Source organism: Chryseobacterium gilvum (genome assembly GCF_025628965.1).
In the GTDB taxonomy this organism is placed as follows: Bacteria; Bacteroidota; Bacteroidia; order Flavobacteriales; family Weeksellaceae; genus Chryseobacterium; species Chryseobacterium gilvum.
Map to the genome: position 1 here is coordinate 173015 of NZ_JAOTEN010000004.1, position 43036 is coordinate 216050.

Annotated in this window: 42 protein-coding genes and 1 pseudogene (1 of these 43 only partly in view); 32 read left to right on the forward strand and 11 right to left on the reverse strand. The window is 36.7% G+C overall.

The window, feature by feature from the left end; all coding sequences use genetic code 11:
- Positions 1-318 carry the 3' portion of a ribonuclease HII gene (rnhB, locus tag N0B16_RS12700; protein ID WP_262991318.1) on the forward strand. It extends 267 nt beyond the left edge of the window, so only the last 318 of its 585 coding nucleotides appear in the window; the start codon falls outside the window, past its left edge; its stop codon occupies positions 316-318.
- 58 nt (positions 319-376) lie between these two features.
- On the opposite strand, the gene yidC is transcribed toward rnhB, so the two are convergent.
- The 3 genes from yidC to N0B16_RS12715 all read right to left on the reverse strand — a co-directional run bounded on the left by yidC (position 377) and on the right by N0B16_RS12715 (position 4716).
- Positions 377-2170 (reverse strand): membrane protein insertase YidC, encoded by a 1794-nt coding sequence (yidC, locus tag N0B16_RS12705; protein WP_262991319.1) that lies wholly within the window; start codon positions 2168-2170, stop codon positions 377-379.
- Positions 2171-2348: 178 nt separating this feature from the next.
- A complete protein-coding gene (gene pyrG / locus N0B16_RS12710; protein ID WP_262991320.1) occupies positions 2349-3956 on the reverse strand; it encodes a CTP synthase in 1608 nt (535 codons plus the stop codon).
- A 190-nt stretch (positions 3957-4146) separates the two neighbouring features.
- Entirely contained in the window at positions 4147-4716 is a 570-nt protein-coding gene (locus tag N0B16_RS12715; RefSeq protein WP_262991322.1) for a YceI family protein, read from the reverse strand.
- A gap of 108 nt (positions 4717-4824) precedes the next feature.
- On the opposite strand from N0B16_RS12715, the gene radA reads away from it, so the two are divergent.
- The 3 genes from radA to N0B16_RS12730 all read left to right on the forward strand — a co-directional run bounded on the left by radA (position 4825) and on the right by N0B16_RS12730 (position 8457).
- Positions 4825-6174, forward strand: a complete 1350-nt coding sequence (radA, locus tag N0B16_RS12720) for a DNA repair protein RadA (RefSeq protein WP_262991323.1) — start codon at positions 4825-4827, stop codon at positions 6172-6174.
- 69 nt (positions 6175-6243) lie between these two features.
- Positions 6244-7782: a zinc-dependent metalloprotease gene (locus N0B16_RS12725; protein ID WP_262991324.1), complete on the forward strand. Its 1539-nt coding sequence runs from the start codon at positions 6244-6246 to the stop codon at positions 7780-7782.
- An 81-nt stretch (positions 7783-7863) separates the two neighbouring features.
- Complete coding sequence (locus N0B16_RS12730) at positions 7864-8457, forward strand: acyl carrier protein phosphodiesterase (protein ID WP_262991325.1); 594 nt, start codon at positions 7864-7866, stop codon at positions 8455-8457.
- A 2-nt stretch (positions 8458-8459) separates the two neighbouring features.
- Here N0B16_RS12730 and N0B16_RS12735 read toward each other — a convergent pair whose 3' ends face one another.
- Positions 8460-8960, reverse strand: a complete 501-nt coding sequence (locus tag N0B16_RS12735) for a DUF6702 family protein (protein WP_262991326.1) — start codon at positions 8958-8960, stop codon at positions 8460-8462.
- Between the two features lie 63 nt (positions 8961-9023).
- Here N0B16_RS12735 and N0B16_RS12740 point away from each other — a divergent pair, with 63 nt between their 5' ends.
- The 12 genes from N0B16_RS12740 to N0B16_RS12795 all read left to right on the forward strand — a co-directional run bounded on the left by N0B16_RS12740 (position 9024) and on the right by N0B16_RS12795 (position 20651).
- Positions 9024-9602: a HupE/UreJ family protein gene (locus N0B16_RS12740; RefSeq protein WP_262991327.1), complete on the forward strand. Its 579-nt coding sequence runs from the start codon at positions 9024-9026 to the stop codon at positions 9600-9602.
- Between the two features lie 101 nt (positions 9603-9703).
- Entirely contained in the window at positions 9704-12079 is a 2376-nt protein-coding gene (locus N0B16_RS12745) for a M1 family metallopeptidase (RefSeq protein WP_262991328.1), read from the forward strand.
- Positions 12080-12125: 46 nt separating this feature from the next.
- Complete coding sequence (locus tag N0B16_RS12750; protein WP_262991329.1) at positions 12126-13241, forward strand: T9SS type A sorting domain-containing protein; 1116 nt, start codon at positions 12126-12128, stop codon at positions 13239-13241.
- Between the two features lie 160 nt (positions 13242-13401).
- Positions 13402-13680, forward strand: coding sequence for a co-chaperone GroES (gene groES, locus N0B16_RS12755; RefSeq protein ID WP_262991330.1), 279 nt, complete (start codon positions 13402-13404; stop codon positions 13678-13680).
- A 98-nt stretch (positions 13681-13778) separates the two neighbouring features.
- The gene (gene groL, locus N0B16_RS12760; RefSeq protein ID WP_262991331.1) at positions 13779-15404 is read left to right on the forward strand and encodes a chaperonin GroEL; all 1626 of its coding nucleotides are present in this window, start codon (positions 13779-13781) and stop codon (positions 15402-15404) included.
- Positions 15405-15590: 186 nt separating this feature from the next.
- Positions 15591-16349: a hypothetical protein gene (locus N0B16_RS12765; RefSeq protein WP_262991332.1), complete on the forward strand. Its 759-nt coding sequence runs from the start codon at positions 15591-15593 to the stop codon at positions 16347-16349.
- A 113-nt stretch (positions 16350-16462) separates the two neighbouring features.
- Positions 16463-17326 carry a hypothetical protein gene (locus tag N0B16_RS12770; protein ID WP_262991333.1) on the forward strand — a complete coding sequence of 288 codons (864 nt, stop codon included), beginning with the start codon at positions 16463-16465 and terminating at the stop codon, positions 17324-17326.
- A 328-nt stretch (positions 17327-17654) separates the two neighbouring features.
- Positions 17655-18581, forward strand: coding sequence for a Kelch repeat-containing protein (locus N0B16_RS12775; RefSeq protein WP_262991334.1), 927 nt, complete (start codon positions 17655-17657; stop codon positions 18579-18581).
- A 294-nt stretch (positions 18582-18875) separates the two neighbouring features.
- Positions 18876-19205, forward strand: coding sequence for an ArsR/SmtB family transcription factor (locus tag N0B16_RS12780; RefSeq protein WP_262991335.1), 330 nt, complete (start codon positions 18876-18878; stop codon positions 19203-19205).
- Positions 19205-19669 (forward strand): SRPBCC family protein, encoded by a 465-nt coding sequence (locus N0B16_RS12785; RefSeq protein WP_262991336.1) that lies wholly within the window; start codon positions 19205-19207, stop codon positions 19667-19669. The genes N0B16_RS12780 and N0B16_RS12785 overlap by 1 nt, the downstream gene beginning before the upstream one ends.
- 5 nt (positions 19670-19674) lie before the next feature.
- Positions 19675-20076: a DoxX family protein gene (locus N0B16_RS12790; protein WP_262991337.1), complete on the forward strand. Its 402-nt coding sequence runs from the start codon at positions 19675-19677 to the stop codon at positions 20074-20076.
- Complete coding sequence (locus N0B16_RS12795; RefSeq protein WP_262991338.1) at positions 20073-20651, forward strand: YdeI/OmpD-associated family protein; 579 nt, start codon at positions 20073-20075, stop codon at positions 20649-20651. Before N0B16_RS12790 ends, N0B16_RS12795 begins: the two co-directional genes overlap by 4 nt.
- 39 nt (positions 20652-20690) lie before the next feature.
- On the opposite strand, the gene N0B16_RS12800 is transcribed toward N0B16_RS12795, so the two are convergent.
- Positions 20691-20936: a hypothetical protein gene (locus tag N0B16_RS12800; RefSeq protein ID WP_262991339.1), complete on the reverse strand. Its 246-nt coding sequence runs from the start codon at positions 20934-20936 to the stop codon at positions 20691-20693.
- A 92-nt stretch (positions 20937-21028) separates the two neighbouring features.
- Positions 21029-21925, reverse strand: a complete 897-nt coding sequence (locus tag N0B16_RS12805; protein ID WP_262991340.1) for a winged helix-turn-helix domain-containing protein — start codon at positions 21923-21925, stop codon at positions 21029-21031.
- 171 nt (positions 21926-22096) lie between these two features.
- Here N0B16_RS12805 and N0B16_RS12810 point away from each other — a divergent pair, with 171 nt between their 5' ends.
- The 8 genes from N0B16_RS12810 to N0B16_RS12845 all read left to right on the forward strand — a co-directional run bounded on the left by N0B16_RS12810 (position 22097) and on the right by N0B16_RS12845 (position 29649).
- Positions 22097-22660 (forward strand): hypothetical protein, encoded by a 564-nt coding sequence (locus tag N0B16_RS12810; protein ID WP_262991341.1) that lies wholly within the window; start codon positions 22097-22099, stop codon positions 22658-22660.
- 168 nt (positions 22661-22828) lie between these two features.
- Positions 22829-24886 carry a M48 family metalloprotease gene (locus N0B16_RS12815; RefSeq protein ID WP_262991342.1) on the forward strand — a complete coding sequence of 686 codons (2058 nt, stop codon included), beginning with the start codon at positions 22829-22831 and terminating at the stop codon, positions 24884-24886.
- Between the two features lie 185 nt (positions 24887-25071).
- Positions 25072-26025, forward strand: a complete 954-nt coding sequence (locus N0B16_RS12820) for an alpha/beta hydrolase family protein (RefSeq protein WP_262991343.1) — start codon at positions 25072-25074, stop codon at positions 26023-26025.
- Positions 26026-26073: 48 nt separating this feature from the next.
- Positions 26074-26451: an antibiotic biosynthesis monooxygenase family protein gene (locus tag N0B16_RS12825; RefSeq protein ID WP_262991344.1), complete on the forward strand. Its 378-nt coding sequence runs from the start codon at positions 26074-26076 to the stop codon at positions 26449-26451.
- A gap of 297 nt (positions 26452-26748) precedes the next feature.
- Positions 26749-27171: an NAD(+)--rifampin ADP-ribosyltransferase gene (arr, locus tag N0B16_RS12830; RefSeq protein WP_262991345.1), complete on the forward strand. Its 423-nt coding sequence runs from the start codon at positions 26749-26751 to the stop codon at positions 27169-27171.
- 15 nt (positions 27172-27186) lie between these two features.
- On the forward strand, positions 27187-27624 hold the full coding sequence (locus N0B16_RS12835) for a DUF1801 domain-containing protein (RefSeq protein ID WP_262991346.1): 438 nt from the start codon (positions 27187-27189) through the stop codon (positions 27622-27624).
- Between the two features lie 140 nt (positions 27625-27764).
- Entirely contained in the window at positions 27765-28739 is a 975-nt protein-coding gene (locus N0B16_RS12840) for a T9SS type A sorting domain-containing protein (protein ID WP_262991347.1), read from the forward strand.
- A gap of 142 nt (positions 28740-28881) precedes the next feature.
- Positions 28882-29649 carry a DUF3575 domain-containing protein gene (locus N0B16_RS12845; RefSeq protein ID WP_262991348.1) on the forward strand — a complete coding sequence of 256 codons (768 nt, stop codon included), beginning with the start codon at positions 28882-28884 and terminating at the stop codon, positions 29647-29649.
- Positions 29650-29695: 46 nt separating this feature from the next.
- On the opposite strand, the gene N0B16_RS12850 is transcribed toward N0B16_RS12845, so the two are convergent.
- The 4 genes from N0B16_RS12850 to truA form a co-directional block, all read right to left on the reverse strand.
- The gene (locus N0B16_RS12850; protein WP_262991349.1) at positions 29696-29908 is read right to left on the reverse strand and encodes a hypothetical protein; all 213 of its coding nucleotides are present in this window, start codon (positions 29906-29908) and stop codon (positions 29696-29698) included.
- 245 nt (positions 29909-30153) lie between these two features.
- Positions 30154-31908, reverse strand: coding sequence for an ABC transporter ATP-binding protein (locus tag N0B16_RS12855; protein WP_262991350.1), 1755 nt, complete (start codon positions 31906-31908; stop codon positions 30154-30156).
- Positions 31909-32053: 145 nt separating this feature from the next.
- Entirely contained in the window at positions 32054-32398 is a 345-nt protein-coding gene (locus tag N0B16_RS12860) for a hypothetical protein (protein WP_262991351.1), read from the reverse strand.
- Positions 32395-33153, reverse strand: coding sequence for a tRNA pseudouridine(38-40) synthase TruA (truA, locus tag N0B16_RS12865; RefSeq protein ID WP_262991352.1), 759 nt, complete (start codon positions 33151-33153; stop codon positions 32395-32397). Before truA ends, N0B16_RS12860 begins: the two co-directional genes overlap by 4 nt.
- A gap of 128 nt (positions 33154-33281) precedes the next feature.
- Between truA and lpxK the strand changes: the two genes are divergently transcribed.
- From lpxK to N0B16_RS12885, 4 genes are all read left to right on the forward strand, one after another.
- Entirely contained in the window at positions 33282-34310 is a 1029-nt protein-coding gene (gene lpxK / locus N0B16_RS12870) for a tetraacyldisaccharide 4'-kinase (protein WP_262991353.1), read from the forward strand.
- 110 nt (positions 34311-34420) lie between these two features.
- The gene (locus tag N0B16_RS12875) at positions 34421-34936 is read left to right on the forward strand and encodes a TlpA family protein disulfide reductase (RefSeq protein ID WP_262991354.1); all 516 of its coding nucleotides are present in this window, start codon (positions 34421-34423) and stop codon (positions 34934-34936) included.
- Positions 34937-34971: 35 nt separating this feature from the next.
- On the forward strand, positions 34972-36066 hold the full coding sequence (gene dinB, locus N0B16_RS12880; protein WP_262991355.1) for a DNA polymerase IV: 1095 nt from the start codon (positions 34972-34974) through the stop codon (positions 36064-36066).
- Positions 36067-36105: 39 nt separating this feature from the next.
- The gene (locus N0B16_RS12885; RefSeq protein ID WP_262991356.1) at positions 36106-37578 is read left to right on the forward strand and encodes an alpha-amylase; all 1473 of its coding nucleotides are present in this window, start codon (positions 36106-36108) and stop codon (positions 37576-37578) included.
- Positions 37579-37640: 62 nt separating this feature from the next.
- On the opposite strand, the gene N0B16_RS12890 is transcribed toward N0B16_RS12885, so the two are convergent.
- Complete coding sequence (locus N0B16_RS12890; protein WP_262991357.1) at positions 37641-38972, reverse strand: carboxylesterase family protein; 1332 nt, start codon at positions 38970-38972, stop codon at positions 37641-37643.
- Between the two features lie 183 nt (positions 38973-39155).
- Here N0B16_RS12890 and N0B16_RS12895 point away from each other — a divergent pair, with 183 nt between their 5' ends.
- The 4 genes and pseudogenes from N0B16_RS12895 to N0B16_RS12910 all read left to right on the forward strand — a co-directional run.
- Positions 39156-40208, forward strand: coding sequence for an NAD(P)-dependent alcohol dehydrogenase (locus N0B16_RS12895; RefSeq protein WP_262991358.1), 1053 nt, complete (start codon positions 39156-39158; stop codon positions 40206-40208).
- A gap of 232 nt (positions 40209-40440) precedes the next feature.
- Positions 40441-41427: a bestrophin family protein gene (locus tag N0B16_RS12900; protein ID WP_262991359.1), complete on the forward strand. Its 987-nt coding sequence runs from the start codon at positions 40441-40443 to the stop codon at positions 41425-41427.
- Positions 41428-41471: 44 nt separating this feature from the next.
- Positions 41472-41921, forward strand: a complete 450-nt coding sequence (locus N0B16_RS12905; RefSeq protein ID WP_262991360.1) for a hypothetical protein — start codon at positions 41472-41474, stop codon at positions 41919-41921.
- A 350-nt stretch (positions 41922-42271) separates the two neighbouring features.
- Positions 42272-43036: pseudogene (locus N0B16_RS12910) on the forward strand (T9SS type A sorting domain-containing protein); the annotation flags it as partial.

Genomic DNA, 43036 nt, shown 5'->3' on the forward strand with positions numbered 1-43036 from the left:
CATGCGATGCATCTGGCTCTAGACCAGTTAAAAATAAGACCCGAATTTATTTTAGTAGACGGCAACAGATTTCATCCCTACAATTTTATTCCTCATGAATGTATCATCAAAGGAGATTCTAAAATACTGTCTATCGCTGCCGCATCTATCCTGGCAAAAAACTATAGAGACCAGCTTATGATTCAGCTTCACGAGGAGCATCCTGAATATGGCTGGAACACCAATTTCGGATATGCTACCAAACAGCATCAGGAAGCTTTAATTAAACATGGGCCTACCAAACATCACAGGCAGTCATTCAGGCTTAAATATGATTAATCTTTACTGATATCAATAAAAAAAGAGAAGCAGTTGTGCTTCTCTTTTTTTTAGTCTATTATTTCTTTTTCTTCTGCTCTACCGCTTTTTGCTGGTCCTGAGCTTTTTCCATCATTTCTCTCATCCTTTTCTGGAATTTCCCCTCAGATTTTGGCTTCTCTTTATTGGCCTGAATCTGAGCATGAATTTTCTTTTCGTCCAGAATGATATATTTAATGACAAAAATGATTAAAATATTGATCGCGTTTGATACAAAATAATACCATGATAAACCTGAAGCTGAAGTGTTCAGGAAGAATAAAAATGTAATCGGGAAAATATACATCAATACTTTCATATTCGGCATCCCTTCCTGTTGTGGCTGCTGCATATTTCCTGAAGTCATCACGGTATAGATCAAAATCACAATGGTACACGCAATTGCGAAAATACTTAAATGATCTCCTAAAAACGGTACTTTCATTGGTAATTTAATCAAATCATCATATGCTGTTAAGTCTTTGGCAAACCAGAATCCCTGTCCTCTTAAATCAATAAAATTTGGGAAGAAACGGAATAATGCATAGAAAATAGGAATCTGAACGAGTGCCGGCAAACATCCCGCCATTTGATTCACTCCGGCTTTCCGGTAAATTTCCATCGTTGCCTGTTGTTTTTTCATAGGATCTGCATCCTTAAATTTTGCATTGGCCTCGTCAATTTCCGGACGGATCACTTTCATCATTGCACTCAGTTTATGCTGCTTGTACATAATTGGCGATAAGATAAGCTTTACAATGATCGTCATTAAGAAAATCACCCAACCCGCTGTAATTCCCCAGGATGCAATAAGATTATACATCGGCATGAAGAATCCGCGGTTCATCCACCCGATAAATGACCAGCCTAATGGTAAAATATCGTCGAAGTTTTTATCGTACGTTTTTAATAATTTTAAATCCAACGGCAGAAAATACCAGTTAAAATCCTGATTCAGCTCATTCCCTGTCATTTGTACCTGGCCTGCATAATCCAGTTTTTTTAAATATTCTCCCTCTTCAAAAGCTTCCTGATTTCCTGTACTTTTTGTGAAACCATTTTTCGCTTCAATAACAGAAGAGAAAAACTGCTGCTTTACTCCAACCCAGTTTAGCGTTTCATCGGGTTCTTCCATCGTCGTTCTTCCATCATAATCATAGTCTTTATAATTATTAAATGCATAAGAAAATTCTGAATGCGATTGCTCCTGAGCTCTTCCTTTTTCTAAATTTCTTACCCTGTAATCCCAGATAAAATCAGCTTTCGTATCGGAAGTTACTTTTGCCAAGCCCTGACTTCTTACTTTAAAATCTACGGTATATTCATCTTTTAAGGTATAGATAAACTGAATCACCGCTTCATTATAATTGGCGGTCATGGTTACCGTATTTCCGCTTACAGAAGGTGAAAAGACCAAATCTTTGGTATTGATTGTCTTCCCGGTTTTGTCTTTAAACTGAAACCCGTAATTGGAATTATTTTTAGTAATCAGATTAAGCGAAAGATCTGCTTTATCGGTTTTGCGGTCATACGCTTTGTATTTCAATAGCTCGACCTTAGAGATTTGGCCTCCCAGACTTGAAAATTCCAGATTCAGCTCTTTATTTGAAAGATTTGAAACCTTAATGGCATTTGGCGTGACATTAGGATTGATATTAGTTGCCTGAGTTGGTTTTACGGCATTTTTAACCTGTTCTGTTTTTGTCTGTCCAGCTTTTACCTGTTCTTCTTTCTGCTGTTTATTCTGGAAATAAAACATAAATCCGAAGAGGACCAAACATAAAACCGCAAAACTAATAATCTGACTTTTATCGAGTCCGTTGTTCTGTTGCATTTTATTTTAATTAAAATTTTACTATTTAAAGAATAAGTAGCATGCTACTTATTTTGAGTCGACAAAAATACTGTTTTTTTTATCAAAACTCCATCTTTTATAGATTACTATATAATAAACTCAGGCTGATAATCATCAGCCTGAGTTTATCTATGACGTTTGTAATGATAGATTTACCTTACTTCTGCTCACAAGCTTTAATAAATGCGCGGAATAAAGGATGTGGTGTTGCCACGGTGCTTTTGTATTCCGGATGGTATTGTACCCCCACATAAAAAGGATGATCTGCAAGCTCGAGTGCTTCTACCAAACCGGTTTCAGGATTGGTACCGGTTGCCGCAAAACCATTTTTCTCAAATTCCTGAAGATATTCACTGTTGAATTCGTACCGGTGACGGTGTCTTTCAGATATATGTTTACTGCCGTAGATATCATGTAATTTTGAACCGCTTTTCAGCGAACATTTCCAGGCTCCGAGACGCATTGTGCCTCCTTTATCTACTACATTCTTCTGTTCTTCCATGATTGAAATCACAGGATCCGGAGTGGAGGTGTCAAATTCCATCGAGTTGGCTTTTGAATGTCCGAGAATATTTCTGGCAAATTCTATCGTCATAATCTGCATTCCGAGGCAAATTCCCAACATCGGAATTTTATTTTCTCTTGCATATTTTGCGGTAAGAACCTTTCCTTCAATTCCTCTGTCGCCAAAACCAGGTGCTACCAGAATTCCGCACACTCCGTCTAATGTCTGTTTAATGTTTTCCTGGGTTAAATCACCACTGTATACCCATCTTATTTTCACTTCGGTTTCCAGATCTGCACCTGCATGTTTGAAAGCTTCCGCGATAGAGATATAAGAATCCTGGAGAGAAATATATTTTCCTACCAAAGCGATTTCTACGGTTCTTTTAGGATTCTGAAATTTTTTAAGGAAAGTTTTCCATTCTTTCAGATCAGATTCTTTATCACTTTTCAGATCCAGGCCTTTCATCACCACCTCATCAAAATTCTGCTTTTGAAGATACATCGGTACTTCATAGATGGTTTCCAGATCTTTACATTCGATTACATTATCTAAGGATACATTACAGAACTGCGCTAATTTTGCTCTTTGGTCTTTCGGGATTTTATGTTCTGTTCTGCAGACTAAAACATCAGCCATAATTCCGCTTTCCATCAATTGACGAACAGAGTGCTGAGAAGGTTTTGTCTTTAATTCTCCGCTGGAAGCCAAATACGGCAATAAAGTAAGGTGAATCACCATCGAGTTTTTCTCACCCAATTCCCACTTCAGCTGACGAACAGTTTCTATATAGGGTAAAGATTCAATATCTCCTACAGTTCCGCCGATCTCTGTGATGATAATATCGTAGTTTTGCTTAGACAGAATTTTAATCCTGCGCTTGATTTCGTTGGTAATATGAGGAATAACCTGCACGGTTTTCCCAAGAAAGTCTCCTTTTCTTTCTTTTTCAATGACGGTCTGATAGATTTTCCCGGTCGTTACGTTGTTATTCTGAGAAGTTGGAGCATCAAGATAACGCTCATAGTGGCCTAAATCCAGATCTGTTTCCGCACCATCTTCGGTAACGTAGCATTCTCCGTGTTCATAAGGGTTCAGCGTTCCCGGGTCGATATTGATGTAAGGATCTAATTTTTGGATCGTTACATTAAAGCCGCGTGATTTTAGCAGAAGTCCCAGAGAAGCAGAAACGATTCCCTTTCCCAAAGATGAAGTTACACCTCCTGTCACAAAGATGTACTTTGTATTCTTTTTACTCATTAGATTAGGTTTGTGCAAAGTTAGGGGAAAAAGCAAAGCAAAGCAATTTTTAGATTTTTAAATTTAGAGAAGTCTGTGTCGTGCGGTGATTTAAATAATGTAGGGGTTATTCGCTCTGATCATTCTTAATAAAAAAGGTTTTCAAAATAAATTGAAAACCTTCCCTTAAACCAAATTGTATATATAAAAATTATTGCTTCACCAGTTCAAAATACAGATTCACCTCAACGTCTTTGGCAACTCCTGCACCGGTAGGATCATATTTAATATTATAATCCAGACGATTGACCGTAAAACTGGTCTGGAAACCCATCACTTCCTTGCCCTGTTGGTTTTTTGCTATTCCGCCATAGGTTACAGGAACACTGATTTCTTTAGTGACATCTTTAATCGTAAGATTTCCTTTAAGGGTATACATATTGTTTTTACCTTTCGTCAGAGAAATACTTTGAAATTTTATAGCAGAAAACTGTTCACCCGCAAAAAAATCTGCACTTTTCAAATGCGTGTCTCTCATTTCAACGCCTGTATTTATAGAATTTACATCTACCAAGAAAGACATTTTAGCATTATCCAAACCAGCTCCCGGAGTCACTACATTTCCCTCAAACTTATCAAATCTTCCCTGTACAAAGCTGATCCCCATATGTTTGATGTTAAAATTAACAGAAGAATGCATAGGATCTACATTCCAGGTAGACTGTGCGAAGGCGATGATGCTTACAAAAGCAAATACAAAGCTTAATATTATTTTTTTCATGTTTAAAAATTATGATGCAAATATAATTGATAATATATTGACATTCATTGATGTATGATAAGAATTTATTGAGTCTGAAATTTTAAAAAGTTTTTATAATTTTACAGTATGGCAAAACTTAGAACAGCATATTTCTGTCAAAATTGCGGATCGCAATATTCTCAATGGATGGGGCAATGCAAAAATTGCGGCGAGTGGAATACTTTAGTGGAAGAAATTGTAGAAAAAACTCCACAAAAAAGCTTATCTCTTTCAAAAGGTAAACAAAACGTCATCAATATTATAGAAGTAGAAACCAGCGAAGAGCCGCGCATTAAAACCCCTTCTGATGAGCTCAACCGTGTTCTGGGAGGCGGTATTGTTTTAGGCTCGGTTACGTTAATTGGCGGAGAACCCGGAATCGGCAAATCTACCCTGCTTCTGCAGCTTGCCCTAAAGATGAAGAAAAAGATCTTCTATGTTTCCGGGGAAGAAAGTGCTTCTCAGATTAAAATGAGAGCCGACCGATTGACAGAAGTACAAAACCCCAACTGTTTTCTGTACACCGAAACTTCCCTAGAAAAAATTCTGCATGAGGCTAAAAAATTAGAACCCGATTTCGTCATTATCGATTCTATACAAACGTTACAGTCTCAGCTGATTGAAAGCTCTCCTGGAACCGTTTCCCAGATCAGAGAATGTTCTAATGAAATCATTAAATATGCTAAAGAATACAATGTTCCGGTATTTTTAGTGGGACATATTACTAAGGATGGACAGATTGCAGGTCCGAAAGTCTTGGAACACATGGTGGATGTCGTTTTGAATTTTGATGGTGACCGGAATCATCTTTTCAGGCTTTTACGGGCCAATAAAAACCGTTTTGGCTCTACTGCCGAGATCGGGATTTATGAAATGGTTTCTCAAGGTCTGAAAGAAATCAAAAACCCTTCTGAGATTTTAATTACCAAAAAATTTGAAGAACTTTCCGGAAATTCTGTTGCGGTAACTTTGGAAGGAAATCGCCCCATGCTGCTCGAAATTCAGGCTCTGGTAAGTACTGCGGTATACGGAACTCCACAGAGAAGCTCCACAGGATTTGATGCCAAAAGACTGAATATGCTTCTTGCCGTACTGGAAAAAAGAGCTGGTTTTCAATTAGGTGCAAAAGATGTTTTTCTCAATATTACAGGAGGCATCAAGACCGACGATCCTGCTTTGGATCTTGCCGTTGTCGCTTCTATCCTCTCATCCAATGAGGATATTGCCATTTCGGAACATTTTTGTTTTGCAGGAGAAATCGGGTTAAGTGGAGAAATCCGACCGATTGCACAAGCCGAACAAAGAATTTCTGAAGCTGAAAAGCTGGGGTATGAGAAAATATTTGTTTCCAATCTCAATAAAATTCCGAAGAAAAAATACGGAATTAAAATTGAAGAAGTAAGCAAAATTGAAGATTTTCATGATCGTCTGTTTTAACCCATAAATTCATTTTAAGTTTACATTCTTATGTATATCTTTGTTTTTCAACATTTTTAATATAATTTTATGAAAATTAAATTTACCTTTCTTGTTATATTTTCTGCTGTTTTTGTTTTCGGGCAGAACAAAATTTTTCAGCATGCCGTTTCTGAAAACAGTCTGAATGCCCATCAGAAAATCAGTACAAACCTGGCTTCCACTTATGTTTCAACGAAGTATTACCAGCAGCCTTCTTTCGATTTAAAATCTGATTTACAAATTGTTTTACCGGATAATAAAGAAATCAAAGCTCAGTTCAGCAAAACTTTTACCTACAGCAATAAAAGCGAATCTTTTGTATATACCATTGAAAACGATGCAAAAGCAGAACTGGTTTTATCGAAATACGACAATATTGTAACAGGAATGTACGCATCCGGAACAGGTGAAAAAGTGATGTTTCATCAAACGGAAGGTAATATATTTGCGGTTTCTTCAGTAAATGAATCTGGATTGATTAACCAGGATGCTAAAAGTGATTTTATACTGAATGAATCTGGAATTTCACAGAAAGTCAATGCCAATGTCTGTCTAGACACCTCTCCTATCTGTCCCGCTACCACGATTGATGTAATGGTTGTTTTTACTCCTGCAGCAAGAACTTTATGGGGTGGCAATGCACAAAGTAATTCTTTCATTGCGACGGCTATCACCAATTTTAATACCGCACTTATAAATTCCGGAGTTACTAATGTGGCGATCAATTTAGTCTATGCCGGAGAAGTTGCATACACAGAATCCGGAGATATCAACACCGATTTAACCAGATTCAGAACCACCAATGATAGTTTTATGGATGACATCCATACCTTAAGAGCAACATACGGAGCAGATCTTTGTGGATTAATCACCTCAACGCCTACTTCAACCTGCGGCTTGGGATATTTAAATACCAATCCTGGCAATTACTCTGCAAATTCAGCATTCACGGTATCTATCTACAGCTGTGTAGTATCCAATTATACCCTTTCTCACGAGATGGGTCATAACATGGGTCTAAATCATGACTGGTATGTGAGCTCAAGCGCGTTGCCTTGTGAACATCATCATGGATACAGCAATCAGATTGCAGTCGCAGCCGGTGCTTCAAGTACCAACTCTCAACGTTGGAGAACCATTATGGCGTATAATGACGAATGTGCAGACAGCGGAATCAACTGCACCAGAATTAACAGATGGGCCAATCCTTCTATTAATTACAATGGCGCCCCCACCGGAATTCCTATCGGGGACTTCAACCCTTCTAACGAGGCGTATGGTTTTGTCCGTTTTGCCTGTGTTGTTTCACAGTTTATGCCAACTTCAGGATTGGGCACTTTTGAAATCAAAAATAATGAAGTAAAAGATTTTACGATTTATCCGAACCCTGCAAAAGAAGAAATCAATATCTGGATAAAAAATGATGAAAAATACAGGTTTAAAATCATCAATCCTGTAGGACAGATTGTTTTGACAACCGATAAAAAAACCATCAATCTGAGCGGGCTCTCTTCAGGAGAATATTTTCTAAGTGTGTACAGTGAAAATAATTCGTTCATTGGAAGCAAGAAGTTTATCATTAAATAATTTATTTATTTTCATAAAATGAAGTCCTCCGAATAATCTACTTTTATTCGGAGGATTTTAATTTATATGGTATCTTGCAGTATGAATTTTCTCGCCCATTCTTTTCTCACCTTTTCCGACGGACAGATTGTCGGGCAGTTTCTGGAAGATTTTATCCGAAACAAGGAGCGTTATAATTTCCCTCAGGATATTCAGGATGGGATTACACTGCACAGAGCGATTGATACCTATACCGACGCTCACCCCGCTATTCATGAGGCAAAAAAAGTATTCAGCCCTTTGGTGCGTTTATATTCGGGAGCATTTGTGGATGTCTCTATGGATTATTTTCTGGCAAATGATCTGAGTTTCCATTCATTAGAAGGCTGGAAACAACATTCTCAAAGAGTATACCGCGTTTTAAATGAACATCAGCAATTTCTCCCCGAAAACTTCAAAAGAATGCTGATCAAAATGGAACATGACGACTGGCTGTATAATTACCGCGAAGACTGGGGAATTAAATTCAGCATACAGAATGTTTTGAATAAGGCTAAATATCTGGATAAAGGTATTCCTGTTTTTCAGGCGTTTTTAGATCATAAAGATATACTTCAGAAATGCTATGACCAGTTTTTTCCGGATCTTCTGGCGCATGCAAAAGCGGAAAATGCTTTGCTACAGCTTCATAAATAATTTTAAAATTGCTGGTACAGATACCGATTGGGATAGGTAAGCTTTTCACTTTTACGCTTTCCTTTTACAATGATGTGCACAATATTGATCTGGTCATCAAAAAGATTGTACAGAAAACTTACGGCAGCTTCTATCTTTTTAGGATTTTCGATCTTTTCAGATTCAAGAAAAATATTGACCGACTCATTGTCTTCTTCATAGCCGATATAACTGACTTTTAAAAACTTATTGCCGGTTTTCAGCTTTAAATATTCTGAGCTGTAGTTTTTTAAAGCTTCGTTGAGCTGTATTTTATATTTTGCATCATTAAAATGAAGCGGTTTATCATATTTTTTATGCAGCGCATCTTCAAGATCATCCAGAAAAAAGCGGCCTGTAATCTCGAAGGTTTTCGATGTAGAATTATAATTGATTTCTACAGAACCTACATGATAAGGATGTTTTTCATCGGTGAATGATAAGAACAGAAAAAATGATAAAAGAAACAGACCTATATTCTTCATAGTAGTAATTAAGGAGTTCCGAAATTAATCATTATTTTCGTAATCCTTTATACTACCATGACAATGCAGGACTTCTTATTTTACCTGAAACTCGGTTGGGAACACATTATTTCGCTGGATGCGCTTGATCATCAGCTGTTTATTTTAGCGTTAATTGCTGTGTATTCTTCAAAAGACTGGAAAAAAATACTTATTTTGGTGACTGCTTTTACCATTGGGCATTCTATTACATTAGCATTAAGTATCTTAGATATTATTAGATTGCCTTCGAATTGGGTTGAATTTCTAATTCCGCTGACCATTGTCCTGACTTCTTTAGGAAATCTGATCATCAAAAATAAAAAAAATCAGCACGATAAAATTCATTATTACTTAGCATTAATTTTTGGGCTCATCCATGGGATGGGATTTGCCAATACCGCAAGAATAATGATCGCAAAAAGCCAGAGTATTGCCGTACCGCTTTTAGGATTTAACATCGGTTTAGAACTTGGGCAGATGATAATAGTTTTTGCAGTTTTAGCAATAGTTTTTATTTTGTTTAATCTTTTTAAAGTCAGACAGAAAGACTGGATCTTGTGTGTATCATCCGGAGTTTTTGCATTGGCATTAAAAATGGCTTTAGAAAGGATTCCATTGTAATACAGAAATTGTATTTACCAAATAATTAAAGCTAACCCTGAAACATTTTCAACTTTTCAGCTACTTATTATTATATTTGATCATTCAATAAAATCTTCGGCATGAAATTAAAAGTAACTACGCTTTCGGTATTTTTATACATCGGCGTATCAGCCCAGAATATTCAAAACAACCCCGGAAGCAACCATGGGAACAAATTTGAGCAGATGGGAACTATTCTCCCTACTCCCAATGTATACAGAACAGCTTCAGGAGCACCGGGCCACGCTTACTGGCAAAACAGGGCAGACTACGATATTTCTGCTTACCTGGATGAAGACAAAAGAAATTTAAAAGGTGCTGAAACCATCACCTATTACAATAATTCTCCCGACGATTTAGAGTATATCTGGCTTCAGCTGGATGAAAATCAGCAGTCAACTGTAAAAAAAGCAGATTTTCCGTTTTCATCTACTCTTCCGAAATCTTCGAATGACCAGCAGCTTAAAACAACCGATCTTCCTTCAAAAGACAACGGATATGGGGTAAAGCTTGAAAAAGTAACCGACGCTTCCGGAAATCCTTTACAATATACCGTCAATAAAACCATGATGCGGATTGATCTGCCTAAAGGTTTGAAAAAAGGAGAAAAAATTACCTTTAAAATAGACTGGAACTACAATATCCCTAATAGAATGAAAATGGGCGGCCGTGGCGGCTACGAAAATTTTGCGGAAGATGGCAATGATGTGTATACCGTTACCCAATGGTTTCCGAGAATGTGCGTATACAGCGACTTTCACGGATGGCAAAATCATCAGTTTACCGGAAGGGGTGAATTTGCTTTAGTATTCGGGAATTATAAAGTTTCAATGAATGTTCCCGCAGACCACGTGATCGGAGGAACCGGTGAATGTAAAAATTACGAACAGGTTTTAACGCCTGAACAGTTCTCAAGATATAAAAAAGCGCAAACCTCTGCTGAACCGGTAGAGATCGTTACTTTAGACGAAGCCAGAAAAGCAGAGAAAAACCACTCAAAACAAAGAAAAACATGGATTTTTGAAGCAAAAGACGTCAGAGATTTTGCATGGACAGCATCCAGAAAATTCATCTGGGACGGAATGGGTGTTACCATTCCTGAAAACAGCAATAAAGTAATAGCCATGAGCTTCTACCCTAAAGAAGCATACGGTTTATACAGAAAATATTCTACAAAAGCAGTTGCTCACACCATTAAAACCTATTCAGAATTTACCATTCCGTATCCGTATCCGGTTGCGCAATCAGTAGAAGCAGCCAATGGAATGGAATATCCGATGATCTGCTTCAACTTCGGGAGAACAGAAAAAGACGGAACCTATTCTGAAGGCACCAAAAACGGAATGATCGGCGTAGTGATTCACGAAGTGGGACACAATTTTTTCCCGATGATCATCAATTCAGACGAAAGACAATGGAGCTGGATGGATGAAGGGTTAAACACCTTCACAGAATATCTTACAGAAGAAAGATGGGATAACAAATTTCCTTCAAAAAGAGGACCGGCTTGGACAATCGTAGATTACATGAAACTTCCTAAAGATCAGCTGGAACCAATCATGAGCAATTCTGAAAACATCATCCAGTTTGGCCCGAATGCCTATTCAAAACCTGCAACAGGATTGAATATTCTTCGTGAAACCATTATGGGAAGAGAGCTTTTCGATAAAGCTTTTAAAACCTATTCTAAAAGATGGGCGTTCAAACATCCTGAACCCGCAGATTTTTTCAGGACCATGGAAGATGCAAGCGGTGAAGATTTGGATTGGTTCTGGAGAGGATGGTTCTATGGAACAGATCCTGTGGATATCGCGATTGATAAGGTAACCGTTGCGACTCCTGATTTAGAAGCAGTTCCCAAAGCGAATGAAACTACTTACAAAGTGGATAAACCCTTACAGAACGAATTTGAAGATGTATCAAAAATAAAAAACAGGGAAGATAAAAATATTACGTTTACCGTAGAGAAAGACAAGGAGCTTCAGGATTTCTATTACCGATACGACAGAGGTCAGGAAAAGATTGACAATAATAAAGAGTATACCATCAAAACTGAAAACATGACTTCTTTAGAGACAAAAGATAAAGACAAATTCAGAAATATCACTGCGTATCAGATTGACTTCAGCAATAAAGGCGGCTTGGTAATGCCACTAATCCTTGAATTTACTTTCGAAGACGGTTCCAAATTGAGAGATAAATCTTCCGCACAGATCTGGAGACAGAATGAGCAAAAAGTTTCTAAAACATATTATTTTGACAAAAAATTAAAATCAGTACAGCTCGACCCGATGCGTGAAACGGCAGATATCGACACTTCAAACAATGTATGGAACAATGAAAGCGGTAATGCCGAAACCTCAAAATTCCAGGTATTTAAGCAGAAACAGGATGGCGCTGTAAGAGGCGGAGCAAGCGGTAAGGTAAACCCGATGCAGGCGGCAGGAAAGAAATAATTCATTATCAAAGAATTTAATTAATTTCGATGAAAATTAGATGACTATGAAAATATTTTTTGTACAGAAACTGAAAAACTTGTTTTGTATTTTGCCGGTTCTGTTATGCAGCTTTATACAAGCACAAAATGTTAATATTCCAGATGTTAACTTTAAAAATGCTTTAATTTCTGTTGGGGTAGATACGAATAATGATGGAGAGATACAGGTAACTGAAGCGCAGGCTATTGATAATGTGCTCAATCTTGAAAATAAAAACATTTCAGATTTAACAGGAATAAAGGCATTTACAAATGTCAAAATTATGTATGGCAGGTATAATAATCTTACAAGTATTGATATGAGTGGGATGACAAATTTACAGAATCTCGGTTTAGCATACAATGATCTTATTACTGCTAACTTAAGTGGAATGACAAATTTAAAGGGTCTCAGCTTGGATCATAATAATCTTACAAGTTTTAACTTAAATGGCGCTACGAATTTAAGAAATTTTTATTGCAATAATAATCAGTTGACTTCTTTCGATTCTAGTAACCTTACAGGAGCAATATTATTAAATTATTTTAATATAGGTAATAATCCCTTATCGTCAGTGCACATTGCTAATTTTCCCAGCTTAACATATTTCACTTGTGCGAATAATCAGGTGCCTTCAACTTTTACTTTTAATAATTTGCCTAATATAAATAGAATTTATCTGGATAACAGCAAGGTAACTTCCATACAATTAGGTGGTCCACAAACCTTAAAAATTTTGAGTCTTCAGAATAATCTACTCGAAAGTATTTCTTTCCAGGACGGTTTTTTACAAAACCTCCAGTATTTAAATTTGTCATCAAATCCTATTCAGTTTATTTGCAAGGACAGTTATGATGTATTACCCGCAAACCCTAACATTCCACAATTAACAAGTGGTTGTATTTTATCAACACAGGAAGTCTTAAAAAAAGACAAGAATTTGATTATATATCCAAATCCTAGTAAAGATTATATTAATTTCAGTGATGAGGTAAAACAAATAAAAATATACAGCTCAGCAGGTACACTTGTATTTGATAAAAAAGATAATAAAGATTCAAAGATTAATATCTCTCATCTTCCGGCCGGCGTTTATTTTATAACAACCGAATTCGGAAACAGTAAATTCATAAAAGAATAAGTATTCTATAATTATCTTATAAAGTCATTCATTTTGGATGGCTTTTTTTCTGCCAAAATTTCATACCCTCAGAAAAAATCTGCCAAAATTCTCGTTTCGGGCCATTGGCATACATTTAGAGATTTACGAAACAGAAATAATTTAAAAAAATAAAAATATTATGTCAGTAAACTTTAAACCCTTAGCAGACAGAGTGCTTATTGAGCCCATCGCTGCCGAAACTAAAACAGCTTCAGGTATTATTATCCCGGATACAGCCAAAGAAAAGCCACAAGAAGGCACCGTAGTCGCAGTAGGTCCAGGTAAGATAGATGAGCCTACCACTGTGAAAGTAGGTGACAAAGTTCTTTACGGAAAATATTCAGGTTCTGAATTAAAATTAGACGGAAAAGATTTCTTAATTGTAAAAGAGTCTGATCTTTTAGGAGTAATTGAGTAAAAATTTGTAAAAAGTAAAATGTATTCATGTAAAATGACTTCATGGATATAAAATTCATTAATACATTGTACAAAGTACATTAATACAATCAAAATATTATGGCAAAAGAAATAAAATTCGATATCGAGTCAAGAGACGCTTTAAAAAGAGGAGTTGATGCATTAGCGAATGCAGTAAAAGTAACTTTAGGACCCAAAGGGAGAAACGTAGTGATCGAAAAATCTTTCGGTGCACCGCACGTAACCAAAGATGGTGTTTCTGTAGCAAAAGAGATCGAACTTGAAGACAGAGTAGAAAACATGGGAGCGCAGATGGTAAAAGAAGTAGCTTCCAAAACCAATGATATCGCAGGAGACGGTACCACTACCGCTACTGTTTTGGCACAGGCTATCGTAAGAGAAGGTCTTAAGAACGTAGCTGCAGGTGCAAACCCAATGGACTTGAAAAGAGGGATCGACAAAGCGGTAACGGCTGTTGTGGCTAACCTAAAAGAGCAGTCTAAGCAGGTTGGAGATTCTACCGAAATGGTGAAGCAGGTTGCTTCCGTTTCTGCGAACAACGACGAAACAATCGGATCTCTGATCGCTGAAGCATTCGGAAAAGTAGGAAAAGAAGGGGTAATCACGGTAGAAGAAGCAAAAGGAATCGATACAACGGTAGACGTTGTAGAAGGAATGCAGTTTGACAGAGGATACCAATCACCCTATTTCGTGACCAACCCTGAGAAAATGACGGTTGAATTGGAAAACCCATATATTCTTTTGGTTGAGAAAAAAATCTCTTCGATGAAAGAATTGCTTCCTGTTCTTGAACCGATCGCACAAAGCGGAAAATCATTATTGATTATTTCTGAGGAAGTAGAAGGTGAAGCTTTGGCAACTTTAGTCGTAAACAAATTAAGAGGTTCTCTTAAAATCGCTGCGGTAAAAGCTCCGGGATTTGGTGACAGAAGAAAAGCAATGTTGGAAGATATCGCCATCTTAACCGGTGGACAGGTAATTTCTGAAGAGCAGGGTTTCACGATGGAAAACATCTCTCTAGATATGCTGGGAACGGCTGAGAAAGTATCGATCGATAAAGACAATACAACCGTAGTAAACGGTGGTGGTGAAGACAGCAAGATCAAAGGAAGAGTAAACCAGATCAAAGCGCAGATGGAAACCACTACTTCGGATTACGACAGAGAAAAACTTCAGGAAAGACTGGCAAAATTAGCCGGTGGTGTTGCCGTATTATACGTAGGAGCTGCTTCTGAAGTAGAAATGAAAGAGAAAAAAGACCGAGTAGACGATGCCTTAAACGCTACGAGAGCAGCGGTTGAAGAAGGAATCGTTGCAGGAGGAGGTGTTGCTTTTGTAAGAGCGATCTCTGCTTTAGCAAACCTTGAAGGAATTAATGCTGACGAAAGCACAGGAATTAAAATCGTAAGAAGAGCGATTGAAGAACCATTGAGACAAATCGTTGCCAATGCAGGAGGGGAAGGTTCTGTGATTGTAGCGAAAGTAGCTGAAGGAACAGCAGACTTCGGATACAATGCTAAAACAGATGAGTATGTAAACATGTTGGAAGCAGGAATTATCGACCCTACAAAAGTAACGAGAGTGGCTCTTGAAAACGCAGCTTCTGTTGCAGGAATGTTGTTAACCACGGAATGTGTGATCACGGAAGTGAAAAGCGCAGAACCTGCCATGCCAATGGGAGGTGGAATGCCGGGAATGATGTAACGGTCAGCGACCGAGGCAATTTAATATATAAACCGCTCTGCTTTTGTGGAGCGGTTTTTTTGTTTAAATCGTAAGGAAATAGTATATTTAATGATTAACAAATATATAGCTAAAACCAAAACAACATTAACGCATATTGTCATAATGCGTAAATTTGGATTTTATCTGCAATAATACACCAACTTTATGGCTAGAGGAATTTACGCTGGAATGACAGATTATTCTCATCAAACTTTAGAAGATATAAGAGATGATTTAAATAATGAAATAAAAAGTTTAAAATCAGATATAGAATATTTAGAAACAAATATTCAAACCCTTATTTCAAATGATTATTGGAGTACTAATGTGCCAAATAATTTTAAAGGTCAAATCGGATATTGTTTAAGAGCTTATAAAACTGCCATTAAAGAGTTCAGTGAAATTTCAAAAGAAATAGAAATAAAAGTTGAACAACATCATGTTAATCGATTAAAAAGAATTGCTCAAACCGCAGGTGAAATAAATGTTACTATAGGTAGGTTATGGCATCAAGATTATAATGAAAGTTATAAAGATTATGGAAATCCAAACTTTACAAAAGTTGAACAAATTTATAGCAGAACAAGAGATGTAGCTGTAAATTTATTGGATTTTGACAATGCTGCATATAGACTTGAAGATTACATTGGAAAATCACAAAATATGAAAAAAAACAATCCTTGGATTTCAGGATCATTTTATTTATTTGTTGCAATTATAATAATAGTATTGATTGCTGTTTTATCACAAAATATTCCATGGTATACATTACCAATTATTATTATCGGTGGAATTTTAATTATTGGTATAATTGGAGCTCTTCAATTAAAAAACGATGATAAGTTATCAGATAAGAGTTTTGTAGAATTAATGACTGAAACATTTAAAAGTCTACCTCTTTTAAATAAAATGAAAAACAAATAATTACTGCGGATAATATTGTATTGGTAAAATAAGAAACTAAAGTCTGAATTGAAAAATCCATAACTTTTTTGCCATCAATATTTTTCCATTAAGGATAATTTTACAAGACTAATATGAATACGTTTAAAGAGTTTAAATTTGAAAGAAAAAAGGGAATCGTTTGGGTTTGTGATGTAATAAAATCATCCAGTTACTTAAACTCAAATGATTCTGTAGACGATATTGAAGAGTACTTACCAAGACTTTACTGGACAGCAAATAATCTTGTTAATTCATTTGGTGGAACATTTATTAAATGGACAGGGGATGGGTTTTTAGCTTGGTTTGATGTTGATTTGGACAGAAATAAAAGGAAAATTGCTAATAAAGTATTTAAGGCTGCTTGGCATTTAACTTTTTTAAATAATGTGACTCAATTAGGCGTAAAACCTCAAAATAAGTTTGGTATAAGGCATGGGGTAACTTATGAGAAAGATGGATTGTTATTTGAAATTCAAGAACATGGAGATAATCAGTCTCTTGACCTTATTGGACGAGCTGTTGTATTAGCCTTTAGACTTTCTGGAATACAAGCGAAATTTCCAAGCATAGTTACAGAAAAGGAAATTATTTCAGAAAATTCTTCTTATTGTAAATTTATCAATTGGAATCCAACTGAAAACGATATTTTAAAATTCTTTAAGGGAGAGAAATTAGGTATAGAGGAAATCATGATTTCCTCTGATAAAGTAGCAGAAAATAATTCAGAAAATATAGAACATTTAAAAAAGAGATTAAACAATTTAATTAATGAAGTAGATAATAATATTTCAACGGATAAAGAAATAGAAGAATGTCTTTTAAAATTTTTAGAATTAATGAAGAGTGGGCCTAACTGGTGTAACGATGTTATAAATTTAGAATTAGAGTTCAATAAAAAAATGCTAGAAACATTAAAAGAAACAAAAACATTTTTAATAAGCGATAAAAACTCATAACAACCATTTTGCAAAAGCTAAAGTTTGTGCAAATAAAATGTATTGCCAAAATTCCCGCCTTCGCAAAGCGCAATACGCTATTCTTTTATCTGATAAGTTAATAAAAACAAATCCCAGCTTTCGCTAGGATTTTTTCTTTATTTCTATTTCTTTCACAAATTCATACTTTTCTTCCAAAATTGACTGTTCTGGCCAAAAATCTTTTGGAGAACATCTCCCTCGCTGCCGCACGAATCCTTTCGTGTGGTTTTTGTAAAAAACAAAACCCGATGTCGCGGATTTGTAATCCGTAACTTTTCCCTATCTTTAAAACCAAACCTCCACACTCTTGAAAACAAAATCATTCCTCCTTTTACTTTTCGGTTTTTGTTTAGCCAATGCACAAATCCTGAATTTTAAACATCTTTCAGATATGTCTGTAAAAAGAGGAGCGATTAGCAGTGTTATTGCAGGTGACAATATCTATGTGAGCAATGGGTATAAAGATACGGATGGGTATGCAAATTTTATTGAGAAATACAATATTAAAGATAACCGCTGGAGCATCATCAACTCCAGTCTGGTTCCCAAAAGATTCGCCAATTCGGAGACGTACGATAATAAAATTTATATTTTTAACGGGTGGGGAAACAGCCATCTTGAAATTATAGACCTTGAAACTCATCAAAAAACGAAGGGAGCTGTTAACCGTGCCTACACAGGAAATGCCGGTTCTGCCATCCATAACGGAAAAATATATACGTTCGGCGGAAGTGGACTAAACAATGCTGCAACCACTGTATTTTCTGATAGATTCCAATATTATGACATTGCTTCAGATACATGGCATCCGTTACCAAATATGCCCAACGCCAGAGAAGCAAGGGGCAAAATTGTGAATGATAAGCTGTATGTCATTGGTGGGTTTAACGGTACATCGTCCCGTCTGGTCAATGTTTTTGATCTCAACAAAAATCTTTGGACTGAACAATATACGATGCCAGCTGCGATATCCGGCCATTCATTAGCCGTATCCGGTACTAAGATTTTTATTGCGGGCGGTTATAATAATCAAACTTTTTTAGCTTACTTTGATACAGAAACCAATACGTTACATCAGTTATCATCCAATATGATTCCCAGAAGACATGCTGCTGCGGAAATATATAACAATAAATTATACATCATCGGTGGAAGTACAGCATCCTCAACCAAATCATCTATAAAAAGCATTCAGGTTGCAGATATTAGCGAAGAATTACTTTCCGCTAAATAAACAAATGAAGATATATTTAAATCAACAGCGTGTCGCTGAAACTATATAAATTTAAAACCGTTCAGATTTTTCTGAGCAGTTTTTTTAATCTCTACTCGCTAGATGGTTTCGTGCTTCTATAAGAGTAAAGTGCTAAATCTCCGCCTCTTGCCAAGCGCTAAACTGTTACCCATCATTGTAATAAGACCCCGCAAACTAACAACTTACATACATTTTTTAAACTTTAAAAAAAATTCAACAAAAAATTGCGTAGCTAAATAACTACACTTATATTTGCAGTCAAATGACTACATAATGAATTTAAGACGAGACGTTTTTCAAGCTATTTCAGACCCGACAAGACGGTCAATTTTACTTTTATTAACATCACAGACGATGACAGCAGGTGCAATTGCTTCAAACTTTAACACTGCGAGACCAACAGTATCAAAACATTTACAAATACTCACCGAATGCGAATTGCTCAGCCAAGAGCCAAATGGCAGGGAAATTAACTATCAAATAAATGCCAGCAAAATGAAAGAGGTCGCTGATTTTATTGAGCCATTCAGACAAATGTGGGACGACAGGTTCAACAAACTAGAAACAGTTATGAAAAATTATCAATCCAAAAATAAAAACTAATGGAAAACAGAACAACAATAAATGCCGAAGAAGGGAAACAAGATATCTTAATTACGAGAGAATTTGATTTGCCAATTGAATTGCTTTTTAAAGCCTATTCAGAAGCTGAACTTTTAGAACAATGGATGGGAACAAAAGTCGTAAAATTAGAAAATAAAAATCACGGCAGTTTCGAAATTGAAACTACCTACAACGGAAATGTAATGTTTAAAGCAAATGGAACAATTCACGAATTTGTACCAAATCAAAAAATCATCCGAACCTTTGAAATGGAGAATATGCCAATTGGTGTTCAACTTGAATTTTTAGAATTTGAAAAACTAACAGAAACAACAAGCAAACTAAATATGCATGTTATCTACAAATCTAACGAACACAGAGAACAACAATTGAAAATGCCTTTTGCCAATGGCTTAAACATGGCACACGACAGATTACAGGAATTACTAACAAATAGAAGTTAAAAAGAATGGAAAATACGAAAAGTAAAAATATTGCCTATTGGGCAGTTACAGGTTTTTTGTGCTTTGGTATGCTATTAGGCGGTAGCGGACAACTTTACAGAGCAAGTTTTAATGTGGAAGGAATTGTTCATTTGGGCTTTCCTGTTTATGTATTAACTATAATTGGCTTATGGAAGATTCTTGCAGTTGTAGCGATACTTATTCCTAAATATTTATTACTAAAAGAATGGGCTTATGCAGGCTTGTTCTTTCTTTTATCAGGCGGTGTAGTTTCGCATTTTGCAAGCGGAGACGGAATTGTGGAAGCATTACCGATTTTTATGTTTACTTGCTTAACAGTTATTTCCTGGTATTTAAGACCCGCACACAGAAGATTAATTCCATTAAATTCAAAAACTAAAAGATGAACCCAGAAGTAAATTGGTTTTTTGACAAGTCAACAAAATGGCAGGAGGCATACTTAGAGTTAAGAAAACTTGCAGTTTGTTTTGATTTAACAGAAGAGTTAAAATGGGGTTGCCCTTGTTACACTATTGGCAAAAGCAATATTTTTTTGATACACGGTTTCAAAGACTATTGTGCTTTATTATTTATGCAAGGTGCTTTGTTAAAAGACACAGAAAATATTTTAGTGCAACAAACCGAAAATGTGCAATCGGCAAGACAAATTCGTTTCGCCAGTGTTGAAGAAGTATTAAAAAACAAATCCATCATAAAATCTTATATTAAAGAAGCTATGGGACTTGATAAGGCAGGGCTTAAAGTAGCGTTAAAAAAGACTGCAGAATTTAAAATACCTGACGAATTTCAATCAGCATTAAATGAAATATCAGAACTGAAAACTGCATTTGAGGCATTAACACCAGGACGGCAAAGAGGCTATTTATTATATTTTTCATCTGCCAAACAATCCAAGACAAGAAACGAAAGAGTTGAGAAATACATCCCCAAAATACTTGAAGGAAAAGGATTGGATGATTAAAAAGTGAAAAATAACAAACAACACTGCCCGAATATCTTTTTAATTATGTAAAAGAAAAACCACCCCAATAAAACATTCAACCACTCCAACATAACGTTTAACTTCTCCGTCGAAGACATCAAGACCTCCGTTAAGGCAATCAGGTATTCCTTTAATAAGATCAAGCATTCCGTTAAAGCGTTCAACCATTCCGAAGAGGCAATCAAGCATTCCGTTGACGCAATCAACCACTCCGTGAAGGCAATCAACCACTCCGTGGAGGCAATCAAGTACAATTTGTTGCATTTCAGTAGGTTACAACCCCTATTTCAAACCTGAAGAATATCCAAATATCAATAGTGGTTTTAAAAAAACACAATATCAAGCCAAAAGTTTTTTCAGGCACCGGTTTCCAGCCTATACCCTTTCCCGCGGATCACTACAATTTTGATATCCGGATCAATTTCCAGCTTTTTTCTAAGTTTTGAGATAAACATATCCAGGCTGCGTCCCACAATAACGCCATCATCTTCCCAGATTTCCCTTTGCAGGCGGCTTCTCTCGATGATTTCATTGGGAGACTCTGCGAAAATAAACAGTACTCTGCTTTCTGTTGCAGTAAGGGCTACCGTTTTTTCATTAATGTTGAGCGTTTTGTTTTTTGCATCAAACATTAGTGCACCCAACTTGAAAAGATCAAGATGCTGATTTTCGGGCAAACCCTTTCGTGATCTTCCCGATGCAGATCGCCAAAAAATGAAACCGACCAATGCCAAAAATGACAGTCCGCCCAGAAGATATCCACTCTTTGTGGTGCTTATTCCGGTGGGTTTGAATGTGATGCTGATCCGGTAACATCCTTTAGGCTGTTTTCGACCTATGCAGCTTACAATATCATCTTCTTGATGTCCGGCTACGGCATATCCATACGCAACACTGGAGTCGTCACAGTTCAGCACGCTGACAATATAATCACTTGCAGTCGGATCTTTCGCCAGCACACGCTTCGTAAGATTCACCAGGGAGTCCGGCTGAAAACTAAGTTCGTTCTCAAAACTGATCCGGTATTCATTTTCTGCAATCTTTTGTATCGGGAGTACCCTTGATGTACGGTCGCCCGACTGTAAAAGCAGCTCATGCCCTATCCTGCGAAGCAGCACTTCCCTTCTGGAATAATCAAACTTGTCATGATTACCTGTGCTGAAAGCGGCACAGATTAAAAAGATCGATGAGAGCAATAGGAAACCGAATATGTATTTGCGTTTTCCTGAAAGGAGATTTCGACTAAGAGGCATTGTGTCAACGTATTATTTACAAAGTTTACAATTTTATTTACAATCTGAATCCCAAAATCCGAAAAATATCAAAGTATTTTCGCTGAATCAATCTGATACTCTTTAAAAAATCAAAGCAGGCATTATCTGATTGATCAAGAATTAAATCTAATATAATACAACCCGAAAATTATGAAAAAAGTAATCTATACGCTAATCTTATTATTGGTTGTAGCGGGCGCAATCGTATTTGGTTATGCTCCGTTTACCAAAGGTGCCCATCGCGAAATAAAAAATGAAACTGTACAGAAGCGATTCTCAAAAAAGCTTTCTGCCGCTGAAGTACAAGCTGAAATAAAAAAATGGGAAGCCACCCCTGCCGGTAAGCATTTCAAAAAATGGGAAGCCTCTCCTGCAGGTAAAAAAGTATATGCCGCCGAAGATAAAATTTGGAAGCATCTTACAGAATATACTCCTATGGAAGGAGCAGTAACCTCTCTTTCGCTTCCGCCGGGATCAAAATTGGGTTTCGGAGTGATGGTTAAAATTAATGGGGAAGATTATATTCTAACATTTGATGCAGAAAAGTCTCAACGTAAAATTTTGAATAGCATTAAAGTCAACGACAAAATCATGATAAAAAGTCATTATGTATCGCATGCGCCGAAATACGCATATCCAATAATATCATGCGAATCTGCAACAATTGAAGGTAAAGTAATCTTCAAACGGATCCATCGAAAAGGAGGTTGCTGAGTAAAAGATCTGAACATTTAACCTTGTTAAAGCTGTAAGTTGACAAGGCTCAGTAACCTCCGGTTATAAAATGGAATTTAATTTTTAGGATCAACATAATTAACTTCACCCGCAGGATTTTTCTTGCCCGATTAATTGGATGTATGTATTATTGTAAAAAATACATACATGCATATTCAGGTTTCAAAAGATTTCAGGAAAAGAACAAAAGCTGCCGTTTCTTCGATCGTTATTTTTGTTTTTGTTTACGTCTTTATTTTTCTTTTTACGATACTTTTAGCATTGGCCTGCATCGTTGGCGGAGTGTGGCTGATTGCCGCAAAGCCGATGTTTCTTACCTTAATGGTGGGAGCCGGATTGGCCGGGACAGGAATTTTTGTATTCTTTTTTATTATTAAATTTTTATTTAAAAAGCACATCAACGATCGAAGTTATTTGACGGAAATCAAAAGAGCAGACGAGCCTGAACTTTTTACAATGATCGACGAAATTGTACAGCAGGCAGAAACCAATTTCCCGAAAAAAGTCTATCTTTCATACGATGTCAATGCAAGTGTATTTTACGATTCGAGCTTCTGGAGCATGTTTTTTCCCATTCAGAAAAACCTCACCATCGGGCTGGGTCTCATCAATACGACAACAAAACAAGAACTGAAAGCTATTTTGTCACACGAGTTCGGGCATTTCTCACAACGTTCGATGAAAGTGGGAAGCTATGTGTACAATGTAAATCAGATTATTTTCAATCTGGTGAATGATGATGCATCGTACCGGAATTCTATCGAAAAATTTGCCAGCTTTAGCAGTTATTTTTCAATTTTCGCTTCGCTTGCGATTTTTTTTACTTCAAAAATACAGTGGGTTTTGGCTAAGATGTATTCTTACATTAACATCCGTCACATGGCGCTTTCCAGAGAAATGGAATTTCATGCAGATGAGGTTGCCGCCCATATTGCGGGTTCCGTTTCATTAGAAGAATCGCTCTTGAGATTAGAACTTGCCAACAATTCTTATGATAATGTTCTTAATTTTTACGAAGCGAGAATTTCAAAAAACCAGTCGAGTAAAAATATTTACAGAGAACAGTTTTTTGTGATGAATTTTCTTGCGGAACAAAGTGAACTGGAAACTAAATACAACCTTCCTCATGTAAAACTCACAGAATCCGGATTGTTTAATAAATCAAAACTGGTCATTGAAAATCAATGGGCATCGCATCCTTCTACAGAAGACCGTGTCGCAAAACTCAGACAGCTCAATATCATAAAAGAATCAGACGATCAGCCGGCAAAAACACTTTTTAAAGATTTTGAAAAAACAGAAGAAAAACTGACGGCCAAGCTTTTTTCGAATGTAAAATATGAACGGGGCAGAACAGATTTAGAATTTGAAACTTTTAAATCTGAATTTGAGGCACAATATCAGAAAGAATCTTTCGACAAAATCTTTAATAATTATTACGACAACAAAAATCCTGCTGCTGAAGTGCAGGAAACTCTGCTTTCGGAAAATATTCAGTTTGACCCTCTTTTCGATAACGAAAAAGTAGAACTCGTCTACACATTAATCGCTCTTGAAAGTGATAAAAAAATCATAGAAGCCATTGCCAGTAAAGAGTTTGTCTTAAAGACATTTGACTACGACGGAAGAAAATACAAAGCCCTGGAAGCGAATAAACTTGTTCCGCAGATTGATCAGTCGATCATTGAAATAAAAGATCAGATTGCAAAAAACGATTCTGATATTTATAATTATTTCCTGAAAATCTCAGAAAACCAAGGCAGAAAATCGGGATTTGTAAGTACCTATCAATCTTTTTGCGAGTATGATAAGCAATATGAGAATAAGTATCAACTGTATACAGATTTGATAAATGAAACAGCTTTTATCAGCACACGAACTCCGTTTGAACAAATCAGAAAAAACTTTATCACGCTTCAGCCTCTTGAAGACAAATTAAAAGCCGAAATTGCATTTTACCTTCAAAATCCGCTACTTACCTCTCAACTAAGTGAACAGGACATAAAAAATTTAAATGCGTATGTCGAAAAAGAGCATATTTATTTCCGCAACGAAGAATATTTTGATGCAAATCTGCAATTGCTGATAAAAGCCATCAATATACTGCCCTATTTCCTTCACCGGAAATATTTTCTGATAAAAAAAGAATTGCTTTCTCTCATGAAGGATCTTGAAGATCATCATCGCCTAGTAAGCGTTACTTAGATTTATATGCGCTGCAGTATTTTATAGAGCGGCTTTTTTGATTCAGGAATAATTTATGTAAAGGTGTTGTACCGATTTACATAATAAAGTCAACTAAAAATTATTGATATATTAATAAAAATCATTAATTTAGCCATATAGCATCAGCTTTTGATGATGCCATACTAAACTATAAATACAAAAATATGAAAAAGAACATTCAAAAGGCGAATACTGCCATTCCCTCCGCTCCTATTATGATCTACAGTCCGGTTGTCATCAAGGTTCCAGGTAGGGAAGTAGACCTTCAGGTAAAAGTATCGATGCCGGCAACAGGAAATAATCTTCCTATAATCCTTCTATCTCATGGGCACGGACAATCTAATTTTTTATCCTCTTTAAAAGGCTACGGTCCGCTCGCAGACTTTTATGCTGCACAGGGTTTTGTCGTTTTTCAGCCCACTCATCAGGATTCAAAAATCTTGGGCCTTCAACAGGATGGACCTGAAGGCGCGCTATTTTGGAAATCAAGAGCTCATGATATGCATGTCATCCTTGATCATCTTGATTTATTTGAAGAAACTGTTCCCGGGCTAAAAGGCAGGTTGGATAAAAAACAGGTAACAGCTGTAGGCCATTCTATGGGTGGACATACCGTATGCATGCTATCCGGAATGAAAGTGGAAGATCCTGTAAGTGGTGACATCATAGACTTAAGAGAACCACGCCTGAAAGCAGGAATTATATTCGGTGCTCCGGGTAAAGGTTCAGATATCGCCGATTTTGGAAAAGAACATTATCCTGTATTGTTTAAAACAAATTTTACCGGTATGGATAATCCTGTCTTGGTTGTAAATGGCGATAAAGATGTTAATCTTAACTTCTCAGACCGTGCAGACTGGAGAGCAGATGCTTATTATCTGAGCGATAAAAATACGTGTTTACTCACTATCAAAGGTTCTCTGCATACTTTCGGTGGAATATCCGGCTATGATGCGGGTGAAACACAGGAAGAAAATCCGGATATGGTCGCGATGATTCAACAAATAACGTTAGCATACCTTCGTACTGCACTAAATCCTGAAGATAAAAGCTGGGAAAGTATTAAAAAGGAACTTGAAGAGAGTGATGATCCGAAAGCATCCATAGAATGTAAATAATTCTGCGATTAACAATACTAATATTTTTATCCTAAATCAGTAAATTATATGATTAACTTAAAACCTTTAGACCCCAATATAACTATCCTGCAGCAAATGAAAGATGATAACTGTAATGAACCTGCTGTATTATTCAATCTGTTCAGCGTTGCAGAGGAAGATATACCTGCCGTTTTAAAAGCATGGACTGCAGATGCTTTGTTTTTAAAAACCCAGCCAGGTTACATCAGCACGCAACTGCACCAGGCAACGGCAGGAAGTAATTTATTTTTTAATTATGCAGTCTGGGAAAGTGTAGCTCATTTTAAGGCAGCATTTAATCATCCGGATTTTAAGAAATCCATGAAAGATTATCCCGATTCTGCAGTCTCACAACCTCATCTGTTCAAAAGATTATCAATCCCTAATATTTGTGTAGGGCCATAATATTTTAATTTTTTTACAATAGACCTTAATATTAAACCGTTTTGTTTTTACAGGGCGGTTTTATTTTTCCTAAATATTTTACAATGCTGAAGCATATGCTATACTTAAGTGTTTGAATCAAAATAATTTTGATAAACAGATCAAATCCTTAGAAGGAGCACTTTATCACGGATACCATTGACCGATTGTAAATGATTTAAATAAGCCAGTTACTTTCTATTAATTCTTGTCAGTTTCCTATTTAAAAACAAATTCTTAAGTTTGCAGGTTGTAAAAAATCCAAATACACTCTCAAAAATGGAAAACAAAAAAGAAGATATTCTCGATAACGGACCATTCTACCACGGTACAAAAGCAGATATGCAAATCGGAGATTTCCTGACGGCGGGTTTCGAATCAAATTATTATCCTGAAATCATCATGAACCACATCTACTTTACCGCCTTGAAAAACGGCGCCGGATTAGCCGCTGCATTATCAAAAGGTGATGGCAAAGAACGCATCTACATCGTAGAACCTACAGGAATGTTTGAAAATGATCCCAATGTTACCGATAAAAAATTTCCGGGGAATCCTACCCGATCATACAGAAGTGCAGAACCCGTAAAAATTGTAGGCGAAGTAAAAGAATGGATCAGGCTCACCGATGAAGAGCTTCAAAACTGGAAAGAAAGAATCGCTGTAATGCGCGAGAATCCTGATGCAGAAATTATCAATTAACTTAATTTACCTATCATGGCTAAAAATAAAACCGGGGAAACACAAGTGGATGTCACTGAATTTATTAATTCCTATGTCGAAAACGAACAGAAAAAAGCAGACAGCTTCCAGTTAATAGAACTCATGCGAAAATGGTCCGGTTTTGAACCAAAAATGTGGGGACCTACCATCATCGGATTTGGAAGTTATCATTACAGATATGCAAGCGGACATGAAGGCGATGCTCCTATGATTGGGTTTTCACCGCGTAAAGCAGAATTTTCGCTATATGTCTATTCGCCCACCGAAGAAAACAAACCGCTTTTAGAAGATCTTGGAAAATTTAAAATAGGCAAAGCATGCATTTACATAAAAAAATTAGCTGATATCAATATAGATACCTTGGAAAAACTCTGTACAACCACCATTGCGTACCTTAACGAACATCATGAATGTGCCTGCAGAGAAAAATAGCAACTCTTCTGTGTACGTATTAACATAGCTCAATATAATTTCACATCTGCCGGTGAATATGCTACATATTATGGCAATATATTTATTCGATTAAATAAAAAAATAATTTGCTTTTTAATTATCTTTAGCAAAAAGTAAATATGAAAACAATTTTATTCATTTTAATCGCATCTACGGCAACATTCTCAGCGCAAACTACCATTACTAAGTTATTTAACGATCCTGTCATTGGCGAAACCGTAAATAATGTAAACGTTGTAGGGACTGTTGATAATTCATCAACAGGAGCCAATGCCACATTTTCCAACAGCAGCCTTACAGCCGGTTCTGCAACCACTACGGTCTATTCTGCGCCTACTGCAAGTGAGATTTCTACCTTTCCGGGAACTACGATAAAAATGGTCGGAAACGGCAACACGGTTTATTATAAGCAAACCGCGACAAAGCTGGAAATTACAGGATTGGTAACGCCGGATGCGACGCTCAATTTCTCCGGCAATAACGGGACATTCATCACTTATCCTGCCGCATTCGGGTATTCTGATAACGATACTGCCTCGGGAACATTTTCCGCTATGGCGGGATCAGGAAATTTCAGCGGTACCATTGCGATTACAGCAGATGCCTCCGGAATACTTTTAATCGGAGCCAAGACCTACACGAATGTTTTGAGAATAAAATCTGTTCAAAATTTTAATTTAACCCTATTTGGTTTTCCTGTAGGAAGCATTGTTAATACGACTTATGCTTATTATGACAGCACGCATAAGTTTCCGCTGCTGAATACCACAAATGCCGTAATCACTGTTCAGGGAAACGCACAGACCACCAATGTAGCTCAGGCGCTAAACGAAACGTTTTTAGCATCTGCAGATGCAATCAAAAAGGATGTATTTACCGTATATCCGAATCCTGCACAGAATGTTATAGAGTTTAAAGGAGAAGTATCAAAATATTCCCGAGCCAACATCTACGCTTTAGACGGAAAACTGATTAGAAGATCTGATATAAAGGCTGGAAAAGTAGAGGTTTCAGAACTACCACCTTCTGCCTACTTTATTGAGCTTTCAGGAAATAATTCTCAATCTAAAAGCATAAAATTCATCAAAAAGTAATTATCTTTAACCGATTTATAAATATACGCCTTTTACGTTTTAAAATAGTTTGTAATGTAACAATATGATAATAAATGATTCTTTTACATTTCATCAACGTCAGCTGCTTTTTATTTAACTTTAATCCAAATTATACTACGCCATGAAAAAACTATTACTCATTATTCCATTTATTCTGATCACGAAAGTCAGTGCACAACAGGAAGTCAGCCCTCCGCAAGTGACAATGCCTTCTGAAAACAAAATGAACATTATTAAAACCAATGTGACCGGTTATATTTTCAGAAATATCAATCTCTCATATGAAAGATCTATCAACCGGTGGTTTTCCATCAACGTAGGATTCGGTGTTATGCCTGAAGGAAAAGTAACTTTTATGAATGCTTTTTTAAGCGATGAGGATGATAAGAGATTTCAGAATTTAGAAATCAAGGCTTCCAACTTCACCATTGAACCAAGATTCTACATCGGAAAAGGTTACGGAAAAGGTTTTTATTTTGCACCGTATTACAGAAATTCTTCGGTAAGTACCAATGAGTTTGATTTTAATTATGATTATACTTTCAGCGGAACCACCATCCAGATTCCATTAAAAGGAACCGGCGATACGCACGGAAACAGCGGTGGATTAATGGTGGGAGCACAGTTTTTCCTGAACAAAAAGCAGAATTTCATCCTCGATTTCTGGATTGCGGGAGCCCATTACGGAAGCGGAAAAGGAGATTTTACCCTGACCAGCAATTATACCCTGACTCCGGAAATGCAGGCTCAGCTGAAACGTGAAATTGAAAATTTAGACATTCCTTATATTGATTATACGGTAGAAACCAATTCCAGCGGCGCAAAGATAAATGTAGACGGACCATGGGTGGGATTCAGAAGCGGCCTCTCTTTGGGATACAGATTTTAATTATTTCCCTATAAAAATTTCGGCTCGCCTTTGGCGAGCCGAAATTTTATTTATACGCATCTTTGAATTTCTCAATCAGGTGATCCAAAGTGTGACGCTGGACATATACTGTTTTCACGTCTTCGTACCTCGGTGATTTGTAAAAGACTTCATGGAAATCCATACTTCCGTTTCCTACTTTTACAATTTTCTGTACATCGATATTTAATTTTTTCAGTTCGTCTTTAAGAACCTGAAATTCATCTTGAATATTATTCATCTTATCATTCTTGTTTAACATTAAAAAATAAACGTTTCACACAGCTTATCAAACTTAACTTACCAATAAGGCTAATTATGTATAATTGAGTGATTTCTCACATTTAACAACAGAGCAGCTGGTTTTTTATATTTATTAAAGATAACAAATTTTATACCTAATTGCTTAGTTATTACGTAAAAATTAATTGAATGTGAATTTAATGTTAACAGAACAGTTTTGAAATAATACAATAGAGGCCAATTTTAAAGTGTTTTTTCCTCGATTTCAACTTCATTTTTTAGTTGAGATCTGTATAAAGTAGAATAATACCCATTTTTATTAAGCAGTTCAAGATGTTTTCCTTCCTCCACGATCCTCCCTTGATCCATCACAATAATTTTATCGGCTTTCTCAATAGTAGACAACCGGTGTGCAATGATAATGGAAGTTCTGTCTCTGGTAATTTTCTCCGTAGCCCTCTGAATCAGCTTCTCACTTTCATGATCAATAGATGAGGTCGCTTCATCTAAGATTAATATTTTAGGATCCGATAAATACGCTCTTAAAAAAGATAATAACTGACGCTGGCCCAAAGAAATGGAAGACCCTCTTTCACTCACCACATATTCATATCCTCCGGGAAGGCTTTCAATGAAATCATCTACTTCAATTTCTTTGGCTCCCGCTTTTATCTTTTCCAGTGTCACGGCGTCATCTCCAAAAGCAAGATTTTCATAAATACTTCCGTGGAAGAGAAAAACGTCCTGCAGGACCACTCCGATGTGGCTTCTCAGATTATAGAGTTCATATTTTTTTAACTCTATATCATCAATGAATATCTCCCCGGAATTGATGTCATACAATCTGGTAATCAAGCTGATAATGGTAGATTTCCCGGCTCCTGTTGCCCCTACAATGGCTACGGTTTCTCCGGGGTTTACCGTAAAATCAATTCCCTTTAAAACTTCCTGCTTATCATCATAGGCAAAATGAACGTTCTTAAATTCAATTTTCCCGTTAAAATGATCCTTAGAAACGGTTCCGGTATTGGGCATGGCAAAATCTTCATCCATAACACCGAGTACTCTTTCTGCCCCTACAATCCCGCGCTGAATATTATTAAAACGGTCTGCAATCTGTCTCAAAGGACGAATCAGCATTGAGATATACTGAATAAACGCGATCACTACTCCTGCGCTGATCGTAATATATCCTCCGTAAAACAAAATAAAACCTATGAAAAGAGAAGAGATCAATTCCACCACCGGGAAAAACAGCGAAAAAATAAATACTGTTCTTAAAAGAGCACCTTTTAAGGTAATATTAATATCGTCAAACTTTTCAAATTCAGATTTCTGTCTGTTAAACACCTGGATAATCGGCATCCCTGCAAGTCTTTCCTGAACAAATGAGTTTTGATTGGCAGTCCATGTCCTTTCGTCACCAAACGCTTTCTTCAGTCTCTTCTGGAAAAATCTTGTAATCAGAACCATTAGAGGTAAAATCGCCAAAGTGATATAGCTCAGATGCACATCGGTATTAAACATCATGATCAAAACAAAAACAATTCTCAGAATATCTCCGAACACCATCAGAAAACCGTCTGTATACACGGTTGCAATCGTCTCCACATCACCTACTGCGCGGGTTACTAGTTGTCCGATAGGCGTTTTATCAAAAAAAGAAGTCCTGAAATAGATGAGTTTGCTGTAGAGCCTTTCTCTGATATCCCGAATGACATTTTGAGAAATATAATTGGAAAAATACACCAGAAAGAAGTTTAAAACGGTTTCCGCAAATACCAATCCCACCAATATATAGACATGCTTCATCATTAAAGCTTTGTCATGAAGCTTGGTAATGTCGTGATCTACCACTTCCATCGTAAGATATGGCCTATACGTGGAAACTACTGCAAGAAAAATCGAAATGATTAACGTAATTATAAACCAGGAACGGAACTTCATCCCGATAAAGAATAATCTCTTGATAATTTCCCAGGTATCTTGTTTTTTCATTGTAAAATGTGACGAAAAGAATTAATTTGAAAAATTCTCTGCAAAAATAAGACTTTATAATTTCTCATCCAGAACAACCCAGATAGAAAAAATGAGATATCTGTTATTCATACTATGAATATTGATATTATTATTTTAAACTCAATTAAATATCATCTTTAATACCGATCTTATCTATTTCCAGAGTAGGTTTTTTAAGGTTTTCTTTGGTAAGTTTGTTTTCCAAGAGTTTATAAACGCCGTATACAGCAGCAATTGCAAATACCCAGCTTATGATATTGGCTACAGAAAAACTTGTATAATTGTTATCATTCAATGATTCAGGATGCGTAAATGCTTCATACATACCGTAACCGAATAAAAACATGACCTGAAAACCGATATAAATACCAATAGCGAGAAGACCGTAGTGCCATTTTGTTTTCCCAAATCTTTCGGCTAAACCAGCGTAATATCGGTACGCTCCTATCAAAATAAAAATTGACATCATAGTAATTCGTTCTTATTATTTTCGTTTAATTCATAGCCCACATCTGTCAAAAAAAGACCGTGAGCGGGCGCAGAAGTTCCTGCTGAACTCCTATCTTTATTTTCTATCACTTTTCGTAGATCTTCCGGCTGAATTTTTCCAGAACCCACCTCAACCATCGTTCCAACAATGGCTCTTACCATATTTCTTAAAAATCGGTCGGCAGAAATGGTAAATTTGAGTTCTGATCCGTTTCGTTCCCACTCTGCCTTATAAATGGTACAGAAATTTGTTTTATTGTCTGCGTGAAGCTTGGCGAAGCTCGTAAAATCTTTATATTCAAATAAAATCTTGCAGGCTTCATTCATTGCATTGATATCCAAAGGTTTTCTCCAGTGCTGCCACGCTGAATCCTGTGTAAAAGGATTTTTTTCCAGTGAAATATAATATTCGTACGTCCTGAAAATCGCATCAAATCGCGCATGGAAATCATCTTTCACCCTGAAAATTTTCTTTACCGAAATATCTGATGACAAAAAGCTGTTGAGATGATGAATGAGTGGAATGCTAAGCAATTGATCCGTATCAAAATGGGCAAACATTTTTTTGGCATGAACACCGGTATCGGTTCTCCCGGCTCCGACAATTTTTATGGTTTCTCTTAAAATGGTAGAAAGTGCTATTTCCAGATCTTCCTGCACAGAAATATCTTTCGGCTGAATCTGATAGCCAAAATAATTTTTACCGTTATAGGAAAATTCAATACAATATCTCAAATGAAAATTTTACCCTGCAAAAATACTTTAATTTAATAATAACACGAAGCAGAATTTTAAAATAAACCGCAAAAGTCATCTGTAAAATTGGGTAAAATACTTCTGAAAATTCCTATTTTTGCAAACGTATGAAACGATGGTATCTCTATCCTTTTTCTTTGGCCTACAACATGGTAACGGGAATCCGGAACAGCTTGTACGACATGGGAGTTTTAAAATCCACTAAATTCAAAACTCCGATCATCAATGTCGGAAATTTATCGGTGGGCGGAAGCGGAAAATCGCCTATGGTGATGTATCTCGCTACTTTTTTATCAAAATATTACAGAACGGGAGTATTATCCAGAGGGTACGGAAGACTTACAAAAGGATACGACGTTACCAACTACGACAGCAACTATAAAACTGTGGGCGATGAAGCCATGCAGCTTTTTGAGCGGTTTAAAAACCGGTTTGTGATCGCAGTTTCTGAAGAAAGAGTTCCCGGTGCAAAAAAAGTGATTGAGGATATGGATCTTGACGTTCTTATTCTGGATGACGCAATGCAGCACAGAGCTATTAAAGCAGGATTCAATATTTTAATGACTGATTTTAATGATCCTTACTTTAAAGATTATCTTCTTCCGGCAGGAGACTTGAGGGAATCCCGTGCAGGCGCAAAAAGAGCAGATCTTATTATGGTCAGCAAATGTCCTGATGAACTGACTGAGGAAACCAAGCAGTATTACATCTCAAGAATAAAGCCTTCTCTCCATCAGAAAGTATTTTTCTCATCTGTAGGATATGACGAAAATGTATACGCAAAAGATAAAATGCTTCCTGACAATAACCTGAATTATTACGATATTCTCCTGATTACCGGAATTGCCAATCCCAAATCTTTACTTGATCATCTCGCAAAGTTTTCACAGAAAGTAAAACACTTAAAATTCAGGGATCATCATAATTTTTCGGATGCAGATATTAAAAATATCATTGCCGAATACAAAAAACTGGGTGAATATAAATTGATCTTAACCACCGAAAAAGATTACGTACGTCTTAAAACCTTTGATTATCTTAGAGATCTGGTGTATTACTGGCCGATCAATGTGATTATTGACCGAAAAGAAGAATTTGATCAGATTATTTTAAATTTCGCGGCAAAACAACGTTAAATAACAATTACGATCTTTAGAAACAAGGATTTCCCATCCTGAAAGTTCTATAATTACTATTATCATCGTAAAAGTTTATATTCCGTTTATTAGATTTGTAAAAAATTATCATGAAAGAGATCCTGACATTTTTAATGCTGAGTATTTTCACATTAGGATGTTCACAAAAAAAACCAGACGTATCAAAAACCCGGTTTTCAGAAGAAGCGCTTAAACAAACCCTTCAAAATGAAGAAGGCAAAAATATGACGGTGCAGGAAATTCTGAAGCAGCATCAGGGAAAAATCGTGGTTATTGATTTCTGGGCCGGATGGTGCAGAGATTGCTTACAGGCATTTCCCAAGGCGCAGGAACTGGAAAAAAACAATCCGAATGTAGATTTTGTTTTCTTTTCGCTTGACCGTTCCAAAGAAGGTTTTGACAGAAGCCTCGAAAAATTCAATATGAAAGAAAAAGAAAACTACTGGTTTTCCACCGGCTGGACAAATGATTTTAATAATTATATTGAACTCAACTGGATACCAAGATATATGGTTATTGATCAAAAATCAAATATTGCAAAATACTACTCCATCTCACCTGAAGATCCGGAAATTCAGGCTGCGATTGATCAGCTTTTGAAATAAATACTACATTTTAATCAAATCCATATCTTTGTAATATGGATTCTCTTTTTCCGGTTCGCAAAATAATTCATGTCGATATGGACGCATTTTATGCATCTGTGGAGCAGCATGACAATCCCGAACTCAGAGGAAAAGCCATTGCTGTAGGCGGCGGACATCGCGGTGTCGTTGCTGCAGCAAGCTATGAAGCCAGAAAATTCGGTGTGCGCTCTGCAATGCCCAGCAAAACTGCCCGTGAAAAATGCCCCCATCTTATTTTTGTGTCTCCCCGGTTTGCACGGTATAAAGAAATCTCCAGAAAAATACGTGAGATTTTCTATGAATATACCGATCTCGTAGAGCCACTTTCTCTGGATGAAGCGTATCTTGACGTGACCGAAAATAAAAAACAGATAGAATCTGCCAATCAGATTGCAAAGGAAATCCGTCAGAAGATATTTGAACAGACGGGGCTTACTGCTTCCGCAGGAATTTCAGTTAATAAATTTTTAGCAAAAGTAGCCTCTGACATTAATAAACCTAACGGGCAAAAAACCATTCACCCGCAAAAAATAGAAGCTTTTCTGGAAGAACTTCCTGTCGAAAAATTTTACGGCGTCGGAAAAGTAACCGCTAATAAAATGTTTACATTGGGCATCTTTAAAGGAAAAGATTTAAAAAGCAGATCGTTGGAAGATTTAACGAGGCTTTTCGGTAAGTCGGGAAAATACTATTATAATGTTGTTCGGGGAATTCATAATTCTGAAGTAAAACCCAACCGAATTCAAAAAAGCGTGGCTGTAGAACGTACTTTTTTTGAAGATCTTCTGGATGAACAGCAAATTAACGAAAAGCTGGAAAACTTAAGCCAGGAACTTCATCAGCGTTTACAGAAAAACAACATTCTGGGGAAATCTTTAACCCTGAAAATCAAATACAAAGACTTTTCACTCTTTACAAGAAGCAATACACAAGAAGAATATTTCACATCCTGGGAAGAGTTTTTTAAGATTTCAAAAAAGCTATGGGAACTTCGTCCTTATGATAAAGCGGTACGATTATTGGGTTTGTCACTTTCTCATCTCAATACGGAAGAAAAAAAACAGATTTCCGTTCAGCTTAAAATCAGGTTTGAAGAGTTTGAGGAATAACGTAAAAATGTATCCTATTCACCAAATTTATTTTTTAGTATGAACCCAACCATGATTCAATTTTTCCACTGGTATTCGGAAGGAAACGGAACACTTTGGAAACACGCAGAACAACAGGCAGAATATCTATCCCAGCTCGGAATAACATCAGTATGGTTTCCTCCTGCTTACAAAGGCACAGACGGAGAAAACTCTGTGGGGTACGACGCATATGACCTTTACGATCTAGGAGAATTTGATCAAAAAAATACCATTCCCACCAAATACGGAACCAAAGAAGATTATCAAAAGGCTATAAAAGCTTTAAAAGACAATCATATTGAGGTCATTGTAGATATCGTACTCGGTCATAAAGCGGGCGGTGACGAGCTTGAAAAATTCAAAGTGGTGAAAGTAGATGAAGAAAATCGTGAAAAAGTAATTTCCGGAACGATTGAGATTGAATCTTTTACGAAATTCACTTTTCCCGGGCGAGGAAAAAAATATTCGGAATTTGAATGGAATTTTACCTGTTTTACAGGCGTAGACTATGCCGAAGGAAAAGAATCCCATATTTACAAAATACTCTCAGAATACGGTGAAGGCTGGGAAGAGATGATCGATGACGAAAAAGGGAATTATGATTATCTGATGTTTAATGATATCGAACACAGAAACCCTCACGTGCGGGAAGAACTGAATAAATGGGCAAAATGGTATTTTGACGAAACCGGATTTGACGGCGTGCGGTTAGATGCTTTGAAACATATCTCCTTTGACTTTTATAAAGAATGGCTCACTTTTCTGCGTGCCAATACCGGGAAAAATATATTTGCGGTTGGAGAATACTGGGCTCCCGGACAGTTGAGCTTGCTGCAGAAATATATTGAAACTACGGAAGGCTGTATGAGCCTCTTTGACAGCTCGCTGCAAAACAATCTTCACACGGCATCTAAAGAAGGAGATTCGTACGATCTGCGGAGAATTTTTGATGACACTCTTACCAATGCAGATCCTATGCATTCTGTAAGCCTAGTCGATAATCATGATACGCAGCCGCTTCAGGATCTTGAAGCCCCGGTTGAAAGGTGGTTTAAACCCCTTGCATATGCTCTAATTTTACTTAGGGAAAAAGGATATCCGTGTGTATTTTATCCGGATTTGTACGGTGCGCATTATAAAGATTTTGACAGAGAAGGAAATGAGCAGGAAATCTTTTTAGATAAAGTCGACGGAATTGAAGGATTATTAAAAGCAAGGAAAGAAAACGCGTATGGTATTCAGAGAGATTATTTTGAAGATGCTAATTGTCTGGGATGGATTCGGGAAGGCGACGACATCCATAAAGGCTGTGCGGTCGTTCTGAGTAATAAAGAAGCGTATCATAAACCTATGGAAATGGGTGAAAAATATATTGGCCAGACTTTCTATGATTTGCTGGGAAGATCTGAAGAAAAAATCATCATCGATGAACAAGGATGGGGAAACTTCCCGGTTCCTGCCGGAAATGTAAGTGTCTGGATCCCTGAATAATTGCTTGTCGTTAATTAATCTACCTCTTTTGTTGTTGTGATTTTCAGAATAACTAAAGAGGGTTAATTATATTTTTTTATTTCTATAATATCCGGTTTTTCTGTTTCATCAGAAACTTTCCCGGTTCTGGCAAATCCGGCCCACAGATTTCTCAGTTTTTGTCCGTTTTCGTGAATATATTGCCAAGGCATATTTTTTAAAATTCTTGTATTTTCCCAGGCAGAACGGTTTCCAAAGACAAAAGGCAGATCAATTGCATGAGCAGCGCCGAAAGGATGATCGCTAAATCTGGAATATAATCTGAACAGATACACATTACCGCCGGCTTGAGCTAAATTTTCTGCAAACGCTTTGGCAGGTCTTCCGTAAATAGTTTCGGTAGTGACACGAATCGCTTTATTCATTATTCTTTTAGGCAAAAACCGGTTCAGCTTTTCGGAAGCTTTCAGATAAAAAGCCGTTTCTTCATCATTAATTCCAATCAATACGTCAATCTTTTTTGCCGATTTTTTCCATTGGTCTTCCGCGTCACTTTCTTCTGGTAAAGGCGAAAAACCATATTGTGTCCCGAATCGCATGGCTGCTTTTAAACCGTATTTTGAAAAAGATGGTGAAAAATTGCTGTAGTTGTCAATAATCTCAGAAAGCTTCGTTTCTGCAGTATAGTTCTCTGTTTTCCTGAAAAACTCCGCCAGCATTTTCTGTCGGTTTTTTCGCAATCCCAATGGGGCGCTATGTATTATCACTCTTTGAAATAAATTTTCTGTTCCTTCGGAAATCATAAGATGGGCAATCGCATCACCTCCGGAAGACTGGCCGAAAAGCGTAATATTTTCAGAGTCTCCCCCAAAATCACTGATATAGTTTTTGATCCATTTCAATGCTTCAATCATATCAAATAATCCTAAATTAGGCGGTCGTAGTTCCGTTGAACCCAGAAACCCGAAAATTCCCAGCCGGTATGATACTGTGACCACTATGACACGTTGTTCTTTTACCCAGTCTGTAGGATCTGCGGTGGGAATATCTCCGCAGCCGATTTCATAGGAACCTCCGTGAATCCAGACGATAACCGGCAATTTTTCGTTCTCAGAACAATTTTCGGGAGAAAAAACAGAAAGATACTGTGGAGATTCATCCATTTCAAAATGATCCGGATTGGTTTCGCCAATCATCTTTTCCAGCAACGGACTTATATTTTGCGGGCATACAGGAGTTCGCTCAGGAAAAATAGTCTGCTTTTGTGAAGGCTGAACTGCAACCGGCTTTTTAAATCTTTCTGAATAGGCATAACGGATATGTTTAGCCTTCACTACTCCATTATCCTTTACTGCTAAAATTTCACCGAACGATGTTTTAAGCGTTTGAGTCGTTATGTTCTGCCTGTTTTTCATATCAAACGGAATTTGATTGATTTAATCTGATAATTACAATTATTTCATGGTTATTATAGAAGACGATCTTTATTCAATATTACTTTAATTTAAAATTACCTATAATTTTGTTTCCTGTTGATACTTTATCTATCATAAAAAGCACCGATTTTTGTATATTGAAAAACAATTTAAAATCAAAAAATGAATACATACTCAGTAAAAGCTTACGGTACGGAATCGAAAGACGCCGATTTAAAAGAAATGAACATCGAAAGAAGGGAAGCAACCCCAAAAGATGTCGAGATCGAAATATTATATTGTGGGGTTTGTCATTCAGACCTTCATACAGCAAGAAACGATTGGGGCGGGACAAAATATCCGGCGGTTCCGGGACATGAGATTGTAGGAAAAATTACAAAAATCGGAAGCGAAGTTTCCAAATTCAAAGTGGGAGATCTTGCGGGAGTCGGCTGCATTGTAGATTCTTGCGGAACCTGCGAAAGCTGCAAGCAAGACTTGGAACAGTATTGCAAAACAGGCTTTGTAGGCACCTATAACGGTAAAGACGAACATTTGGGAGGCCATACTTTCGGCGGATATTCTCAAAAAGTGGTGGTAGATGCAGATCATGTTTTACGAATTCCCGAAAATTTAGACCTTGCTGCAGTTGCACCTCTTTTATGCGCAGGAATCACGACCTGGTCGCCTTTAAAACATTGGAAAGCGGGACCGGATTCTAAAGTAGCTGTTGTCGGATTAGGCGGATTGGGACATATGGCAATTAAATTGGCAAAAGGTCTTGGCGCTGAGGTGACTTTATTTTCAAGAACTCCAGGAAAATCTGACGATGCAAAGCAACTGGGCGCAGATCATGTGGTGATTTCAACTGATGAAGAGCAAATGAACTCTGTATCCGGGAAATTTGATTTAATTATCGATACCGTACCTTACGATCATGATGTAAACCCTTATATTTCTACATTAAATATTAATGGAACCTTAGTATTGGTAGGATTTATAGGCAAAATGGATGAAGCGCTGTTTACACCGCCAATGATTTTGGGAAGAAGATCTGTTGCCGGATCTGTAATTGGCGGTATTGCCGAAACTCAGGAAATGCTTGATTTCTGTGGCGAACACAATATTGTGTCTGAAATCGAAATGATAAAAATGCAGGACATCAACGAAGCATATGAAAGAATGCTGAAAAGTGATGTGAGATACCGTTTTGTAATTGATATGAAATCTTTGTAAAAAATAGTACTTCATATAATTATCATCTAAGGTTAGCTAAAAAGCTAACCTTTTTTATGTCTGAATCTATTATTCCACATTCAGGAATTAAAGTTATGTAGTAAAAATTAAAGCTATTAATACATTTGAAATAATCAAATTCTTAGAAAACAATAAAATTTAAAAATTATTTATTTATTTTTGAACAGGATATATTGATATTTTAAAACAAGATTAAAAAACACAATTCATTATGTATGTAGGAAAAGAATTTAAGTTTTCATTGCTTTGGCATTTTGCACGTAAAAATTTGTTCAGAACATTTCTCTCTTCTACAGCGGTCTGTATATTGTATGAAATTGTTGGCTGGAAATGGTTAGGAATTTCTTTTATTCCCATTGCTACCATTGGTACCGCCGTGGCATTTTATGTAGGATTTAAAAATAATCAGGCCTACGATCGTCTGTGGGAAGCCCGGAAATTATGGGGAAGCATTACCAATACCAGCCGAAGTTTTGCTATGATGTTTATAGCGGTCGTTCCTGATAAAGAAATTCAGAGAGAATTTTTGTACCGGCATTTAAGCTGGGTAAATATTTTGAGGCTGCAGTTGCGAAAAACCATTCCGTGGGCAACCAGCAAAGATAATTTGCACCAGACATTCCTGAGTGAAAAAAATGAGCTGGAACAGTTTGAGGCCGGTGTAAAAAAGATATTTTCAGATATCGGCAAAATGGAATATTACGAAATGATGCAATCGCGGAGCAATATCGCCAATCATATCTTAAAAAAGCAGATTCATGAGCTGGGACGTTTAAAAAAGGCTTCCATTATTGATGAATACGAACACAGTGATCTGGTAAAACAGATTGTGGAATTACTCAACTATCAAGGGGGATGCGAAAGAATTAAAAGCACACCATTATACAGACAATTCAGTATTTTCAGCAGAATCTTTGTAATGTTATTCATCTTCCTTTTACCATTCGGACTGATCAATGAAATGGCAAAAATGGGCACTTATGGAGTTTGGCTCACTGTGCCTTTTTCCCTTCTTATTTCCTGGGTGTTTTATACGATGGAACAAATAGGAGAATTTAGTGAAAACCCGTTCGATAACAGCATCAATGATGCACCTTTAAATACCATTTGCCGAACGATAGAAACTGATATTAAAGAATTTGTAGGAGACACCGATTTGCCGGAAAAAGTGGTGCCTATTGATGATGTCTTATTGTAAAAATCATTCACATTGTGTAACAGCATATTTAGATAATAGAAGACATGAAAAAACCGATACTATTTAGTTTACTTTTTTTTATAATTTTCTCTTGCAAGGATATTAACAAAATTTCAGCAGGCAGTTACCCATATGCAGAAATATATATGCTTGATCATTCAGAGACTGACATCATTACTCGACTGATTAAACTTAAAGAAAATAATCCAGACTATATAGTTCCAAAATTGAAATGGGCAGGCAAAGAAACAGAATTAATAGACGGAAAAGATTCTCACTGGTATTTTTTTTATTTTTATTTTAAAGATACAAACGACATTGTTGAGTTTTGGACAAGAGAGGGGTATCAGCCAAACAAAACTAAAGTAGGTTTATTTAGAGTTAGTAACGGTTTAGAAGGTGCGTCACATTTTGTTAATAAGGATTTATCAGAAGAAGAAAATGAACAATTAAAAAAAGAATTTAAAAAGAATATTATTGATAAGATTCAATAATCCAGATATATTAGATTAAAATTAAGATCATAATATCGAATTCTGAAGAAAAACAAATGTGTTCTTTAATCAATTTTTCAAAAGATAATGTTCCGGCTTTCACATCAGAAACATTGATATTTAACTTTTTAATACTATCGATTTACTTTCTGCCTTTAGATTCGTAAGTATATTTAAATGTTTTAAGATTCATTTTACAATACATCTTTTTTATACACGTCATCTTTTGTCGCAATACTGTAATAGCTTTGCAATAGTATCAATAGTTAATATTTCATTTACCCTTGTGGTATCTGTTAAAAAAAGTTAAGTTCGCGAAAAATTAATAACAACCAATACAATACATAATGATGAAAAAACATTTCCTTAGTGCCCTGCTTGTATGCAGCGCTGCCTTCGTTTCCGCACAAGAAGTACTTTGGCAGAAAGATATTTCTTCCTCCACACAGGATTTCCTCTCACAGGTCACTACGACCATTGACCAGCAATATCTTATTACAGGAAGCAGTATTCAGGGAGCAGGAAAATCTGCCTCCAATCTCACCTCCGCTTCCTCAAAACAAAACAGCGGCTACGATTTCCATGTCATCAAGCTCAACCAGCAGGGTGAAGAAGTCTGGGAAAAATATTTCTCGGGGCAGAACCATGATTTTCTTTCAGCAACGGTAGCGACGCAGGAAGGTGGGTTTCTTCTGGCGGGAACTTCGTTTTCCGGGAAATCATTGGATAAAAAAGAAGAATCCAAAGGCGGCTCGGATGCATGGCTGATCAGGCTGAATGAATTTGGAGATGAAATATGGCAGAAAACGCTCGGAAGCGTTTCCGATGAAGAAGCCAAAGCCGTAATTCAGACCACGGATTTAGGATTTATGGTAGCGGGAAATGTTCAGAACTCCTCAAAAGGGTACGGTTCGAAAGATGTGTGGATTACAAAACTCGATAAAAACGGAAAAGAAACCTCCCAACTGATGATAGGCGGAAAAGGGATGGACGAGGTAGAGAAAATGATTCCCACCAGAGACGGTGGCGCTTTACTCGGCATCTATTCCAGAAGTATAGTGGGAGGTTCTAAGAAAACCGAAAACTTCGGGGAAGGCGATTACTGGATCATCAAA

Bases quoted from the DNA above. Each gene is read 5' to 3' on its own strand.
- yidC (WP_262991319.1), bottom strand. From the start codon at position 2,170: ATGCAACAGAACAACGGACTCGATAAAAGTCAGATTATTAGTTTTGCG.
- pyrG (WP_262991320.1), bottom strand. From the start codon at position 3,956: ATGAGTAAAAAGAATACAAAGTACATCTTTGTGACAGGAGGTGTAACT.
- N0B16_RS12715 (WP_262991322.1), bottom strand. From the start codon at position 4,716: ATGAAAAAAATAATATTAAGCTTTGTATTTGCTTTTGTAAGCATCATC.
- radA (WP_262991323.1), top strand. From the start codon at position 4,825: ATGGCAAAACTTAGAACAGCATATTTCTGTCAAAATTGCGGATCGCAA.
- N0B16_RS12725 (WP_262991324.1), top strand. From the start codon at position 6,244: ATGAAAATTAAATTTACCTTTCTTGTTATATTTTCTGCTGTTTTTGTT.
- N0B16_RS12730 (WP_262991325.1), top strand. From the start codon at position 7,864: ATGAATTTTCTCGCCCATTCTTTTCTCACCTTTTCCGACGGACAGATT.
- N0B16_RS12735 (WP_262991326.1), bottom strand. From the start codon at position 8,960: ATGAAGAATATAGGTCTGTTTCTTTTATCATTTTTTCTGTTCTTATCA.
- N0B16_RS12740 (WP_262991327.1), top strand. From the start codon at position 9,024: ATGCAGGACTTCTTATTTTACCTGAAACTCGGTTGGGAACACATTATT.
- N0B16_RS12745 (WP_262991328.1), top strand. From the start codon at position 9,704: ATGAAATTAAAAGTAACTACGCTTTCGGTATTTTTATACATCGGCGTA.
- N0B16_RS12750 (WP_262991329.1), top strand. From the start codon at position 12,126: ATGAAAATATTTTTTGTACAGAAACTGAAAAACTTGTTTTGTATTTTG.
- groES (WP_262991330.1), top strand. From the start codon at position 13,402: ATGTCAGTAAACTTTAAACCCTTAGCAGACAGAGTGCTTATTGAGCCC.
- groL (WP_262991331.1), top strand. From the start codon at position 13,779: ATGGCAAAAGAAATAAAATTCGATATCGAGTCAAGAGACGCTTTAAAA.
- N0B16_RS12765 (WP_262991332.1), top strand. From the start codon at position 15,591: ATGGCTAGAGGAATTTACGCTGGAATGACAGATTATTCTCATCAAACT.
- N0B16_RS12770 (WP_262991333.1), top strand. From the start codon at position 16,463: ATGAATACGTTTAAAGAGTTTAAATTTGAAAGAAAAAAGGGAATCGTT.
- N0B16_RS12780 (WP_262991335.1), top strand. From the start codon at position 18,876: ATGAATTTAAGACGAGACGTTTTTCAAGCTATTTCAGACCCGACAAGA.
- N0B16_RS12785 (WP_262991336.1), top strand. From the start codon at position 19,205: ATGGAAAACAGAACAACAATAAATGCCGAAGAAGGGAAACAAGATATC.
- N0B16_RS12790 (WP_262991337.1), top strand. From the start codon at position 19,675: ATGGAAAATACGAAAAGTAAAAATATTGCCTATTGGGCAGTTACAGGT.
- N0B16_RS12795 (WP_262991338.1), top strand. From the start codon at position 20,073: ATGAACCCAGAAGTAAATTGGTTTTTTGACAAGTCAACAAAATGGCAG.
- N0B16_RS12800 (WP_262991339.1), bottom strand. From the start codon at position 20,936: ATGCAACAAATTGTACTTGATTGCCTCCACGGAGTGGTTGATTGCCTT.
- N0B16_RS12805 (WP_262991340.1), bottom strand. From the start codon at position 21,925: ATGCCTCTTAGTCGAAATCTCCTTTCAGGAAAACGCAAATACATATTC.
- N0B16_RS12810 (WP_262991341.1), top strand. From the start codon at position 22,097: ATGAAAAAAGTAATCTATACGCTAATCTTATTATTGGTTGTAGCGGGC.
- N0B16_RS12815 (WP_262991342.1), top strand. From the start codon at position 22,829: ATGCATATTCAGGTTTCAAAAGATTTCAGGAAAAGAACAAAAGCTGCC.
- N0B16_RS12820 (WP_262991343.1), top strand. From the start codon at position 25,072: ATGAAAAAGAACATTCAAAAGGCGAATACTGCCATTCCCTCCGCTCCT.
- N0B16_RS12825 (WP_262991344.1), top strand. From the start codon at position 26,074: ATGATTAACTTAAAACCTTTAGACCCCAATATAACTATCCTGCAGCAA.
- arr (WP_262991345.1), top strand. From the start codon at position 26,749: ATGGAAAACAAAAAAGAAGATATTCTCGATAACGGACCATTCTACCAC.
- N0B16_RS12835 (WP_262991346.1), top strand. From the start codon at position 27,187: ATGGCTAAAAATAAAACCGGGGAAACACAAGTGGATGTCACTGAATTT.
- N0B16_RS12840 (WP_262991347.1), top strand. From the start codon at position 27,765: ATGAAAACAATTTTATTCATTTTAATCGCATCTACGGCAACATTCTCA.
- N0B16_RS12845 (WP_262991348.1), top strand. From the start codon at position 28,882: ATGAAAAAACTATTACTCATTATTCCATTTATTCTGATCACGAAAGTC.
- N0B16_RS12850 (WP_262991349.1), bottom strand. From the start codon at position 29,908: ATGAATAATATTCAAGATGAATTTCAGGTTCTTAAAGACGAACTGAAA.
- N0B16_RS12855 (WP_262991350.1), bottom strand. From the start codon at position 31,908: ATGAAAAAACAAGATACCTGGGAAATTATCAAGAGATTATTCTTTATC.
- N0B16_RS12860 (WP_262991351.1), bottom strand. From the start codon at position 32,398: ATGATGTCAATTTTTATTTTGATAGGAGCGTACCGATATTACGCTGGT.
- lpxK (WP_262991353.1), top strand. From the start codon at position 33,282: ATGAAACGATGGTATCTCTATCCTTTTTCTTTGGCCTACAACATGGTA.
- N0B16_RS12875 (WP_262991354.1), top strand. From the start codon at position 34,421: ATGAAAGAGATCCTGACATTTTTAATGCTGAGTATTTTCACATTAGGA.
- dinB (WP_262991355.1), top strand. From the start codon at position 34,972: ATGGATTCTCTTTTTCCGGTTCGCAAAATAATTCATGTCGATATGGAC.
- N0B16_RS12885 (WP_262991356.1), top strand. From the start codon at position 36,106: ATGAACCCAACCATGATTCAATTTTTCCACTGGTATTCGGAAGGAAAC.
- N0B16_RS12890 (WP_262991357.1), bottom strand. From the start codon at position 38,972: ATGAAAAACAGGCAGAACATAACGACTCAAACGCTTAAAACATCGTTC.
- N0B16_RS12895 (WP_262991358.1), top strand. From the start codon at position 39,156: ATGAATACATACTCAGTAAAAGCTTACGGTACGGAATCGAAAGACGCC.
- N0B16_RS12900 (WP_262991359.1), top strand. From the start codon at position 40,441: ATGTATGTAGGAAAAGAATTTAAGTTTTCATTGCTTTGGCATTTTGCA.
- N0B16_RS12905 (WP_262991360.1), top strand. From the start codon at position 41,472: ATGAAAAAACCGATACTATTTAGTTTACTTTTTTTTATAATTTTCTCT.